Source organism: Rheinheimera tilapiae (genome assembly GCF_042432165.1).
Lineage (GTDB): Bacteria > Pseudomonadota > Gammaproteobacteria > Enterobacterales > Alteromonadaceae > Pararheinheimera > Pararheinheimera tilapiae.
Window position 1 is genome coordinate 1,561,333 of record NZ_JBHLXP010000001.1, and the last position, 56,966, is coordinate 1,618,298.

The 56,966-nt window shown below is 53.1% G+C and carries 56 protein-coding genes (1 of these 56 running past the window's edge); 31 read left to right on the plus strand and 25 right to left on the minus strand.

The window, feature by feature from the left end; genetic code table 11:
• From ACFFJP_RS06665 to ACFFJP_RS06685, 5 genes are all read left to right on the plus strand, one after another.
• Positions 1–596: hypothetical protein (locus tag ACFFJP_RS06665; protein ID WP_377241701.1), on the plus strand; the 596-nt coding region annotated here is incomplete at its 5' end.
• Between the two features lie 113 nt (positions 597–709).
• A complete protein-coding gene (locus tag ACFFJP_RS06670) occupies positions 710–1,099 on the plus strand; it encodes a hypothetical protein (protein WP_377241703.1) in 390 nt (129 codons plus the stop codon).
• A gap of 312 nt (positions 1,100–1,411) precedes the next feature.
• On the plus strand, positions 1,412–4,408 hold the full coding sequence (locus tag ACFFJP_RS06675; RefSeq protein ID WP_377241705.1) for an Ig-like domain-containing protein: 2,997 nt from the start codon (positions 1,412–1,414) through the stop codon (positions 4,406–4,408).
• Between the two features lie 282 nt (positions 4,409–4,690).
• The gene (locus ACFFJP_RS06680; RefSeq protein WP_377241707.1) at positions 4,691–5,098 is read left to right on the plus strand and encodes a VOC family protein; all 408 of its coding nucleotides are present in this window, start codon (positions 4,691–4,693) and stop codon (positions 5,096–5,098) included.
• 370 nt (positions 5,099–5,468) lie between these two features.
• Positions 5,469–5,945 (plus strand): SLATT domain-containing protein, encoded by a 477-nt coding sequence (locus ACFFJP_RS06685; RefSeq protein ID WP_377241709.1) that lies wholly within the window; start codon positions 5,469–5,471, stop codon positions 5,943–5,945.
• Positions 5,946–6,009: 64 nt separating this feature from the next.
• Here the strand turns inward: ACFFJP_RS06685 and ACFFJP_RS06690 are convergent, their stop codons facing one another.
• Both ACFFJP_RS06690 and ACFFJP_RS06695 read right to left on the minus strand, forming a co-directional pair.
• Positions 6,010–6,894, minus strand: a complete 885-nt coding sequence (locus ACFFJP_RS06690; RefSeq protein ID WP_377241711.1) for a sugar phosphate isomerase/epimerase family protein — start codon at positions 6,892–6,894, stop codon at positions 6,010–6,012.
• Between the two features lie 74 nt (positions 6,895–6,968).
• Positions 6,969–7,991 carry a LacI family DNA-binding transcriptional regulator gene (locus ACFFJP_RS06695; RefSeq protein ID WP_377241713.1) on the minus strand — a complete coding sequence of 341 codons (1,023 nt, stop codon included), beginning with the start codon at positions 7,989–7,991 and terminating at the stop codon, positions 6,969–6,971.
• Positions 7,992–8,330: 339 nt separating this feature from the next.
• Here ACFFJP_RS06695 and ACFFJP_RS06700 point away from each other — a divergent pair, with 339 nt between their 5' ends.
• The 7 genes from ACFFJP_RS06700 to ACFFJP_RS06730 all read left to right on the plus strand — a co-directional run bounded on the left by ACFFJP_RS06700 (position 8,331) and on the right by ACFFJP_RS06730 (position 16,263).
• Positions 8,331–9,500, plus strand: coding sequence for a Gfo/Idh/MocA family protein (locus ACFFJP_RS06700; protein ID WP_377241715.1), 1,170 nt, complete (start codon positions 8,331–8,333; stop codon positions 9,498–9,500).
• Positions 9,501–9,560: 60 nt separating this feature from the next.
• Entirely contained in the window at positions 9,561–10,616 is a 1,056-nt protein-coding gene (locus tag ACFFJP_RS06705) for a sugar phosphate isomerase/epimerase family protein (RefSeq protein ID WP_377241717.1), read from the plus strand.
• 122 nt (positions 10,617–10,738) lie between these two features.
• Entirely contained in the window at positions 10,739–11,983 is a 1,245-nt protein-coding gene (locus tag ACFFJP_RS06710; RefSeq protein WP_377241719.1) for a nucleoside permease, read from the plus strand.
• Positions 11,976–12,953: a hydroxypyruvate isomerase family protein gene (locus tag ACFFJP_RS06715; protein WP_377241721.1), complete on the plus strand. Its 978-nt coding sequence runs from the start codon at positions 11,976–11,978 to the stop codon at positions 12,951–12,953. The genes ACFFJP_RS06710 and ACFFJP_RS06715 overlap by 8 nt, the downstream gene beginning before the upstream one ends.
• A 118-nt stretch (positions 12,954–13,071) precedes the next feature.
• Positions 13,072–14,763 (plus strand): GMC oxidoreductase, encoded by a 1,692-nt coding sequence (locus tag ACFFJP_RS06720; protein ID WP_377241723.1) that lies wholly within the window; start codon positions 13,072–13,074, stop codon positions 14,761–14,763.
• A gap of 1 nt (position 14,764) precedes the next feature.
• Positions 14,765–15,388 (plus strand): gluconate 2-dehydrogenase subunit 3 family protein, encoded by a 624-nt coding sequence (locus tag ACFFJP_RS06725; protein WP_377241725.1) that lies wholly within the window; start codon positions 14,765–14,767, stop codon positions 15,386–15,388.
• A gap of 89 nt (positions 15,389–15,477) precedes the next feature.
• Positions 15,478–16,263, plus strand: coding sequence for a 3-keto-disaccharide hydrolase (locus ACFFJP_RS06730; RefSeq protein ID WP_377241727.1), 786 nt, complete (start codon positions 15,478–15,480; stop codon positions 16,261–16,263).
• 40 nt (positions 16,264–16,303) lie between these two features.
• On the opposite strand, the gene ACFFJP_RS06735 is transcribed toward ACFFJP_RS06730, so the two are convergent.
• The 5 genes from ACFFJP_RS06735 to yjjX all read right to left on the minus strand — a co-directional run bounded on the left by ACFFJP_RS06735 (position 16,304) and on the right by yjjX (position 20,512).
• Entirely contained in the window at positions 16,304–16,978 is a 675-nt protein-coding gene (locus ACFFJP_RS06735; RefSeq protein ID WP_377241730.1) for a response regulator transcription factor, read from the minus strand.
• Positions 16,978–18,600 (minus strand): sensor histidine kinase, encoded by a 1,623-nt coding sequence (locus tag ACFFJP_RS06740; protein ID WP_377241732.1) that lies wholly within the window; start codon positions 18,598–18,600, stop codon positions 16,978–16,980. The genes ACFFJP_RS06735 and ACFFJP_RS06740 overlap by 1 nt, the downstream gene beginning before the upstream one ends.
• A gap of 97 nt (positions 18,601–18,697) precedes the next feature.
• On the minus strand, positions 18,698–19,255 hold the full coding sequence (locus ACFFJP_RS06745; protein WP_377241734.1) for a metal-independent carbonic anhydrase family protein: 558 nt from the start codon (positions 19,253–19,255) through the stop codon (positions 18,698–18,700).
• Between the two features lie 164 nt (positions 19,256–19,419).
• Complete coding sequence (locus tag ACFFJP_RS06750; protein ID WP_377241736.1) at positions 19,420–19,833, minus strand: VOC family protein; 414 nt, start codon at positions 19,831–19,833, stop codon at positions 19,420–19,422.
• A 154-nt stretch (positions 19,834–19,987) separates the two neighbouring features.
• Positions 19,988–20,512, minus strand: coding sequence for an inosine/xanthosine triphosphatase (gene yjjX, locus ACFFJP_RS06755; RefSeq protein ID WP_377241738.1), 525 nt, complete (start codon positions 20,510–20,512; stop codon positions 19,988–19,990).
• A 149-nt stretch (positions 20,513–20,661) separates the two neighbouring features.
• On the opposite strand from yjjX, the gene ACFFJP_RS06760 reads away from it, so the two are divergent.
• Together ACFFJP_RS06760 and ACFFJP_RS06765 are read left to right on the plus strand one after the other, a co-directional pair.
• Positions 20,662–21,336, plus strand: coding sequence for a nitroreductase family protein (locus ACFFJP_RS06760; RefSeq protein WP_377241740.1), 675 nt, complete (start codon positions 20,662–20,664; stop codon positions 21,334–21,336).
• A gap of 66 nt (positions 21,337–21,402) precedes the next feature.
• Complete coding sequence (locus tag ACFFJP_RS06765; protein WP_377241742.1) at positions 21,403–21,822, plus strand: DoxX family protein; 420 nt, start codon at positions 21,403–21,405, stop codon at positions 21,820–21,822.
• Here the strand turns inward: ACFFJP_RS06765 and arsJ are convergent.
• The 6 genes from arsJ to ACFFJP_RS06795 form a co-directional block, all read right to left on the minus strand.
• The gene (gene arsJ, locus ACFFJP_RS06770; RefSeq protein ID WP_377241744.1) at positions 21,819–23,060 is read right to left on the minus strand and encodes an organoarsenical effux MFS transporter ArsJ; all 1,242 of its coding nucleotides are present in this window, start codon (positions 23,058–23,060) and stop codon (positions 21,819–21,821) included. The genes ACFFJP_RS06765 and arsJ overlap by 4 nt on opposite strands.
• A gap of 10 nt (positions 23,061–23,070) precedes the next feature.
• Positions 23,071–24,072 (minus strand): ArsJ-associated glyceraldehyde-3-phosphate dehydrogenase, encoded by a 1,002-nt coding sequence (locus ACFFJP_RS06775; RefSeq protein WP_377241746.1) that lies wholly within the window; start codon positions 24,070–24,072, stop codon positions 23,071–23,073.
• A gap of 22 nt (positions 24,073–24,094) precedes the next feature.
• Positions 24,095–24,592, minus strand: a complete 498-nt coding sequence (locus ACFFJP_RS06780) for a phosphatase domain-containing putative toxin (protein WP_377241748.1) — start codon at positions 24,590–24,592, stop codon at positions 24,095–24,097.
• Between the two features lie 24 nt (positions 24,593–24,616).
• A complete protein-coding gene (gene arsB, locus ACFFJP_RS06785; protein WP_377241750.1) occupies positions 24,617–25,633 on the minus strand; it encodes an ACR3 family arsenite efflux transporter in 1,017 nt (338 codons plus the stop codon).
• A gap of 114 nt (positions 25,634–25,747) precedes the next feature.
• Positions 25,748–26,095 carry a metalloregulator ArsR/SmtB family transcription factor gene (locus ACFFJP_RS06790; protein ID WP_377241752.1) on the minus strand — a complete coding sequence of 116 codons (348 nt, stop codon included), beginning with the start codon at positions 26,093–26,095 and terminating at the stop codon, positions 25,748–25,750.
• A gap of 179 nt (positions 26,096–26,274) precedes the next feature.
• Positions 26,275–26,985: a YebC/PmpR family DNA-binding transcriptional regulator gene (locus tag ACFFJP_RS06795; RefSeq protein WP_208930860.1), complete on the minus strand. Its 711-nt coding sequence runs from the start codon at positions 26,983–26,985 to the stop codon at positions 26,275–26,277.
• A 121-nt stretch (positions 26,986–27,106) separates the two neighbouring features.
• On the opposite strand from ACFFJP_RS06795, the gene ACFFJP_RS06800 reads away from it, so the two are divergent.
• The 14 genes from ACFFJP_RS06800 to ACFFJP_RS06865 all read left to right on the plus strand — a co-directional run bounded on the left by ACFFJP_RS06800 (position 27,107) and on the right by ACFFJP_RS06865 (position 40,524).
• Positions 27,107–27,547: a cytochrome b562 gene (locus tag ACFFJP_RS06800; protein WP_377241754.1), complete on the plus strand. Its 441-nt coding sequence runs from the start codon at positions 27,107–27,109 to the stop codon at positions 27,545–27,547.
• 160 nt (positions 27,548–27,707) lie between these two features.
• Positions 27,708–28,433, plus strand: a complete 726-nt coding sequence (locus ACFFJP_RS06805; RefSeq protein ID WP_377241756.1) for a thermostable hemolysin — start codon at positions 27,708–27,710, stop codon at positions 28,431–28,433.
• 11 nt (positions 28,434–28,444) lie between these two features.
• On the plus strand, positions 28,445–29,929 hold the full coding sequence (locus ACFFJP_RS06810; protein WP_377241758.1) for an AMP-binding protein: 1,485 nt from the start codon (positions 28,445–28,447) through the stop codon (positions 29,927–29,929).
• Between the two features lie 49 nt (positions 29,930–29,978).
• Complete coding sequence (locus ACFFJP_RS06815) at positions 29,979–30,683, plus strand: iron-containing redox enzyme family protein (RefSeq protein WP_377241760.1); 705 nt, start codon at positions 29,979–29,981, stop codon at positions 30,681–30,683.
• The gene (locus tag ACFFJP_RS06820) at positions 30,683–31,480 is read left to right on the plus strand and encodes an SDR family oxidoreductase (RefSeq protein ID WP_377241762.1); all 798 of its coding nucleotides are present in this window, start codon (positions 30,683–30,685) and stop codon (positions 31,478–31,480) included. The genes ACFFJP_RS06815 and ACFFJP_RS06820 overlap by 1 nt, the downstream gene beginning before the upstream one ends.
• An 11-nt stretch (positions 31,481–31,491) precedes the next feature.
• Positions 31,492–32,139, plus strand: a complete 648-nt coding sequence (locus ACFFJP_RS06825) for a TRAP transporter TatT component family protein (RefSeq protein WP_377241764.1) — start codon at positions 31,492–31,494, stop codon at positions 32,137–32,139.
• 101 nt (positions 32,140–32,240) lie between these two features.
• Positions 32,241–32,900: a response regulator gene (locus ACFFJP_RS06830; protein ID WP_377241766.1), complete on the plus strand. Its 660-nt coding sequence runs from the start codon at positions 32,241–32,243 to the stop codon at positions 32,898–32,900.
• Complete coding sequence (locus ACFFJP_RS06835) at positions 32,897–34,225, plus strand: sensor histidine kinase (RefSeq protein ID WP_377241768.1); 1,329 nt, start codon at positions 32,897–32,899, stop codon at positions 34,223–34,225. The genes ACFFJP_RS06830 and ACFFJP_RS06835 overlap by 4 nt, the downstream gene beginning before the upstream one ends.
• A 20-nt stretch (positions 34,226–34,245) precedes the next feature.
• A complete protein-coding gene (locus ACFFJP_RS06840; protein ID WP_377241770.1) occupies positions 34,246–34,644 on the plus strand; it encodes a cupredoxin domain-containing protein in 399 nt (132 codons plus the stop codon).
• A complete protein-coding gene (locus tag ACFFJP_RS06845; protein ID WP_377241772.1) occupies positions 34,634–35,362 on the plus strand; it encodes a hypothetical protein in 729 nt (242 codons plus the stop codon). Before ACFFJP_RS06840 ends, ACFFJP_RS06845 begins: the two co-directional genes overlap by 11 nt.
• Positions 35,359–36,081 carry a hypothetical protein gene (locus ACFFJP_RS06850; protein WP_377241774.1) on the plus strand — a complete coding sequence of 241 codons (723 nt, stop codon included), beginning with the start codon at positions 35,359–35,361 and terminating at the stop codon, positions 36,079–36,081. The genes ACFFJP_RS06845 and ACFFJP_RS06850 overlap by 4 nt, the downstream gene beginning before the upstream one ends.
• Before the next feature lie 162 nt (positions 36,082–36,243).
• A complete protein-coding gene (locus tag ACFFJP_RS06855; protein WP_377241776.1) occupies positions 36,244–38,238 on the plus strand; it encodes an LTA synthase family protein in 1,995 nt (664 codons plus the stop codon).
• Positions 38,239–38,350: 112 nt separating this feature from the next.
• Positions 38,351–39,208, plus strand: coding sequence for an MBL fold metallo-hydrolase (locus ACFFJP_RS06860; RefSeq protein ID WP_377241779.1), 858 nt, complete (start codon positions 38,351–38,353; stop codon positions 39,206–39,208).
• Positions 39,209–39,348: 140 nt separating this feature from the next.
• Entirely contained in the window at positions 39,349–40,524 is a 1,176-nt protein-coding gene (locus tag ACFFJP_RS06865; protein ID WP_377241781.1) for a DUF547 domain-containing protein, read from the plus strand.
• Between the two features lie 64 nt (positions 40,525–40,588).
• Here the strand turns inward: ACFFJP_RS06865 and ACFFJP_RS06870 are convergent, their stop codons facing one another.
• The 10 genes from ACFFJP_RS06870 to imuA form a co-directional block, all read right to left on the minus strand.
• Positions 40,589–40,891: a hypothetical protein gene (locus ACFFJP_RS06870; RefSeq protein ID WP_377241783.1), complete on the minus strand. Its 303-nt coding sequence runs from the start codon at positions 40,889–40,891 to the stop codon at positions 40,589–40,591.
• 125 nt (positions 40,892–41,016) lie between these two features.
• Positions 41,017–42,471 carry a protein adenylyltransferase SelO gene (locus tag ACFFJP_RS06875; protein ID WP_377241785.1) on the minus strand — a complete coding sequence of 485 codons (1,455 nt, stop codon included), beginning with the start codon at positions 42,469–42,471 and terminating at the stop codon, positions 41,017–41,019.
• Complete coding sequence (locus tag ACFFJP_RS06880) at positions 42,471–42,869, minus strand: ribonuclease E inhibitor RraB (RefSeq protein ID WP_377241787.1); 399 nt, start codon at positions 42,867–42,869, stop codon at positions 42,471–42,473. The genes ACFFJP_RS06875 and ACFFJP_RS06880 overlap by 1 nt, the downstream gene beginning before the upstream one ends.
• 84 nt (positions 42,870–42,953) lie before the next feature.
• Complete coding sequence (locus ACFFJP_RS06885; protein WP_377241789.1) at positions 42,954–43,568, minus strand: acyl carrier protein phosphodiesterase; 615 nt, start codon at positions 43,566–43,568, stop codon at positions 42,954–42,956.
• Positions 43,568–44,440 carry a DMT family transporter gene (locus ACFFJP_RS06890; RefSeq protein WP_377241791.1) on the minus strand — a complete coding sequence of 291 codons (873 nt, stop codon included), beginning with the start codon at positions 44,438–44,440 and terminating at the stop codon, positions 43,568–43,570. Before ACFFJP_RS06890 ends, ACFFJP_RS06885 begins: the two co-directional genes overlap by 1 nt.
• A 70-nt stretch (positions 44,441–44,510) precedes the next feature.
• Complete coding sequence (locus tag ACFFJP_RS06895) at positions 44,511–47,216, minus strand: glucosidase family protein (protein ID WP_377241793.1); 2,706 nt, start codon at positions 47,214–47,216, stop codon at positions 44,511–44,513.
• 143 nt (positions 47,217–47,359) lie between these two features.
• Positions 47,360–47,818, minus strand: coding sequence for a hypothetical protein (locus ACFFJP_RS06900; RefSeq protein WP_377241795.1), 459 nt, complete (start codon positions 47,816–47,818; stop codon positions 47,360–47,362).
• A 65-nt stretch (positions 47,819–47,883) separates the two neighbouring features.
• Complete coding sequence (locus ACFFJP_RS06905) at positions 47,884–51,054, minus strand: error-prone DNA polymerase (RefSeq protein ID WP_377241797.1); 3,171 nt, start codon at positions 51,052–51,054, stop codon at positions 47,884–47,886.
• Complete coding sequence (locus ACFFJP_RS06910; RefSeq protein ID WP_377241799.1) at positions 51,054–52,592, minus strand: Y-family DNA polymerase; 1,539 nt, start codon at positions 52,590–52,592, stop codon at positions 51,054–51,056. The genes ACFFJP_RS06905 and ACFFJP_RS06910 overlap by 1 nt, the downstream gene beginning before the upstream one ends.
• Positions 52,593–52,673: 81 nt before the next feature.
• Positions 52,674–53,366, minus strand: coding sequence for a translesion DNA synthesis-associated protein ImuA (gene imuA / locus ACFFJP_RS06915; RefSeq protein ID WP_377241801.1), 693 nt, complete (start codon positions 53,364–53,366; stop codon positions 52,674–52,676).
• A gap of 292 nt (positions 53,367–53,658) precedes the next feature.
• On the opposite strand from imuA, the gene ACFFJP_RS06920 reads away from it, so the two are divergent.
• On the plus strand, positions 53,659–54,003 hold the full coding sequence (locus ACFFJP_RS06920; protein ID WP_377241803.1) for a DUF3718 domain-containing protein: 345 nt from the start codon (positions 53,659–53,661) through the stop codon (positions 54,001–54,003).
• 69 nt (positions 54,004–54,072) lie between these two features.
• On the opposite strand, the gene ACFFJP_RS06925 is transcribed toward ACFFJP_RS06920, so the two are convergent.
• Entirely contained in the window at positions 54,073–54,777 is a 705-nt protein-coding gene (locus tag ACFFJP_RS06925) for a pirin family protein (RefSeq protein ID WP_377241805.1), read from the minus strand.
• A gap of 72 nt (positions 54,778–54,849) precedes the next feature.
• Positions 54,850–55,305, minus strand: coding sequence for a DoxX family protein (locus ACFFJP_RS06930; protein ID WP_377241807.1), 456 nt, complete (start codon positions 55,303–55,305; stop codon positions 54,850–54,852).
• 169 nt (positions 55,306–55,474) lie between these two features.
• Between ACFFJP_RS06930 and ACFFJP_RS06935 the strand changes: the two genes are divergently transcribed.
• Positions 55,475–56,398 carry a LysR family transcriptional regulator gene (locus ACFFJP_RS06935; RefSeq protein ID WP_377241809.1) on the plus strand — a complete coding sequence of 308 codons (924 nt, stop codon included), beginning with the start codon at positions 55,475–55,477 and terminating at the stop codon, positions 56,396–56,398.
• Positions 56,399–56,412: 14 nt separating this feature from the next.
• On the plus strand, positions 56,413–56,966 hold the 5' portion of the coding sequence (locus tag ACFFJP_RS06940) for an HAD family hydrolase (RefSeq protein WP_377241812.1). 58 nt of this gene lie beyond the right edge of the window; 554 of the gene's 612 nt are visible here — the first part of the coding sequence; the start codon lies at positions 56,413–56,415; its stop codon lies off the right edge, out of view.

A 56,966-nucleotide genomic window follows, 5' to 3' on the forward strand; every position in this document is an offset into this window, starting at 1 on the left:
TTGAACAAAAAAATGGTCATCATCCTTTTCTGATTTACCTGACGGCTAAAAATAACAACACAGCGGCGGATGTGAGTATCCGCACCAAACTGAACCGGCGTACAGTGGCGAAGCCCGAAGATATCCGGGCCGGTATGTGTGGCATGATCGCCAGAATAAAACCCGGCGCAGCAGGTGAGAAGATAGCCGCTGCTGCGCGCGCGGCGATAGTGCCGGAGGGCATTGAAGAGATCCAGCCGCGCTGGTTAGCGCAGGATATTTACTTATTATCAAAGCGTAAAACGGCAGAGATGATCACTGCGCACTATAAAGGCAAACGCTACTTGTTAGATGGTACCGTTGGCGAGCCGCTGGAAACCGATGGAACCGTGGAGCTTTGGTACAAAGTCACCATCGATAGTAATGGGATCCTGCAAACTAAAGCTGCCGATCAGTCTGCTTTCTGGCCCCCGATTGTGTGTCGGATGGCAGACGAACATCATGCCCGCGCTTTAAAGCTGCAGTCAGGTGAGTACGCCAAATTAACCGGCACTGTGTCACATTATCAGCCAGGCATACCAAGCAAATTAGTATTGAAGGACTGCCGATTCGAGTAGGTGTGCGCCTCGGGGCTTGTCATCACTGCATAGTCCCAGGTTGCGGCGGTTATACAGTGGCTGCGCTACTTTCAGCCGGTTAGAAGCGATGCCAGATCGCCTAGGGACTATCTATGCAAACGACACTCGCGATTGCCGCCGGTCTTGCAGTGGTCACTGGTATTGTCCATTCCTTGCTTGGTGAGCTGCTTATTTTTCGTCACCTGCGTCAAGGTACTGTAGTGCCTGCACTGCATGCGCCGCCGCTGCGTCAACGCAATATCCGGATTATCTGGGCGACCTGGCATTTGGCGACTGTATTTGGTTGGGCATTTGCGGTGTTATTAGCTCAGCTGGCCCTGGATCCGAACAGACCGCTGCTGCCATTGGTGCTGCATACCACAGTCGCTGCGTATGCAGGTGCTGCCATGCTGGTGTTGATTGCCACCCGTGGCCGCCATCCCGGTTGGATTGCACTGCTGGCGGTGGCCGCTCTGACCTGGTTAGCAGCAGCGATGCCATGAGGCTCTGACACTCCACGCGCTTGTCATTGGCGCTTTGCCGCAAAAATCTCTTTAAAAAAGCATTTGAAAAAAGCCAGTTGAATTAACCACTTCGATCATTTGCATCTTGCCATCCGTGTTCCTTGCGCATAACCATCAGTTTCAACAGGAACTCCTTTACGGTTAGGTCAGCGAATAGCGCGTTTAGCGCGGCAATGGAGAGGTCGCGGCAAAACAGTGCCGGATAAATCTGTAGTGTTTTTCTATACACCATCTATACAGAATGTGATTTAATACCAGTGGTTAACAATTATTTAATGGATAGAGGTTGATATGGATTGGTTTCGACATATTTTACTGTGCAGTGTGTTCGTCACAGGCGCGGCAGCGGCGCAAGAACTGCTTGAGCCACCGGTTAACGGCTTTCAGGATAAATTGACCAGCTACGGTTCCCTGATTGAGGTGAATGGCAACGTTTATTTCATTGGTGATAGCCAGGGGCATGGCAAAGGTATCTTTCGGCTGGATCCGACATTGAACGTCGTGACATTAGAAGCCAGGATCCCGCATAGTCGCCAACATTCATTGGTGGGCTTTACAAAAATTGGTAACCGATTGTTGTTTGGGGATACCTGGTATGATCCAAAGACAAAATTATTCAGTGATGCCCTGGCTAAAAACGAAAAGCAATTTGACGGCCGTATCGGCAGGTCATGTTATTTAAAAGCGTGGGATGATGCGCCGCTGTTATCTTGTGATGATAATATATATAAGCTTAATGCTGAAGATGGCTTATTTCACGCGCATGATTATAAGTTAACCGATGAGTCTAATTATTTAGATTATCCAGCGCTTGGAAGCGGAAAATCTCCGGCGAGCGCAGATATGGAGGGCGGCGTCTTTTGTTACTCGCGGCTTTCATGGGATATATATTGTTCAGAGTGGCCTGGCCTGAGAACTATTAAAATGGCTAGTAGTTCTTCGGCAATAATTCAAGAGTATCAGGTTCGAAAAGATGGTGTACTTTGGTGGACTAGTGAGAATGATGTTTATTACAAAACATGGGCAGGCGTTGAAACAAAACTAAATAAAGAACCGCTCACTGATGATTGGTACATATTTGCCAGTACGCCGCGCTTTGCATTAATGCTAAAAGGTAGTAACAATACGGGATTTGAATATCAACGCTTCTACTATCAAAATTCAGTAAAAGAAAAAATTACTAATCTTCAGGTTGTCAGCAGTTTTTATAATAGTATGCATTTTCTGCCGAACGATGACTTTATCGCGGTTGACAGAAACTTTGGCATTATAAAACTCGCCGCGAATGCGACATCGCAACAAATTATTCGGCCGGCAGAGCGGCAAGGGAACCGCGACGGTGAGGTTGGGTTTTTGCAGTTTAAAGATGCACTACTGCTGAAATTCCCTTTACGCGACGGCTATGACAGTGGTCAAGAGCCGAAAGAGCAACCCTTTTTTGCCAGACTTACAGATGGTAAATACCAGGAAAAAACTCTGCAACCATTTCCGGTGCCAGGCAATACGCCGATTGACCAGGTATTTGTCTGGAAAAATAAACTACATTGGTTTGAATACAATGGCCCGTTTTTACAGTTAAATCAGTTTGATAAAGCCAGTAAGATCACCAGTATTGTTTATCAATATGCTGGTGTTGATAAGCTCACTGAGCGGGAAGGCATATTCATAACTGCAGATTCAATGTTGATGATCAAAGATGGTAGTTTCCTGAAGTTTTCTGCAGCCACTGGCAGCTTTGAAAAAATAGGCTCGGAAGACAAAGCTGACGCGTCCCAAGGCTTGCAGGCAGGTAACCTGTATTACTATTACATCGTTAAAGATGAAAACACTATCAACGCCAGTACAGAGCTGCGGCAACTCGATATCACGACAGGTAAGATCGAAACCATCAAAGTATTCGAAAAGACCGTATTTCAAAGATTGTTGGCGGAAAAAAGCCGCCAGCTTTATATCAGTTTTGCCGATGTGCGGCCAGGGGAAACCTCCGCAGCGCCAGAATTAAAAGCATCGGGTGGTATTTTAAATCTAAATGATTTATCGCTGCAGGTGAATAAAGCACTGATCGCAACCGGAGAAGAAAGAGTTAATTATATTAAACGACCTTATATGCTAACTGAAGTATTTGAGCATTATGGTCAGTGGTATGGTGTCAGGCGCTATTACGAACCAGATACCTACTGGACAGGCAAACCATTTCACTGGTTGAATGGCCCGATGTGGTTAACCTTGGTCAAACTTGATTTGTCGGCACAGACACAAGTATTAAACAGCGATGTGGTTGGCTATTTTTATGACTATGAGCGGCCATTTAATAATGTGGTAAAATTTGGTGATTTTATTCTGACCAGCTGGGGTAAACAGTTTGACAAAGATGGCAAGCCTGTCGAGATCCCCGGTCTTTCCATGTTTTATAGCAGTTTTGCATCCGGTAATTCTTTGTATCTGTATGGCAAAGATATTCAACGCCTCGATTTAATCAACGGTAAAATAGCCGTTTCAACGCCAAAATCGACTGAAGGTACCAGCTTAATCCGCCGCTCCGGAGTCGCTAAAATTGACGACAGTCTTTATTTCTCGGCCTTTGATGCCGTCAATGGTGAGCGGATGTTGGTGGCAAAAGCAGACAATCTCGCCCCCGTCGCGCTGCCAGATGTGGCAAGTACACAGACCGGCGACAGTATTGTTATTGATGTGCTGAAAAATGATGCAGACCCGGACGGGGATGCTTTGCTGGTAAAAACCGCCACTGCTGGTCGCGGTTCAGTCAAAATTGAAAATGGTAAACAGCTTATTTATCAGGCAGACAAGAGTTTCGTCGGGACCGACACTATTGAATATGAAATTCAGGACTCGGCTGGCAATGCGGCAACATCCAGAGTATCAGTGACCATCAAGGCGGCGAATCGCCTGCCTCAGGTGCAGGACAGCACCGCATCGGTCGATAGTGGCACAACAAGCACTATTGAATTGAAGAGCTTCCTTGGCGATCCGGATGGTGACGAGCTTAAAATCGTGTCAGCTCAAGCGCAACAGGGCCAGGTGTCAATCCTCAACAGCACACAACTACAGTATGTTGGTAAGGCTGGTTTCAGCGGCACTGACCTCATTGAATTCAGTGTGCAAGACACAAAAGGTGGCACGGCTGCCGGTAAAGTGACTTTGACAGTGAAACAAGTTGTCACGCCGCAACCTGAGCCAGTGCAGACGAAGAAGTCTGGTGGGGCAGGCGGCGGCTTATTACTGATTGCGATGTTGTTTCTGTTCAATCGACTGAACGGCAAGAAGTAAGCGTGGAAGACGCTTGCGTTCCCAGCACTTGGTTTGCTGCCAGCATCGCTGAAAACGTAATGTTGTCAAATCTGAGATGAATGCGATGCTGTGATGCAAGCCGGTTTTATCTCAGATCCTGACAGAAAAAAGCCACCTGCAGTTCAGGTGGCTTTGTCTTAAGGTGCTGAAAACTTACCGGTAAGCTCAAATGCACGATAGCTGCTTGCTCTACGCTGGAGCAATCGCACGTTTTTCTTGAATGTGAAGCGGCTTCGAATCTGCCGTCGAGGGAATAAAAAAATGAGCCTGTCCATTCATCTCAATTTTAATGGCCAATGCCAGCAGGCGTTTGAGTTTTATGTAACCGTGTTGCAGGGCGAGATCGACAGCATGCTGCAGGTCAAAGACGCACCGATCTCAGAAAGTTTTTCTGCCGACTGGCAGCAGAAAATTGTCCATGCCAGCATCTCCATTCAAGATGTGGTGATCTGTGGCGCTGATGTCAAACCAGAACACTATCAAAAACCCAGCGGGTTTTATTTGTTGCTGGGGTTTGGTAACGAAGCTGCGGTCATCAGCGCGTTTCAGCAGCTGTCTGCTGGCGGCACCGTGATTTTACCCCCCCAACAAACCTTTTGGTCCAGCTGTTACGCCATCGTGATCGACCGCTTTGGTGTGCCGTGGAAACTAAACTGCGGCACAGAATAAACGGATCTGACGCCCTGGCTGTGTCCTCGGACTGACGGAGCTATGGTAGTTACATCTTTGGCTACATCTGACAAGGACGGTTTAATGGGTCTTAGTGCTACCTTTAACGGCTTGTTCCTGCTGTGTTTTGCGTTGTTGAAAGAGTTGAGCTGTTATACGTTGAGCCGGCATAAATGGCGGGTTTACTGGGTGCTTTACTTGCGCTTCAGACGCGTTAGTTTGGTCTGAATGGGCGGTCGGGATTTTTTGGTGATCCAGTTAACATTTCTGGTCTGCTCGATGCATTTTGAAACATTGACGACAGTACAAATTGGCATTCAGAATGGCTGATCAGGAGATTCTATAGATACGACAAATGTGAGGTTAACAGATGGAGCCGGCAGCATTAATTGACCAGTGGCGGCGCGGACTTAGAATCGCCCACGCCGCACATTATGAATCCGCAAAATTTTATCACCGGATGCATTTAGTACTGAGTCTCCCGGCAGTACTGATTTCTGCGCTGCTGAGTACTTCAGTGTTTATTTCCTTACAAGACTCGTCGAACGGACAGATTAAAATTCTGATGGCGACCCTCAGTGTGATGGCTGTGGTGCTCAGTAGCCTACAAGCCGCGTTGCGCTTTTCTGAGCGCTCTGAACGTCACAAAACTGCAGCAGTGCAACTGGGTGAAATCCGGCGTGAATTAGAGCAGCAGTTGGTCTTCGTACATCTAGATGAAGCGGTACTGGAAAGGCTCCGCAAAAAATGGGATGCCGCAGACCGTCAGGCACCTACTGTACCCTCGTGGATCTATCGCCAGACGGCCAATCAGGTGTTTGCCAGTGGCGATTCAGGTAAAAAGTGAGTGCTGGGATCGCTCCAGACAGCGCGAGTTTACGCTGTCTGAGTTTGCTGACTTATATCGACGATCAGATGTTTTTCAGTACCTGCGACAGCGCCTGATAACCCTGACGGATGGTGGTGATCCGGTTGTTAGAGTTGTCGTGTTCGATAAACTGGTGGCGGATGCCAGCTTGCTCGGCCTTAGCGAAAATCGCTTTAAAATCAATAGTGCCGGTGCCCACGTCGACCATAGCGCCGTCTTTCGCCATATCTTTGACGTGCACCAGTGGGAAGCGCCCCGGATTGGCGGCAAACAGTTTCAGTGGGTCCACACCGGCTTTCACAGCCCAGAACAGATCCAGCTCCATCTTGACTAAATCTTGGTCGGTTTCGCCCAGTAACACGTCATAAGGCACACCGCCTTTGACCGGCAGCAGCTCAAAATCATGGTTGTGATAAGCCAGCTGCAGGCCAGCGTCTTTGATTGGTTTGGCAAAGCCATTCAGTTCGACCGCCAGCTTTTTATAGTTGTCGACTGAATCGCCGCGTTGCTCTTCAGATAACCACGGCAGCACAATGTATTGATGGCCAATCACTTTGGCATCTTTAATCACTTGTGGCAGCGCGCTTCTGAGCACTTCCAGCGGCACATGCACAGAAGGCGCGGCAAGACCGTTGGCATCAAGCAGTTTACGGATATCCGCGGCGCTGTGGCCAAAATAACCGGCAAATTCGACATCGCCGTAGCCGACGCCAGCCACCAGTTTCAGCGTGTCGGCGACACTTTTCTCCATCATGTCACGCAAGGTATAAAGCTGCAGACCGGTTTTTTTGACTGAGCCACTGCTGCTTTGGCTGGCAGCCAGCGCCTGCAAAGGGTTACCGAGCACAGTCAAAGCGGCAATGCCTACGCAGCTTTGCTGCAAAAACTGGCGACGGCCTGGCGATAGCAGATTTGGGGTCGTGATCATGATGAAGCTCCCTGTTGTTGTCTTGGTTCAGATAGCGGTTTTACTATCTGCGCTAGTAATTTTTTACTGGTCTTTTACTGGCCTGGCGCCGGGCCGGTACTGCCTCTAATCACTAAATCAAAAGGCAGAATCACTTTTGGCGCCTTACTGAGTTTTCCTTCCAACACATCAATCAGCAAACGCACCGCAGTGCGGCCGAACTCTTCGGCGGGCTGCGCTATGGTTGTTAGCGGCGGATCGGTAAAAGCAGCAAATGAAATGTCGTCAAAGCCAGCGACTGAGATATCAGCTGGCACGCGCAATCCCTGTTGTTTAATGCGCTGAATAGCACCAATCGCCATCTCATCGTTTTCACAGAAAATAGCTGTGGGCGGATCCGGCAGGGCCAGCAAATCACCGGCAGCCTGATAGCCGGATTGCAGCGAGAAATTCCCCGGCGACAGTAATTCTTCAGCAAATGGTACGCCGGCTTCCTGCAGGGCATCGCGATAACCAGCGACCCGGTCGCGGGTCAGTGGGCTGCGGGCTGGACCTTTTATCATCGCGATCCGACGGTGTCCCAATGCTAATAAATGTTCAGTCATCGCACTGGCCGCTGCGCGGTTATCCAGCACGACAGTCGGGCAAGGCGCTTTGTCGAGCACTTCACAGGCATTGACCATAGGCAATAAAGCCGGCGCTTCGTCATTGGATTCTGCCGGTTCAGCGGCGCTAAAAGGGTTGTGTGCGCGCAGTTGAATGAGGCCATCCGCCTGCGAGGTCTGTACCATTTTGGCATAGGCCGCTTCCATCTCGTCATCACCGAGTGTGTTGCCAAGTAGCAGGGCATATTGGTTTTCGTGTGCAGCTTCCTGCATGCCACTGATGACGCGGGCGAAAAATACGTTGGCGACGGTCGGCACCAGCACCACTAAATTGTGGGTTTTGCCGGAGCGGAACCTTACGGCCATTAAATTGGGTTTGTAACCAGCAGCTTTAACTGCCGCCAGTACTTTGTTACGGGTTTTCAGCGACACCAAATCGGGTTGCTGTAAAGTCCGGGAGACTGTTGCCACGGACACTTCGGCCAAACGGGCCACTTCGCGGATATTGGACATAGGCGTTCTTTTTGTTGGATCCAAACCGGCATTCTACTCAGTTCCGTGACTGATGATGCAATAGCTTTCAATGTAACCGGTATCATTTATAAGTGATATTTGTCACGCTGTGAAGGGGTTCTGTGGCTTTTTCGAGCAATAAATTAGTGCAAATGCTCGTTTCTGGTGCGGCGCATATTTTGTTTTTGCGCAAAAATGACGCATATTTTTTGCATTTGGTCGGAATTTCGATTGACGCGGCAAAATGTAATCCGTTACATTTTTTAAATCAGGCTAGGGTCGAGTTGCAAAAACAACCTGCCTTGGCTTTTCCACATCGCTTTTGTCAGGGATACACGCATGAATCAGCCGGTCCGACCCCGTTCGCAGAAAATTCGTTTAGGTATGCTCGGTGGAGGCGAAGGTGCCTTTATCGGCGCCGTGCATCGCCACGCTGCCGCGCTCGATGGGCAAACCGAATTGGTCTGCGGCGCTTTTAGCCGCGACGCTGGCAACAATCAGCGCACCGGCACAGCGCTTGATATCGCGCCACAGCGCTTATACGACAGCTGGCAGCAGATGTTAGACGCAGAAGCGGCATTGCCGGAACATGAGCGGATGCAGCTGTTGGTCATCGTCACCCCGAATCAACTGCACGTGCCGGTTAGCCGCGCCGCGATAGCCGCCGGCTTTCATGTGTTCTGCGAAAAACCGGCAGGTGTCACGCTGTCTGAAACAGCATTGCTGGCGGCCGAACTCGCACAAAGCGACCGCTTATATGGTCTGGCGCACACTTACCTTGGTTATCCAATGGTATGGCAGGCTAAACAGCTGGTGGCTGATGGTGTGCTTGGCACTTTACGTAAAATTTATGTCGAATACCCACAAGGCTGGCTGACCGACAACTTAGAAGCCAGCGCCCAGAAGCAGGCGAGCTGGCGCACCGATCCGGCGCAGGCCGGCAACAGCGGCTGTATGGCGGACATCGGCACGCATGCGTTTGGCCTTGCTGAATTTATCAGTGGTCAGCGCATCAACCAGCTCTGTGCGGAACTGGCCAGTCATGTACCGGGCCGCCGGCTCGACGATGACGGTGCGGCGTTGTTTAAAACCAGCGGCGGCGCCAGTGGTGTGCTGATCGCCAGTCAAATCTGTGCCGGCGAAGAAAACGCACTGAAAATTCGTTTGTATGGCGACAAAGGCGGGCTGGAATGGCAGCAAATGGAGCCAAACAGCATCATAGTACGGCCACATGGCGCGCCATTTTATGTGCTGCGTGCTGGTGCAGGTCAGGCTGGCCTTGGCGCTGAAGCTCTGAAACGTTGCCGCTTACCGGCCGGGCATCCGGAAGGATATTTAGAAGCAATGGCCAATCTGTACCGTGATTTCGCCAACGCTATTCGCGCCGGTGAGCGCGGCACGCCAAGCGGCGTGCCAGGCATCAGCGCCGGCTTACGCGGAATGGCTTTTATTGACACCGTCAGCACCGCCAGCAGCGAAAAATGGCAGGCTGTGCCGGATGTGGGCTGACCAGGTAAGCGCTGGTGTTTAAACCTTCTTGTTGCGACAGAGTTTTAGCGAGGAAACACAATGAATAGTATTCAAGGCCCGGCGATTTTCCTGGCGCAGTTTATGGGCGATACCGCGCCTTTTAACAATCTCATCACGATGGCGAAATGGGCGGCGGATTTAGGCTACAAGGGTATTCAGGTGCCGACCAACGATCCGGCGCTGTTTGATTTGGAGAAGGCTGCGACTAGTCAGGCGTATTGTGACGACATCAAGGCACAATGTGCCGCCGTTGGCATCAGCATCACCGAGTTATCGACACATCTGCAGGGCCAGTTGGTGGCGGTGCATCCGGCTTATGACGAACTGTTTGATAACTTTGCCCCAGCACATTTACGTGGCAAGCCAAAAGAACGGACTGAGTGGGCGATCGCACAGCTGAAACTGGCGGCGAAGGCCAGTCAGAATCTGGGCCTTAAAGCGCATGCGACTTTCTCCGGCGCCTTGTTGTGGCATCTGGTTTATCCGTGGCCTCAAAGACCAGCAGGTCTGGTCGAGCAGGGCTTTGCCGAGCTGGCCGCCCGCTGGCTGCCGATTTTGGACGCCTTTGATGTCGCTGGTGTCGATGTCTGTTATGAAATTCACCCCGGTGAAGATTTGCACGATGGCGCCAGTTTTGAGCGTTTCCTGAAAGCCACCAACCACCACCCGCGCGCCAATATCCTGTTTGATCCGAGCCACTTTGTGCTGCAGCAACTGGACTATCTGGCCTTTATTGATCGCTACCATGACCGGATCAAAATGTTCCATGTCAAAGATGCGGAGTTTCGGCCGGATGGTCGTGCCGGCGTGTACGGTGGTTATCAGGACTGGGTGGACAGACCGGGGCGTTTTCGCTCTTTAGGCGATGGCCAGGTCGATTTCAAAAGCATTTTCAGCAAGTTAACTCAGTATGGCTATCGCGGCTGGGCAGTACTGGAATGGGAATGTTGTTTAAAAGATTCGGCACAAGGCGCGAAAGAGGGCGCACCTTTTATTGCTGCGCACCTCATTAACCGCGCAACTCGCGCCTTTGATGATTTCGCCGGCGGCAGTTCGGATACCGCGCGCAACCGGCGCATTCTTGGTTTGGAATAGCGGCCTTGAATAGCGCTAAGGAATAGCGCTTTGGCACAGCAGGCCAGCACTTGCAGGCCTGCCAACACGAATAACAAAAAGTAGCACAGAGCATACAACAACAAAAAATCACGGGGATGACGATGAGTACAATAAAAATACGTCTCGGCACTATGATGTTTCTGCAGTTTTTTATCTGGGGCGGCTGGTTTGTCACCCTGGGCACTTTTTTAAGCCAGAACCTGGGCGCCGACGGCCCGCAAACCGGTATGGCGTTTTCGACCCAAAGCTGGGGCGCCATTATCGCGCCGTTTTTTATCGGTTTAATCGCCGACCGCTTTTTTAATGCCGAGCGCATTTTGGCGGTGTTGCACCTGATTGGCGCGGTGCTGATGTATCTGATGGCGCAGGCTACTGATTTCGCAGCTTTTTATCCGCTGGTGCTCGGTTATATGCTGGCCTACATGCCCACGCTGGCGCTGGTCAACTCGGTGTCTTTTGGTCAGATGCAGCAGCCGGAGCGTGAGTTTGGTCAAATTCGCGTCTGGGGCACTATCGGTTGGATAGCCGCAGGCCTTGTCATCAGTTATCTGTTTGGCTGGGATGCGGCTGAGGCGATTGCGGCCGGTGCACTGCAAAACACTTTCCTGATGTGTGCGGCTGCGTCTTTAGCGCTTGGTTTGTATAGCTTTACGTTACCGGCGACGCCACCAGCGGCACGCGGCAGTCAGGTCAAGCTCGGTGAACTGCTTGGGCTTGATGCGCTGAAACTGTTGAAAGATCGCAATTTCGCGCTGTTTTTTGTTTCATCGATCCTGATTTGTATCCCACTGGCATTCTATTACCAAAATGCCAACCCGTTCCTGACCGCCGTTGGGGTGGAAAATGCCACCGGCAAAATGACGCTGGGTCAGGTGTCCGAAGTCGCCTTTATGCTGGCGCTGCCGCTGTTTTTAAACCGTTTTGGTATCCGCTGGACGCTGATTTTAGGCATGGCGGCCTGGGTGCTGCGTTATGTGCTGTTTGCCTATGGCGATGCCGGCAGTGGTATGGCGTTGTTACTGGTTGGCATTGCCTTGCACGGTATTTGTTATGACTTCTTTTTTGTCTCAGGTCAGATTTACACCAACAGCAAAGCCGGTCCGGCCTACAAGAGCGCAGCGCAGGGGCTTATTACGCTCGCGACTTACGGTATCGGTATGCTGATTGGCTTTAGTGTCGCAGGGCAAGTGACGCAGGCCTATACCACGGCTGCTGGCGCCGACTGGACACAAATCTGGTTATTCCCGGCTGGTTTTGCTGCGGTGGTGTTGGTGTTGTTTGCGCTGATTTTCAAAAACGAAACGCTGGCGGTTTCTGCAGAAAAACAAGGGGAGCGCCATGTCTGATCTGCACCATGCCCAGACCGCTGACCTCGGCCTGACCCGCCGGCATATGTTAAAGCAACTGGCCGCCGGCAGTGTGGCGCTTGGTGTCGCCGGCCCGTCATTATTGCTGACAGGCTGTGCCGCGACTGCAAGTCAGGCCACTGCAACCACAGCAGCAAGTGCTGCCACTGATGAGCCGAGCGGCGCAGTGCCTGCGCTCAATGGCCGGGTCCGTCATTCGGTCGCCAGTTGGACTTATGCCCATCTGTCGATCGAAGAGCTGTGTCAGCTGGTGAAATCCTTAGGTTTCAGTGCGATTGATTTGGTCGGGCCGAAAGACTGGCCGACGTTAAAAAAATACGGCATCGACTGCTCGATGTGTAACGGCGCAGAGATCAATTTAGTCGATGGCTGGTGCAATCCACAGTTCCACGCTGAGCTTATCAAGCGCTATCGGGCGCACATTGATTTGGTCGCCGACGCTGGTTACACCAATCTGATTTGTTTTTCCGGCAATGCGCGCGGCATGGACCGCGAGACCGCGCTGCAGCATGCCGTAGCAGGCTTGTCGCAAATTCTGCCACAGGCGGAACAGCGTGGTGTGGTGCTGCAGATGGAGCTGTTTAACAGCAAAGTTGACCATCCGGATTATCTGGCTGATAGCTCAGGCTTTGGTATTGAGCTGTGTAAGCGATTGAAATCGAATCACTTTAAGCTGCTGTATGACATCTACCATATGCAAATTATGGAAGGGGATATCATTCGCACTATCCAGGACAACCATCAATATTTTGGCCATTACCACACAGCCGGGGTGCCGGGGCGGCATGAAATTGATGAGACGCAGGAGTTGTATTACCCGGCGATCGCCAAGGCGATAGTCGCGACCGGCTTCAAAGGTTATTTGGCGCAGGAGTTTATTCCAACGCCGGCAACACCAGAGGGCAAGGTGCAGTCACTGGCGGACGCTATCCGCATTTGTGATGTCTGAACCGGGGTCAGACCTAACCTTAAACGCTGAGACTCAGTACAAAGAAAGTGCACAAAAAGAGCGCGTCAGCAGAGCGCGCACAGCACAAAACAGATAACAAAATCACAGGTAGCAAGAGATGACAACTGCGCAAAATCATTACGACGCCATCGTCGTTGGCTCCGGCATTAGTGGCGGTTGGGCCGCCAAAGAGCTGACCGAAAAAGGCTTAAAAGTGTTGCTGCTCGAACGCGGCCGTAACATTGAACATATCAAAGATTACACCAACGCGATGAAAGAGGCGTGGGACTACCCGCACCGCGACCGGCCAACCGAGCAGATGAAGCAGGACTACCCGGTACTCAAACGCGATTACCCACTGAATGAAAGCACTTTTGGCATGTGGGCCAATGAAAAAGACTCACCATATACCGAGAAAAAACGCTTTGACTGGTACCGCGGTTATCACATGGGTGGCCGTTCTTTGTTGTGGGGTCGGCAGAGCTACCGGTTAAACGAAGCGGATTTTGAAGCCAATGCCAAAGAAGGTGTCGCGGTGGATTGGCCAATTCGTTATGCCGATTTAGCGCCCTGGTACGATTATGTCGAGCGTTTCGCTGGGATCTCCGGCAATCGCGACGGTCTGGACGTGTTGCCCGACGGGCAATATCTACCGGCGTTTGAGCTCAATATCGTCGAAAAAGACGTAGCCGCGCGGATCAAAAAAGCTTTTGGTGGCAACCGTCACCTGATTTGTGGCCGCACCGCCAATATTACCCAGCCAAAGCCGGAGCAAAACCGCGTCAATTGCCAATACCGCGCTAAATGCTGGCTGGGCTGTCCGTTCGGTGCTTATTTCAGCACGCAGTCGTCGACGCTGCCGGTCGCGATGAAAACCGGCAATTTGACCGTACGGCCGTTTTCGATTGTGACGCAGGTGCTGTACGACAAAGACAAAAAACGCGCCCGTGGCGTGGAAGTGCTCGACAGTGAAACCAATCAAACGGTCGAATTTACCAGCAAAATCATTTTCTTAAATGCGTCGGCTTTTAACTCCACCTGGATTTTGATGAATTCAGCCACCGATGTATGGGCAGGCGGTTTGGGCTCCAGCAGCAATGCGCTCGGCCGCAATGTGATGGACCACCACTTAGGGGTTGGCGCTTACGGCGAAGTCGAAGGCTATCTCGACAAATACCATTTTGGCCGCCGGCCGACTGGTTTTTACGTGCCGCGCTTTCGCAACTGGGGCGGTGATAAACGCGATTATTTGCGTGGTTTTGGTTATCAGGGATCGGCGAGCCGCGAGAACTGGCGCCGTGACGTGGCAGAACTGTCGATTGGCGTTGATTTAAAAGCGGCGCTGACCGAGCCAGGCCGCTGGACCATCGGTATGGGCGGTTTTGGTGAAATGCTGCCGCATCATGACAACCGGATTTACCTCGACCCCACAGTCAAAGACAAGTGGGGCTTGCCGGTGCTGGCGATGGACGTGGAGATGAAAGACAACGAACTGCGCATGCGTAAAGACATGATGCAGGATGCGGTGGAGTTCTTTGAAGCCGCCGGCGTGAAGAACGTGCAGGGCTATAACGGCGACTATGCGCCTGGTATGGGCATTCACGAAATGGGTACGGCACGGATGGGCCGTGACCCGAAAACGTCGGTATTAAACGCCAATAATCAGGTGTGGGATGCCCCGAACGTGTTTGTCACCGATGGCGCCTGTATGACGTCGGCGTCTTGTGTCAATCCGTCGCTGACCTATATGGCACTGACTGCACGTGCCGCCAATTTTGCGGTCGAAGCACTGAAAAAAGGGGAACTCTGAGATGGAAAGACGTGACCTGTTAAAAATGATTGCGGCTGCCACCGGCCTGGCTTTTGTTGGTGGTGAAGCCTGGGCCGCAGGCCCGCTGGCGAAAGATGCTTCTGGGGTTAAAAGCGCCGCGACCAAACCATTATTTGGCGCCGGCGACATCATGCTGCTGGATGAAATTGCTGAGACCATTTTACCGCGAACCAACACGCCAGGTGCGAAAGACGCAGCCTGTGGTGCGCAGATGGCGGTGATGGTGCAGGACTGTTATGACGCGAAGCAACAGGCGCTGTTTGTTGCTGGCCTCACTGCGTTGCAGGCAACTTGTAAACAACGACATCAGCGTGATTTCCTGCAGCTGACCGCGGCCGAACGCACGGCGTTACTGACGCAGCTCGATAAAGACGCCAGCGCGCGCAATGCGGCGATCGCCAGCAATGACAGCACCAATGTGTCGAATCGCAAAGGCGATGCCTCATTAGAGCCGCATTATTTTACGCTGCTCAAACAGCTGAGTATTTTTGTGTTTTTTACCTCCAAAGTGGGCGCAACTGAAGTGCTGCGCTATGTCGCGGTACCAGGGCGTTATGACGGCGCGCTGCCATACAAAAAAGGCGATAAAGCCTGGGCGACCTAAGCTGCTGGCGTTGTTGTTGAAATGGTAGTCTGGAGTCCGGCTGTCGCGCTGGAACCAGACCGCAGATGCCCAAATAGTGGAGTGAATCGATGCAAAATTTTTCGTTTTTTCTCGGTGCTTTGGCGCTGATTACGAGCCCTTTGACTTTGGCTCAGTACAAGGCTTTTCCAACGGCGGCAGAACTGGCCAAGATGACTGACGCCGAGCGCCACGCCCAGGCTGCCCGCACTGAAGTCTGGACGCCGGTGCCGCCGGTGGTCAGTTTTAACCAAAATAACGTTCCTTCGGACGCTATCCCTTTACTTGGCAATAGTTTATCGGCCTGGCGCGCGGTGAAAGATGGTGGCGCTGCACCGTGGCAACTAAAAGATGGCGTGATGACTGTACTGCCGGGTAGTGGTGATATCCGCACGGCCGAAAACTTCTGTGATATCCAGCTGCATCTGGAATGGCAATCGCCGCCGGCTGATCCGGCCAAAACTGGCCAGATGCGCAATAACAGCGGGATCTTTTTTCAGGATAAATACGAAGTTCAAATTCTGGATTCATACCAGAACCCGACTTATCCAAATGGTCAAGCTGGCGCTGTTTATAAACAAAGCATTCCGCTGGTGAATGCCACCATGCCGACCGGGCAGTGGCAGGTGTATGACATCATCTATAAAGCACCGCGTTTTGATGGCAATAAACGCCTGAGCCCGGGTTATGTCACAGTGCTACACAATGGGGTGTTATTGCAAAATCATACCGAAATTGCCGGCACCACTGAGTGGATTGGTCCGCCACAGCAGCCGGCGCATGGCTGCGCGCCGCTGAAATTGCAGGACCATGGTGATAAAGTCAGCTTTCGCAATATCTGGGTACGCAAGCTTTAAGGCAGCGCCAGTCGCTGTTGAAGGTATAGCTGGTGCAGCGCTAGTCGCTGCTCAGGTAATAGCCAGTGCCACGCAACGTGCGGACATAACCGACGGCGTGGCCTTTATCCAGCTTATTCCGCAGCCGGCGGATATAGACGTCCACCACATTGGTCAGTGGATCTTCGTTCATGCTCCAGACATTAGCCAGGATCCGTTCACGGCTTAGTACTTTTTGCGGGTTACGCATCAACAGTTCCAATAAGTTCAGTTCGCGCGCGGTCAGATTTACCAGTTCGCCGGCACGACGCACTTGACGCAAGTCCAAATCCAGTTCGATCTCTGCAAAACGCAGGCAATTGCGCTGGGCCGCGCCACTCTGGCGATTGGCCAGATTGTTTAATCGCGCGAGCAGTTCTTCAAAGGCAAAAGGTTTTACCAGATAGTCATCGGCACCGCTGGTCAGGCCGCGTACCCGCTCAGCGGTATCTCCAAGTGCCGACAACATCAGGATCCGCACCGGCAATTGCTGTGCCCGAATGAGCTGACAGATGGTGAGACCATCTAGATTGGGCAGCATGCGGTCCAGGATCACCAAGGCGGGTTGCTGCGTTCTGATCGCATGCAGGGCTTCGGCACCGTCATTGACCACGCTGGGGAAATAGCCTTCGGCTTTAAGGCCGCGGGCTAAAAAATCCGCCACCCGCTGCTCATCTTCAATAATCAGCACCTGCATCAGGTTAAATCCTCTGGTTCTTCACCGACTAACGGAAAGCTTAAAATAACGGCAGTGCCCGCATTGCTGCCTTGCTGCAGCTGTGCCGGGCTTTGGATCTGCACGGCGCCATGCTGGGCCTGCATCAGCGTGCGGCACAGTGCCAGTCCGATCCCGAGGCCGTCTGGCCGCAGGTTGCGGGCATTTTCGGCGCGAAAATAACGTTGAAACAGCTGGTTTTGCGCCGCGGGTGGAATGCCAATGCCCTGATCGGTGATGTTGAGCAGCAACTGTTCGTGCGTTAGCTGCAAGTCGACGTGCAGCGGTCGCTGCAGGCCATAACGAATGGCATTATCCAGCACAATCTGCAGTGCCTGCATGGTCTTATCCAAATCGATAAACAAGTGCTGCTGCAGTATTGTTGCTGTGACCGGCGCTATCACTAAAGCTTGTTGCGCCGCCGCACATTGCCGCTGCGCCTGCTCACACCAGAGCGGCCACACTTCTGCGACAGCCACATCGCGAAATCTTAATTGCAGCGGATGGTCGCTACGTACCAGTAACAGCAAATCATCAATACGGCTGGACAATAATTGGCTGCTTTCGACAATGCGCAGCAGGCTTTCTTTGTATTCCACTGCGGATTTGTCCGCGCCACGCAATGCCACTTCGGCCTCACCCCGTATCGTCGTCGCCGGCGTTCGCAGTTCATGGCTGACATCACCTAAAAAGCGTTGTTGCATCCGCTCTGCCTGTTGCAGCTTGCTGACGGCGTCCTGCAGCTGCGCGGTGCGCTCCGCGACCACTTTTTCAATCTGACGGGTATGGGCTTCTTCTTGCGCGCGGGCGCGATCCAGGCTAACCGCCAGTTGGTTAAAACTGCGTGCCAGTACGACAAATTCCTGTTGTCCTTGCTCGGGCAGGCGGGTACTTAACACTCCCTGCGCCAGCGCACTGGTGCCTGCCAGCAGCTGTTGCATCGGCCGGTACATGGCCCGCGCCAACACAACCGCCATCAACAAAGCCAGGACGACGGCAAAACCACAGGTACTGAACAGCAATAGCCTTGCCTGGGTGAGTGCTGCAGCGGTTTGGGCTTCGGCCGCTGCCGAGCGTTGTTGTTGTAAGTCAATGGCCTGAGCTATCAGTGTTTTCAGATCCAAGCCTTCCAGATTGTCGAAAATCTCAATAAGCAAGGTCCAGGTATCCGCGGCATTGAGTGGTGCACTGGGAGCCGATGCTTTGCGTGCCAGACCGCGTTCCAGTACCGCAACGTTTGTCTCTAGTATGGATACAGTTTTTAATTGGGTCGTAATGGCACTGAAGTCGTCAGGAGTTTGCGCCAGTTGCTGGTCTTGCTGCAGTAACTGATTGATGGTTAGAAGGTGTGACTGCATTTTTTGCAGATAGCGCTCACGTACGCCGGGGGCATCGTCATTGGTTAACAAGGCTTGCGCCAGCCAGACCTTCAGCCGCTGTTTGTCGGCGCCCAACGAGATAAATCCGGCCAGCATCTGATTGGCGATCCGGCTACGTTCAACATGGTGTGCCGCCACCTGATTAGCCCAGACGGCGGTCGCCGCCTGAATCAATGTCAGCACGACCAATAATGCAAACGCCAGATACAGCTTATTACGAAACATCCAGACTCCGGATCCGCAGCAACAGACTGAGCAGTGTAATGAAAAACCGCAGCGACAGCCAAAACTAAAGGGCGAAGCTGCGGATCCGTTTTAGCGATTAGTTTGCGCTATAAGGTAACGATGAGTGGTGCAGCACAATCCGGACTTTACCGTCGTCGCCTTTGCGAAATCCCCAGGTTTTGTCGACTTTGGTGACTTTTCCGTCCTGGTCGGTCAGCATCACATGCCCCATGGTCAGCGCCAGGTCGCCGTTAATTTGCACACCGGCATTTTTATATTCGTACTTGGTCCAGCCTTTTAAGGCGAAGCCTTTGTCAGGAAACTGTGGGTTCCCGCCAACAAAGTAGGCCAGTGCGCCGGCATAGGTTGTGCGAAACGTTGTATCGCCACTGGCCAGTGTTGGTTTAAACAATACCGGGCCCAGATTGTAACCATAGGCCTGGTCTAACACTTGCCGGGCTGTCGCTGTGGCTTTTTCAATACCACCGCTGCGATGATCACTGCTGATTTGAATTAACGCCTTCCCCCAGGCATCTTGCGCGGCTTTCACATCGGCAGCGGTGATGTTGTGGTTCAGCTCTGCGGCTAGCAGGCTGCTGCTAAAAAGTGTGCTGGCGATCACGAGCTGGCGGGCAGAAAACAAAGACCTGTTCATAACTTAACTCCGGTAGTGGAAACTGCAGCCATGTTAGGGCAACGCTACAGTCAGGCCGCCGTCAGTCAAGTGAAAAGCGCCTGTCACCAAGATGAATTATTTCTGACAATCGGAACAGGCAAGAGCTGACGCTGATACTGGATACATATCAGCGCTTTGGCAGATTATTGGCTGTCACCGGTCAACGCCGCCGGATCCATCCAGAATACTTCCCAAAGATGACCGTCTAAATCCAGTACGCTGCGGCTGAACATAAAACCGTGATCTTGTGGTGGATTTACATCGACTTTGCCGCCCTGTGCGCCCGCTGTGGCAACAAATTGATTGACAGCATCAATGCTGTCGGCATTCAGTGCCAGCATCACTTCGCTGCTGCCCTGAGCAGGGATGGGCCTGGTTGTGAAGGTTTGCCATTTAGCATGGGTCAATAGCATGACAAAGATGCTGTCGCTCCACACCATGCAGGCTGCAGTCGCATCACTGAACTGCATATTCTGGCTAAACCCAAGCGCCTGGTAAAAGCTGATGCTGGCGGTTAAATCCAACACTGGTAAATTGACAAAAATCATCCGCGACATAAAACACTCCTGTTTGTGATTGCCCGTCAATAAAATTCAAATTCGCTGTACAAGCTCATCAACAGCTTGTGCAAACAGTTGTCGATGAGCAGCGCTGATTTTCGACAAACCGGTGTTTAATATTGCAGATGTTTAATAAAAAATGCTGATGCACTTAAAACCAGTCTGGTGATAAAAACGGGATTAATGCCAGGATCAAAGCCTGCTGATACACGCTAGTGCGACTGAGTTTATGCTGTGTCAGCAGGCCAATCGCGCCGCCTGCTTGTTTGATGTTTTGCGTGCCGAACAGGTCATCCATCACATCACCAAGCTCATCGCCTTGTTGCAGGCGTTGCACCGCCAAAGCCGGCAATTGCAGCGATGCGGAGCGGGCGCGGCCGTCGCGTTTGCCATCGGTGATGCGCATCCAGGCGAATGTCATGCCATCGTCTAATCCGGCTTCAATCGCCACATAAAAATCCGCCGGTTGCTGTTGCAGTTGCAGCTGTAAATTATGCAGGCGGTTGTCGGCGCCGAGCAGGGTTTCGGCGGAGCTCATCGGCTGTGCGGCGACTCCCGATTCGGTTTTATAGCCGCTGATCTGGCATTGCACATCTGGAAACGCCAGCGCAAAGGCCTCGCGTACGGCGTTGATTTTGGCGGGATTGGTCGATGCAACTGCGATCTGCCATGACATACTGAGGTTCCTTCACACAAAAACGCAGAGTATACCGGCCTGTTATCCAGCTTGCATCTGTCCCGCTGTGGTTGGTCGGATTTCTGTTTTGGGCTACTTTGTGTTTACATAGATTTTACCCTGAACCCGCCACTTGCCGGAGCCCGCTGATGGAAACTCAATACCCGCTGACCGATTTTGTTGAATTTAGCCCTGCTGAGCTGCAACAACGCGCAAGCGATCATCTGGCGCTGATGCAGCGTCGCCATACTATCCGCAGTTTTTCTGACAAACCGGTGCCACGGCAGGTGATTGAACAGCTAATTCAGGTGGCGGCCGGCGCGCCGAGTGGCGCCAATCATCAGCCCTGGCATTTTGTCGCAATCAGCGATCCGGCGGTAAAACAACAAATCCGCCACGAAGCAGAGTTACAGGAAGCTGGTTTTTACAGTGGCCGCGCCGGCGATGAATGGCTCAATGCATTAAAACCACTTGGCACCGACGCGCATAAGCCGTACCTTGAAACAGCGCCATGGCTTATTGTGATTTTTTCGCAAAAACGCGGTGGCATCGACAATAACGACAGCGACACCAATTACTATGTGCATGAATCTGTGGGCATTGCCACCGGCTTTTTGATCCAGGCGGCGCATCAGGTTGGTTTAGTGTCGTTAACTCATACGCCAAAACCAATGAGTTTTTTAAGCAAAATCTGTGGCCGCGATAATGATAACGACCGGCCATATATGTTGCTGGTATTGGGTTATCCGGCAGCCGACGCTACAGTGCCGGCGCACGCATTGAAGAAAAAGCCGTTTGACCAAATCTGCACTGTGGTTGAATAAAACCTCAGACAGCCACACCAGCCATAACTTAACCGCCAAAAAAGCCGCCTGCGGCAGGAGAACACGATGCGCAATGATGGACTAAGCCGACTGGATCAGCATTCCTGGTTATTATTGCGGCTGACGCTGGCTGGTTTATTGGCCGCACATGGCTGGGCTAGGTTGCTCGGTGGTGGCGTGGTGCCTTTTGGTGAATGGTTGCAAACACAGGGCCTGCCGGCCGGGTTTTATCTGGCCGCCGCAGTTACCGCTTATGAGATTATTGCCACGGTACTGTATGCGTTGGGGAAATGGGTCTGGCCGCTGACCCTTGGTTTTGTTGGCATCTACAGTACTGGTCTGTTAATGGTGCATGCGCCATTTGGCTGGTTTGTCGTTGGTGCCGGCCGCAACGGCATGGAATACAGTGTGCTATTGATTGTGACTTTGTGTTGTGTCGGTTATCGGGCATATGTTGCCGGCAAACAACGTGACGGCCAGTTTTAATGGCTGTTGCTGCGGGCCAGCGAGACACTGATTAGCAACGTCAGCACTAAAAAGCCGCTGGACACCCACAAACAGGCGGGGAGTCCGGCGGTCTGATATACAGCACCGGACAACAGGGTGCCAACTAACCGGCCCATCGCGTTGGCCATATAATAAAAACCGACATCCAGCGATACGCCATCCCGGCCGGCCAGCCGCACAATCAGGTAACTGTGCAAGGCTGAATTTACCGCAAACACCGCGCCAAACAACATCAGTCCGCCAATCAATATCCACAGCGGCTCGCCGCTATAAACCATGCCAATACTGATGAATAACGGGATGCTACATAAGACTGCGGCCCAGCGCACTGCGGCGAAAATACCCGCGCGCTGATCAGTCGGATCAGCGACAGCACGACCGGTGAATACCGGAGCCAGCGCCTGCACCATGCCATAGCCGATGACCCATACAGCGAGAAAGCTGCCAATCGCCGTTTGCGACCAGCCGGCAGTCGTTGCCAGATACAACGGCAGCGCAATCACAAACCAGACATCGCGGGCGCCGAATAAAAACAGTCGTGCCGCAGCGAGCTTGTTTATCGCCGGGCTTTTGGAAAATATTTCTTTGAATTTGGGTTTGAATTTACTTTTGCCTAAATCGCGTTGCAGCAAAAACAAGCTCAGGCCCCAGATCAACGCCAGCGCAGCGGCCATCGCGGCAATGGCGCCCTGAAACCCAAACAGGGTTAACAACAGACCACCGAGGAAAAAACCAACACCTTTGAGCGCATTTTTGGAGCCGGTCAACAATGCAACCCATCGATATAACGCACCCTGTGCATCGTCTGGCAGCAGCAACTTCAGCGAACTTTTGGCGCTCATTTTATTCAGATCTTTGGCGATACCAGACAATGCCTGCGCCGCCATCACCCAAACAACGGTCAGCAGCGGTGCCGGCAACAGCAACATCGAAAGCGCCACGACCTGCAACAATAATCCGATGTTCATTGTTTTATTCAGGCCAACGCGCGCACCCAACCAGCCGCCGACCAGATTGGTGATAACACCAAACAACTCGTAAAACAGAAATAACGAAGCGATGGCCAGTGGTGTAAACCCAAGCTGATAAAAATGCAGCACAATCAACATGCGCAGTGCACCGTCGGTCAGCGTAAAAGCCCAATAATTGGCGGTGACCACGGCGTATTGACGCAGGGCCGCGTTGGCGGTTGCACTGGTTGGGGTTGTCAAAGGCATGTCCTTCCGTTTAAGCCTGACCGACCAGTCTGGCCAGTTCAACGGTGCGGTTGGCATAACCCCATTCATTGTCGTACCAAGCATAAATCTTCAGCTGGGTGCCGTTGACGACTATCGTCGACAGCGCATCAATAATGCAGGAACGTGGGTCGGTTTTATAATCGACCGATACCAGCGGCCGCTCTTCGTAACCCAAAATGCCTTGCAGTTCACCTTCGGCCGCGGCTTTGAGCAGGCCATTAACTTCTTCGGCGCTGGTGGCACGCTCCAACTCAAATACACAATCGGTGAGGGACGCATTAGCCAGCGGCACCCGCACGGCGTGGCCATTCAGCCGGCCTTTGAGCTCCGGAAAGATCTCGGTAATGGCGGTGGCCGAACCCGTGGTGGTTGGGATCAGGCTGCTGCCACAAGCGCGGGCACGGCGTAAGTCTTTGTGTGGCGTGTCCAGAATCGACTGGGTGTTAGTTAAATCATGAATAGTCGTGATAGAACCATGTTTGATGCCTAAGTGCTGGTGGATCACTTTGACCACAGGCGCCAGACAGTTGGTGGTGCAGCTGGCTGCCGTGACGATGCGATGGATAGCCGGGTCAAACAGCTGCTGATTGACGCCCATCACCACGTTGAGTACGCCGGGTTCTTTCACCGGCGCACTGACTACCACGCGCTTGACGCCCTGGTCCAGATAAGCTTGCAACAATGCCGTCGTTTTCATCTTGCCGGAGGCTTCAATCACCAGATCACAGCCAGACCAGTCGGTGTCGGCGATGGATTTATTGGCACTGACCTGAATGGTTTTGCCATTGATCCGGATGCTTTCACCTTCGGCGCTGGCTAAATGGGACCAACGACCATGCACCGAATCAAAATTCAGCAAATGGGCGAAAGTGGCGGCGTCTGCCGCCGGGTCGTTGATCTGGACAAATTCCAGTTCCGGCCAGTCAAATGCGGCCCGCAGTGCCAGTCGGCCGATCCGGCCAAAGCCGTTAATTCCTACTTTAATCGTCATTGTTGTTGCTCCAGAAACAGTCTCAGAGTGCGTTGAAATAGGCCAGATGCGGTGCCAGTGTTAATGCATAAGGCCGCAGCGCCTGAACCCGTTGTTTGGCTTCAATTTTATCCAGCCCGAGTTCCAGCAAAATTTGCGCGGCAACAAGTCCGGTGCGGCCTGAACCGCCTTTACAGTGGATGGCAACTTTCTCGCCCTGACGCAATAACTCGTGCACATAGGCGCTGGCCTGTTGCCAGTTTTGTGCAAAAGCCAGCCCTGGCGCCTGATCGTCTTCAACCGGGCAATGAAACCAGGCGAGGTCCAAAGTGCGGCATTGCGCCGGCAAGTCGGCAACCTGCAACTGCTGCAGCTCGTGGTCCGGTGTCAGTGTTATTACCGCTTTGGCGCCGGCGGCTTTCAGTTCAGCCAGTGAAGTGGCCAGCGCGACACCTTTGGTGCCGGGGCAGGGCGTAAACAGCAAGGCTGCGGTCGCGCTGGTGCCGGGATTAATCAGCAGTTCGTCAAAAGGGTGGTGCATTATCATTCTCCATCAACAGTGTTTTTAACTGACAAACCAGTGGCGGGTTCTATTGGCTACGGCCACCAGTGACAACATCACCGGAACTTCCACCAGCACGCCGACGACGGTGGCAAGCGCGGCACCGGAGTGCAGACCAAACAACGAAATAGCCACGGCGACCGCCAGTTCAAAAAAGTTGCTGGCGCCAACCATGCCGGCCGGCGCCGCAATATTGTGCGGCAGCTGCAATTTATAACCAGCAAAGTATGTCAGCGCAAAAATGCCATAGGTTTGCAGCAACAGCGGGATGGCAATGAGCACGATGGCCAATGGCTGCGTCAGAATGGTATGGGCCTGAAAACCAAACAACAATACGACTGTCGCGAGTAAACCAAAGACCGACCAGGGCTTAATCTGCGACAACAACAGGTTCAGCTGCTGCGGTGGCCGTTTCGCAAAGACTTTACGGGTCAGCACGCCGGCGCAAAGAGGGAGGACAACATAAAGCAGCACGGACAACATCAACGTGGACCAAGGTACTTTGATGTCAGCGACGCCCAGTAACAGGGCACTGATTGGTGCAAAGGCAAAGATCATAATGATGTCATTGACGGACACCTGAACCAGCGTGTAATTGGCGTCGCCTTTGGTCAGCTGACTCCAGACAAACACCATCGCTGTGCACGGTGCAACACCTAATAAAATCATGCCGGCGATGTATTCTGTTGCAGTGTTCGGATCGACCCAGTCGACGAACAATACGCGGAAAAATAACCAGCCGAGCAGCGCCATGGTAAATGGCTTAATCAGCCAGTTCACGACCAGCGTCAGCACAATGCCTTTGGGTTTTTTGCCGACATTTTTCAGCGCGCTGAAGTCAATTTGCACCATCATTGGATAAATCATTACCCAGATAAACAATGCAATCACCAGATTGACCTGGGCAAACTCCAGTGCCGCGACCGCCCGGAACCAGGCGGGCAGTATCTCACCGGCTACGACTCCGACCACCATCGCAAGCGCGACCCAGACCGATAAATAGCGTTCAAATAATCCCATGATTGCTCCAGCTGCTAACGGAGTGAGGTAAGCGGATAAGCCTGTGCCATGGCCGCAATTTTACTGCTGTCTGCTTGTTATCGCCTGTGCTCACGACCTGGCTTGCGGCCAGATTCACGGGCAACATGACCGCGTCCGCTCCGGTCTTTCCCCCATGCTGCACAGATTGGTCAGCAGCGGTGTGAGCAACGGCTGATTCTGCTGCAGGGTCTGGCTGATGCTGTCAGCGGCCCAGCCCGGTAAAGCGGGATTGAGCCGGTAAAACACCCACTGACCCTGGCGGCGGTCCAGTAAAAGTTGTGATTTTCGTAACATCGCCAGATGGCGGGAGATTTTTGGCTGCGATAGATTTAACGCCGTGGTCAGCTCACAGACACAAAGTTCACCTTCACGGGCAATCAGCAAAATCGTCTGCAGTCGGGTTTCATCAGCAAGTAATTTAAAAAATTCAACAGGTTGCATAGACTCCCTCAGCAACTAAACTCTTTGTCTAATACATCTGGATAATCATATATGCGTTTTATCATATGTTTTACCGGCGATATGTCAATAGTTTCACAAATCGCCGGCGCTATCTGTGCGACAGCGCAATAAAAAAGCCGGCTTGCGCCGGCTTTTTTATTGCAGAGATCCAAACTGAATTATTCAGCCAGACCGACGTAGACGTGTTGGACGTCATCGTCATCTTCAATCGCTTCAAGGAAGTGTTCGACTTCAGCCAAGGCTTCTGCCGACAGTGTCGCCATGCTAACCGGGTTATTCGGTTTATAAATCAGCTTGGCGGCAGACACAGTAAACCCAAATTCTGGCAGCGCTTTGGCAACTAAATCCAAATCGGTCGGCTCGGTGTAAAACACCGCATCGCCTTCTTCACCGGCTTCAAAATCTTGTGCACCGGCTTCAATCGCAGCCATTTCGATATCGGCGTCTGCATTGGCAGGAGAAGCGTCAATCTGACCTAAGCGTTTGAAATCCCACGATACTGAGCCAGAGGAGCCCAACTGACCTTTGCGGAATAACACGCGGATACTTTGTGCTGAGCGGTTTTTGTTGTCAGTCAGACATTCGACAATTACCGGCACCTGATGCGGTGCGAAACCTTCATAGACGATATGTTCGTAGTTCACTGGGCCGTCGAGCAGACCGGCGCCTTTTTTGATGGCGCGTTCCAGTGTTTCTTTTGGCATCGATGCTTTGCGTGAGGCTTCAATCGCCATGCGCAGTTTGGAATTCATTGCCGGATCAGCGCCGTTGCGCGCTGCAACCATGACTTCTTTTGCCAGTTTGGTAAAAAGTTTGCCTTTTGCCGCGGAGGCATCAGCTTTGTGTTTGGATTTCCATTGCGCGCCCATGGCTGCTCTCTCACTTATTTTAACTTCGGAAAAAACCGCCGTAGTCTAGCCAATCCAACAGTCTGAGGCAACATTACTGACCGGCTGTGGTAGACTGCTGCGGTCTTTTTCTGGAGTAGTGATGATGAAACTGGTGTCTTTAATTTCTGTAGCCTCGGTGTTGTTGGTTGGGCTTACGTTGCAACCAACGTTGGTACGGGCAGAAGAACCGGTTGCGGCCGCTGTGGCAGCGACCACCGATGTTGAAGCGACGATGAAAAAAATTGGCTTCAATTTTAAGCAGGCCATGCAGGCGACTGAAGTGCCGGTGATGCAGGAAAAAGTGCTGGTGATGGCTGAACTGGTTGCATCGGTGCAGGCATATCAGTTTACCCCTGAGAAACAGGTGGTATTTCAGCAGGGGCTCGACAAAGTGGCCGCGCAGCTGACGCTGGTACTGGGCGCTTTAGCCAAACAAGATTTGGCAACCGCCAAACAACTGCTGGGCGAAGTCGACAGTCTGAAAAAGCAATATCATAAAGAACGGTCTCCATCGTTCTGGCAGTTAATTTTTGGTGGCTAATCTACCACTACGTCAAAATGGTTATAAAAATAATCATATATATTTCAATAGATTAATTTAATTCAGCTATAAAATTTGCAACCTTAATTTGCCTTCAGGTTGCTTTAAGTTTCCCCCGCCAGAATCAGCAACATCAGAGAAAACCTGTGGAGAGGTTGAAATGACTGCTGCTGTAACTCTATCCCCGGTTGAATACCTGCCGCCACTGGCTTTCAAAGATTGTCAGTCTGGCGTTGCGACCGACAAGCAATCTGCACAACTGCTGTGGTGTGACCGTAATCACACCGAGCGCCACAGTCTGGAACAATTTATCGCCGGTGGCTTTGCTGCCGCGTACGATGCCCAAATCAGCCAATTTATGCCGCATTTACTGGCCGTCACGCTGCATGGTCAGTGGCAGGCGGTGCTGGGTATTCGCAGCGGTCTGGCGCCACGTCTGTTTGTTGAACAATACCTCGATGCGGATATCTGCACAGTGCTGGCAGGTGCCGGCATTCAAACCCAGCGTGCGCAGGTCGCCGAGATTGGCAATCTGTACGCCAGCGGCCGTCAACAAACCTTATTACTGTTCATCGCGATGGCAGTTGCCTTGTATCAACAGGGTTACCGTCATCTGGTGTGCTGCGCCACACCGACAGTGATGTCAATGTTAAGCCGTCATGGCCTGCAGTTGAACGTGCTGGCGGAAGGCGACCCAAGCCGGTTAGGTGATGCCGCGGCCGATTGGGGCAGTTATTACCAGCGTCATCCGCAGGTCTGCCAGCTGGATTTAACGGCTGCTTACCAACTGATCATGGCAAAACCGCAGTTACAGCAAATGTTGAGTGGTTTTCTGCCCCTGCTGCAAAGCGCAGGCGCCAGCCTGTCTGAACAAGCCGGTCACTAAGGAGTCGCCTGATGAAGTTGAATTTTCCTGCCGGCGCTCGCCTGACTGATTTAGTCAGCGGGCAATCTCTGGATCAAACCGCCATTGCGGCCGCAGTGCTGGAGTGGCAGCAACTGCTGCAAGACCTGTCGGCCCGGCGTTTAGTGTTATGGGCTGATACCAGTCTGGATTGGGTGTTGTTAGATATCGCCTGTCTGCACAGCCAACAGTTATTCGTGCCAATGCCGCTGTTTGCCAGTCAGGGCCAGTTGGCCCATGTGTTGGCCAGCGTCGGCCCGGAGTTTTTATTCAGTGACCGTGAACTACCAACTGAAGCTACGCGCCAGCTTGGCCTGACTTTACGCGGTCGCTGCCGGAGCTTTTATCTGTACCAGACGTCGACTGAGCTACAGCAAAAAGCCTTACCGGTTCCGGCTGGCACGCAAAAAATCACTTTTACCTCTGGCTCAACCGGTCAGCCTAAAGGCGTCTGTCTGTCGGTGCAAACCCAGCTGAATACAGCGCAAAGCCTGGTTGAACGCATTGCACCACGGCTGCAAAACGTAACCCGCCCGCGGCATTTGTGCCTGCTGCCGCTGTCGTTATTGCTGGAAAATATCGCCGGCGTTTATGCACCGTTATTAGCCGGCGGTGAAGTGCTGCTGATGCCGGATGCCGGCCGTGGTTTTGCCGGCAGCAGTCTGGCCAATCCGCAACAATTACTGGGCCTGATTAGTCAGACCCAACCACATAGCCTGATCTTAGTACCGGAATTGCTGCAACTGCTGGTACAGGCGGCGCTAAAAGGCTGGCCAGTGCCTGCCAGCCTGCAGTTTATCGCGGTCGGTGGCGCCAAAGTGGCGGTCGACACCTTACGCCAGGCTGCAGCGCTCAAACTGCCAGTGTTTCAGGGTTATGGCTTAAGTGAATGTGGCTCGGTCGTCGCACTTTGCAGTGTCGACGCTGCACACGCCAGCGATGAAGCATTACAAAGCGCCGGCAAACCACTGGCGCATCTGGAAGTGCGTATTGAACAAGGCGAAATCCAGGTTAAAACGCCATTTCTTGGTTACATGGGACAAAGCGAGGCGCAAGCCGACGCATGGGTTGCCACTGGCGATTTAGGCCAGTGGAGTGCGGATGGCGATTTACAAATTCTGGGTCGGCGCAACAACTTATTGATTTCAAGCTTTGGCCGCAATATTTCGCCGGAATGGGTCGAAAGTGAACTGACTAAAACCGGTTTGATCCAGCAGGCTGTGCTGTGTGGCGATGCGAAACCTTATTGTGTTGCGCTGCTGTACGCCACCCCAACGGTCAGCGACCAGCAGCTGGCAGACTATCTTGACTGGCTGAATCAGCAGCTGCCGGACTATGCCCGCGTCGCACGTTTTCACCGGCTGAACTCGCCGTTGTCACAAGCGGAAGGCACCTTAACTACGAATGGCCGGCCACGCCGGGCCAGCATTGTGCAGATATATCAGCAACAGATCGCCTCCTTATACCCGGCGAACTGAACTACTGAACCTAATTTTTAGCGGACGACCGCTGTTTCCGGAGTGACTTATGAGCTTTTACCAGACTTTATTGCAAGCGACTGAACAAGACCGTCAATACCTGTTGGGCGCACCTATTATTGCCCGTTGCTTTCATGGCGATATCAGCCGCGATGACTATGTCGCTTTCCTGACGCAGGCCTATCACCATGTCAAACACACAGTGCCATTGCTGATGAGCGTTGGTGCCTTGTTACCGGAATCAAAAGAATGGCTGCGTGAAGCTGTGGCGGAATATATCGAAGAGGAACTGGGTCACCAGGAATGGATCCTGAACGATATCAAGCGCAGTGGTTACGACAAAGAAGTGGCGCGACACAGCACGCCGTCTTTTGCCACTGAAATGATGGTGTCTTACGCCTATGACATGGTGCGCCGCATTAATCCGGTTGGTTTTTTTGGCATGGTGTTGGTGCTGGAAGGCACGTCCACCGCGCTGGCGGAAAACGCGGCTGAAACCATCGCCACTAAGCTGCAGTTGCCAAAATCAGCGTTTAGTTACCTGACATCGCACGGTGCGCTGGATCAGGACCACATCAAATTCTATGAAAACCTGATGAACAAAATCGACGACCCGACTGATCAGGCGCTGATTGTGCACGCGGCGAAACGTTTCTACCGCTTATACGGCGATATTTTCCGCACCCTGACGCCAGAGCACGGCATCACCAAGCTGGTTACTAAAACGGATGCCGCGACAGAGGAGGCGGTCTGATGGAACTTCGTGGCAAAACGGTATTACTGACCGGTGCCAGCGGTGGTATTGGTCAGGCGATCGCACTGCAGCTGGCTGCTGCCGGCGCCCGTTTAGTGCTGGTCGCGCGCAATACGGCGCGTTTAGCCACGCTGCAGGCTGAGCTTGTGGCCAAACATCCGGCCGACCATCAGATTTTCAGCGCTGATTTGACCAATGCGCAAGAGCGACAAGATTTGCTGGCCTTTGTCCGCGACCTGCAAGGGATAGATCTGCTGATTAACAACGCCGGCATCAGCCAGTTTGGTCTGGTGGCGCAGCAGGATTATGCCACGCAGCTCAGCACCAACCTGCTGATGCCAATGTTATTAACCCAGACTTTGTTACCCGAATTACAGCGCAAATCCGCTGCGATGATAGTCAATGTCGGCTCCGCTTTTGGCAGCATCGGTTACCCGGGTTTTACCGGCTATAGCGCCAGTAAATTTGGCCTGCGCGGTTTTACCGAAGCGCTGAAACGTGAGCTGTCGGACAGTGCGGTGCAAGTGCTGTATTTCGCGCCACGCGCCACTGATACATCTATCAACAGTGATGCGGTGGTCGCGATGAACCGTGAACTTGGCAATCAGAGTGATAGCCCGGCTTTAGTTGCCGCGGCTTTGGTACAACAAATTCAACAGAATCAGGCACGGCGTTTTATTGGCTGGCCAGAACAATTATTCGTGCGGGTCAATGCAGTCCTGCCCGGTATCGTCGACAAAGCATTGGCCGCCAAGCTGGCCGTGATCCGTCGTTACGCGCAACTTTCCCAACCTTAAGGCTTATCACCATGAAAGTATCTATCAAACACTTATTCGCTGCTGTGACCTTATTTGCCAGTTCTACGGTGCTGGCCGATGTGTTGGCTGACATTAAACCACTGCAGGACCGCTGGGCCGAAGTGAATTACGCACTGCCGGAAGATGACCGCGAAAAAGCTTTTGCCGAATTGCTGGCTAATGCGGACAAAGTGGTTGGCGGTAACCCGGATAAAGCCGAAGCGCTGATTTGGCGCGGTATTATTAAATCAAGTTATGCCAATGCCAAAGGCGGTTTAGGTGCATTGTCAGTCGCTGAAGGCTCCAAAGCCGACTTAGAGCAAGCGCTTAAACTGGATCCAACAGCACTGCAAGGTTCGGCCTACACCAGCCTTGGCGTGTTGTATTCGAAAGTACCGGGCTGGCCAATCGGGTTTGGCGACAACAAAAAAGCCAAAGAATTGCTGTTAAAAGCGCTGGAGCAAAACCCACAAGGGATTGATCCAAATTACTTTTACGCCGATTATTTAGCAGGAAAACGCGACTGGGCAGAAGCTTTGCGTTATCTTGAAATTGCTAAAGCGGCACAGCCTCGTCCTGGCCGTGAAAGTGCCGATGCCGGCCGGCAGCAGGAAATTGCTGCGTTGCTGGCGAAAGTGCAGAAAAAATTGAAAAAATAATTGTCAGTCTTATATACCCAAAATCATTGAACATTCGGGCAGGCGAGCGAAGCCAACAACCCCGAATCTTCAAAGATGACGGGTATAAATACGGAGAACGGATGCGGGTATTATTAGTTGAAGATGATCAGGCACTGGCGCAAGGTGTACAGTTGGCGCTGACTGATCAAGGTTTTGCCGTCAATCATGTCAATACCGGTGCTGCCGCACTGTCCAGTATCCGCAGCGGCGATTGCGACGCTGTGGTGCTGGATTTAGGCTTGCCGGATATGGATGGCCTCGATGTGTTAAAACAAACCCGTCACAAATTCCCGCGTTTGCCGGTGTTGGTATTGACCGCCCGCGACGGCGTCGACGACCGCATTCGCGGCTTAGATTTAGGCGCCGACGATTATCTGGTCAAACCCTTTGCATTGCCCGAATTGTTCGCCCGGCTGCGCGTGATTGAACGCCGGCTGGGCACTGCCACCAGTCATCTAATCACCGTAGGACCAGTGGTGCTCGACAGCAGTGCCCATCAGGTGCAGGTTGATGGTGAAGCATTAACGCTGTCGCGACGTGAATATGTGCTGCTGAAGCTGCTGCTGGAATCAGCGGGCCGCATCAAAACCCGCGAACAAATTGAAGCCAGTCTGTACGCCTGGGGCGAAGAAGTCGCCAGTAATGCGCTTGAAGTGCATATCTCGAACTTACGCAAAAAGCTGCCCAAAGACTTTATCAAAACCGTGCGTGGCGTAGGTTACAGTGTGAGTGCGGCATGACTTCAATCCGGCGTTATCTGGTGACTTTACTCATCGCCTTGCTGACGCTGACCAGTTTTTTAGCCGCGCTGCAAAGTTACCGCCAAAGTAGCGCCCAAGCGCAAAAACTATTTGATGAAGATCTCAAAGCGCTGGCTGCCAGCGTGTTGGCGCCATATCAACATACCAATTCACAGACTGCGGCTAATATGGCGCAGGCCAATGCCATTCAGCTATGGCAGGGCGATCGTCTGCTTTACCACAGCGCCCAGACGCCAAACACTCTAGTCAGCCCGCAGGATGGTTACAGCGAGCAGAATTTTGCCGGTAAACGTTGGCAAACCTTTCGCCAGACGGTGGAAGATTTGACGGTGATTGTCGCGCAACCATTACAAGACCGGCTGGCTTTGTCTGATCAGGTGGTGCTGGCGTCGATTTATCCGGTGGTGCTGAGTTTGCCATTCCAGGCATTGCTGATTTGGCTGCTGGTGGGACGCGGCTTAAGGCCCTTGCTGGAACTGGCGCGGCAACTGACACAAAAAAAAGCTGATGATTTATCGCCACTAAAGCTGGAGCAGACGCCGCAGGAACTGGACCAGATGCTGTCGAGTACCAATCAGTTACTGGCGCGGCTGGATGACGCTTTTGCCCGCGAAAAACGATTTGCTGCCGATGTGGCGCATGAACTCAGAACGCCGCTGGCCGTATTACAGGTAAACCTGCACAATGCGCAGCAACGCTGGAGTGAGGCGGGTCTGGCCGATCCGGACCAGATCATGCCGGCTTTGCAAGATGGTGTCAGCCGGATGAGCGCGCTAATTGAACAAATCATGTTGTTAAACCGGACCAATCCGGCGCATTTTTCTGCCAAACTGCAGAAACTGGATTTAGCGGTGTTATGCCGCGACGTGGTGGCCGAGTTGTATCCGCAAATTGAACGGCGTCAACAGCAAATCGCGCTCGAAGGCGACGAGCAGGTTTTACTCGATGGTGACGCCTTTGCGCTCAAACTGTTATTGATCAATCTGGTGGGCAATGCCAGCAAATACACGCCAGAACAAGGCCAGATCCAGCTGACATTACAGCAAGAAGGGCAAAAAGTAAGGCTGTTGGTGGAGGATTCGGGCCCAGGGATTGCACCGGAGGAATATTCGCGGGTGTTTGAACGTTTTTATCGGGTCGGTGGGGACCGGCATCAGTCCGGCCAGCCCGGCAGTGGTTTGGGCCTTGCCATAGTGCAGGATATTGCCTTATTGCATCAGGGGAGTCTGACGCTTGGCCGTTCAGTGCTGGGTGGGTTAGCAGTGACATTGGAGTTGCCATTGTGCCATCAAAGCCATTTATAAGTCCGTTGTTCGCAAGACCTGTGAAACAGAGGCGGCGCCTTGCGCTGTGGTTGCGGTTTAGCCTGTTGCTTGGCAGCTGCTGGTCCTCCTTGCTTGGCGCTGACGAGACGCCGGTATTTCGCCTGACGCTGAAAGATCATCTGTTTAGCCCAAGCACCCTGCAGGTGCCGGCCGGGCAAAAAGTCAAAATCATTATTCACAATCAGGACCCAAACCCGGAAGAGTTTGAAAGCTTTTCGATGAACCGGGAAAAAGTGATTCTGGGTGGTAGTTCCGGGGTGGTCTTTGTTGGGCCGCTGCAACCCGGTACTTATCCGTTTAGTGGTGAATACAATCCCGATAGTGCCAAAGGCCAACTGATTGCGCTGCCAAAAGAGCAATGGCAAGCCCTGCAAGCTGGAGGCGATGATGCTGATTAATACCGTAGTGTTGCTGCTGCGCGAATTATTACCGGTGGTGCTGTTGTTGAGCTTGTTACTGGCAGCAAATCCGGCGGCGATGCGCGCTATTTTATTGCGGGTACTGTTATTGGGTGCGCCACTTCTGCTGCTGCAAAGCAGCCAATACCGCCATCTGGCTGAGCTGTGGGACGGGCAGGGCCTTGAATTCTGGTATGCCTGTTGTTATGGCCTTTGTGCGCTGTTGATCGCTGCTTTGTTGCTGCAAAAACATCATCACGCCTGGTTGGCCGCTGCAGCGGTGGTGGCGTTGTTACTGATTAACGGCAGCAATCTGGTGTTGTATTTGTTTTTGTACCCCCGCCAGCTTGATGACAGTCAAAGCCTGTGGCTTGGCGTGGCGCTTGGCAGCGGCATTAGTCTGAGTATTGCCGTATTGATTTATCATCTGGTGCAGGAATTGCGGCTGTATTGGCGTCAAGTCGCTGCGGTATTGCTGTGTTTTAGCGCCGCCCGGCAAATCAGTGCAGCGGTGTTTATTTTGCACCAGATGGATTTGCTCGGAGGTGCGGCACCGATGCTGAGTCAGCACCTGTGGATCGATGAGAGTTCTGAATTGGGTTATTTTCTGAATGCACTGCTCGGCTATAAGTCCAACCCGAGTCAGGGCCAGTTGCTGGCGTGGAGCCTGACACTGATTTTGTTGCTGGTATTACGCCGGCGGGAGTTGAAGTCATGAACAGAAAAACCGGGGTGACAGCACTGGCCTGCGGCCTGCTACTGACCGGCTTTTGTGGTGCGGCGTTGGCCGATGGCCGTGTCGTTGATAAGGTGTATCACCCTTATGTCCAGCCATATGAGCAGGAATTTGAGTACCGTTACGTCTATCAAAAGCAAAACGAGCATCAGAACGATAACGATATGGTGCAAAAGTTGGGATACGGCCGGGCTATTGCTGATCGGCTGGCGCTGGAACTCTATGTGATGGCCGAGCGCCGCTCGCCAGAAGATTACCACATCAGCGGCTATGAACTGGAAATGCGCTGGATGTTAACCGAACAAGGTCAATACAGTGCCGACTGGGGCATGTTGTTTGAGCTGGAACGAGTGAATCATCTTGGTAATTACGAATTTACCACCGGTCTGTTGATGGAAAAGGAATTTGGCCCAACCAGCCTGACGTTAAATGCGTTGGCGGTGTACGAGTGGGGCAATACCATCGAAAACGAGTTGGAAGGCGAGTTCCGGCTGCAATACCGTTACCGTTATCTGCCGCAGCTGCAACCGGCTTTTGAGTTTTATGCCGGCGAGAATTACAAAGGTGCAGGCCCCAGTTTGATGGGGGTGCAAAAATTTGAGCAGATGAAAATGCTGAAATGGGAGCTTGCGGTGATCTTTGCCATTGATGCAGCAACGGTCAATAACACGCTGCGGTTTGCACTGGAGTATGAGTTCTGATTGATTGCCTGGTTAGCGCTGGTCCGCGCAGCCAGCACTTGCTGTTGCGGGTTAATTTATGTAAGTTTTGTGACTCGAAATGTGCGGCGAAACCTTAAGGTTTATTTAAGTTTCTGCCAGCACAATGCCCGATGTATAAAAATAACAAGTTGCAGGGTTTAGATGTCACAGCAATCTTTTTTAAGCCGCCTCAGCGGTCCTTATCTGGTATTCACTCATTTTGTTATTCTGGCACTGGCTGGCTTAACGTTAAGCCGCCTGGCCTTGATGTTATGGCAATGGGAGCGGGTGCAGGCGGCCGGTAACCCGGCTTGGATGTTAGTGCAGGGCGTACGTGCCGACCTGATTCTGCTCGGTTTGTTATTGGCGATCCCAGTACTGCTGGCGCCCGTGCTGGCGATATCGCGCTGGAAAATACTGTGGCGCCGCTTTAGTTATGTCTGGTGCCTGATTGCACTGACTTTATTGATTTTTATCGAATTATCGACGCCTTCATTCTTGCTGCAGTATGACGTACGGCCGAATCGTTTATATATCGAATACCTGAAATATCCGAAGGAAGTATTCAGCACCTTATGGCATGGCTTTCGCGTGCCGCTGATTTTGGGCACAGCATTCACCGGTCTGTTGGTGTTTTTAGCAATGCGGCGTTTACGCGCAGTCGCAACCCAACAAGGCGGCACCTCGAATAAAAAACTCTGGTTGACCTGGCCGCTAGTCGTCGTGCTGGTGTTTGTCTGTATTCGCTCGACCACCCAACACAGACCGGCCAATCCGGCATTGTTCGCTATCACGCCAGATGCGATGGTCAATTCGCTGATCATTAGTTCAGGTTATTCGGTGCTGTATGCGATTTACAGCCTGCGTCATGAAGCACGTTCCACTGAAATGTACGGCAAGCTCGACGAAGCGACCATGTTAAAACAAGCGCTGGACTGGCCATGGTTAAAACACTATCAGTTCAATAACCCGGCGCAGCCGACCTGGCATCAGCAGCAAGCGACAGTCCAACGCGACAAGCCACTCAATCTGGTGATTGTGCTGCAGGAGAGCATGGGGGCGACTTTTGTCGAGTCGCTCGGTGGTGTGCCGGTGACGCCTGAGCTGGAGTCACTGAAACAACAAGGGCTGTGGTTTGAACAGCTGTATGCCACCGGCACCCGTTCGGTGCGTGGTATCGAGGCTGTCGTTGCAGGCTTTGCACCCACGCCGGCGCAAAGCACGGTGAAGCTTTCCAATAGCCAGCAGAATTTCACCACGCTGGCGTCTGTATTAAAAGCGGCTGGCTTTCATACGCAGTTTATTTATGGCGGTGAAGCGCATTTTGACAATATGCGCAGCTATTTCACCGGCAACGGTTTTAGTCAAATCGTCGATATCAATCAAATTAAAAAACCTAAGTTTGTCGCCAGCTGGGGCGCCAGTGACGAGGATTTGTTTGATAAAGCTGACGCAGAGCTGACCCGACTGCAGCAGCTGCGTCAGCAAAGCGGCCAACCATTTTTTAGTCTGGTGTTTACGTCCAGTAACCACGAACCTTTTGAATTTCCCGATGGCCGTATCGACTTACATGAAGAGCCAAAAAATACCGTCAATAACGCGGTGAAGTACGCCGACTGGGCGATGGGACAGTTCTTTAAAAAAGCCCGGCAGAGCAGCTATTGGCAGGACACGCTGTTTCTGGTGGTCGCCGACCATGACAATCGCGTTTATGGCTCAAACCTCATTCCGGTGGAGAAATTCCGCATTCCGGGCCTCATTTTAGGTGCCGACACCAAAGCTGGTACCATTGATACGCTGGCAAGTCAGATCGATCTGGCGCCGACCTTGTTGTCGATGCTGGGTGTCAGCAGTTGCCATCCGATGATTGGCCGGGATCTGACGCTCGACAGCACGTCACCGGGGCGAGCGCTGATCCAGTTTGAGCAGTATTTTGCGCTGAAACAGCCAGACGGCCTGACCATCTTAAAACCGGACGGAACCGTGGTGCGCGGTACTTATGATGAAGCAAAAAAAGCACTGCATTTGAGCGATTTACCGGCTAGCCGCCTGCAATATGAGCAAGCCTTGGCACAAGTTCAGTTGCCGTCCTATTTGTATCGGGAAACCAAGTACAAGAGTGATCATCGCTGCGACACGCCAGTGGTCGCACCTTAAGGTGATTCTATAGGCAAAGGCTTGTGTCAGGGGACTGATCAGTTTTAGCGTCAGTATCGTAAGGAGTTGCTGACAATACAGCTCGAATCCCCCAGCACAGGAACCTTTGCCAATGACTACCTCAATTCGACTATTCCCTGTTTTCGCGCTGCTTGGCAGCGCTTTGTTTGTCAGTTCTGCCTGGGCCGCCGATGCGCCAAAAGTTACCAGCCAGCAACTGGCACCACAGCTTTATCTGGTCAAAGGCAGTGGCGGCAATATTGCGGCAATGCTGGGCAAAGACGGCGCCTTAATCATTGATGCGCAATTTGCCGCAACAGCACCGCTGGTCAAAGCAGAGCTGGATCGGCTGCAAAGCGGTGTCAGCGTCAATACGCTGGTCAACACTCATTTCCATAAAGACCATACCGACGGCAATGCCGCTTTGGCTGGCGGCGCACGCATTATTGCGCATCAAGCCGTGCTGACCCGGTTGCAAAGCGATGCCAAATTTAACCAAGCTGGTTTGCCGACCGAGACTTTCAGCGGCGAAAAAACACTGAGCCTGAATGGTCAGCAAGTGATGCTCAGGACCATGCCAGTCAGCCACACCGATGGTGACTTAGTGGTGTGGTTCAAAGCACAGAATGTGCTGCACATGGGTGATTTGTTTTTCGCTGACCGTTTCCCGTTTATCGACCTGAACAGCGGTGGCTCGGTTGCCGGTTACATCGCCAATACCAAGACCATCCTCAGTCAGGTCAACGACACCACGAAGATTATTCCGGGCCATGGAGATCTGATGGATAAAGCCGGTTTGCAGCGTTTTCTGACGATGATGGAGCAGACTTTAGCTGAAGTGCAGGCAATGAAAGCGCAGGGCTTAAGTGCAGATCAGGCGGTGACCAAAGGCTTGTCTGCCCAGTGGAAAAAATGGAGCTGGAATTTTATCACTGAAGAGAAGTGGATCCGCACCTTGTATCAGGCCTAAAGGTTGGCTCAATAACCGGCCTGCAGGTGATGCCAGCAGGCTGGTTATTTTAAGTAAAAAATATGTAATTAATCGTTGCGTCTTTGTGTTGCTTTAGCTAGTGTTAATGTTGTTTTATCCACCAACAAGGATTGCCGCTGATGAAACTACGCACTTCTGTCTCTGTTATCGCCGCTCTGCTGTTAAGCCCGGTATTGACGCCCACCGCCTTTGCAACGCCTGCTGAAACGGCGCAGCCAGCACAGACCCACACTCAGTCTGAAATGCAAAATCAGACATTACCCGCCAGTTTTTTTGGCGGCGTAGAGCAGGGCAAAAAAATCGATTATAAAGTGCTGGATTTTGTGCTTCGTACTTCAGTCCTCAGCGAAGGCATACCACAACGCAGTACGGTGCTGGAACGTGAACAACGTTACGACATCTACCGCAGCTATCCGCTTGGTGACCATTTTACCGCGCTCAGTGCCAACCGTTTTCACTATGAAGAATATCAAAATAATCCGGAAATGCGTGATGTCGTGACGCAGCTGCGCCAACAGTTGTCGGCAGTACCTGAGCAAACTCCGCTCAATCAGCTGAGTAAAAACGAACAACTGGCCTATTGGTTGAACCTGTACAACGTGACAGTGCTGGATGAAGTGATCAAAGTGTATCCACGTAAAGATCTAGCAACGTTTTTACTCGGGACCTCAGAACAACCTGGCTTGCTGAGTCAGAAGATCCTAACCGTCGCCGGTGTTCGGTTAAGTCTGGATGACATTCAGTTTGCGATCCTGCCGAAACAATTTCCGCAACAGCCGGAAGTGATTTATGGCCTGTATCAGGGCATTATCGGTAGCCCGAATCTCCCGGCTATCGCCTATACCGGTAGCAATGTGCAACAGCAATTGGTGAAAAATGCCGCTGAGTTTATTAACTCTAACCGCGGTACTTTGCCAAAAGGGACCTTAGGCTTCCGGGTATCCAGCTTTTACCAACGCAGCGCTGCATATTTCCCGGACTTTCAGACCGACCTGCGTAAACACTTAGCCACCTATCTGCGCCTTGATGAGCAACCTTATCTGCAAGGCAGTAAAACGATTCTGACCAATTTGTCGAATTATTCTGTCACCGATGTGTACGGCACTTTACCCAATACCAAGGGGCATAAAACCGCTGTTCAAGTGGCAGCATTACCGTTAGGGCCGGTGGTTGCCCGTAAACTGACTTCTGAGCAGCTAGAACGCTATCACTTACTGAAACAACGCGGCCAGACGATGCAAGCCAGCCAACCATCGGTAGTAGCACCGGAAAAACAACCGGCGGCGGCGATTTAACGTTATCTTCTGCAAAACTAAAAAGCCCGCAGTGCGGGCTTTTTGCTGGCAGGGGCTGTCGAGTCTACATCAGTTGGGTTGGTGTTTTGATGCCACGGGCATTGCGTTTACCGGCCAGTTCCAGTTCCGCCAGATGGAACAGATTGGTGAATACCAGTGGTGGCGCCGGATAACCGAATTGTTCGATAAAAGCGATGCGGGCTTGCTCAAGCAGCTGGTTACACAGCTGGTCGTAGGCCGAATAACCGTCGTAACTGTATGGTTCCTGTATCGTCGCCAGCCCATGTTGTTGCTGCATCCGGATAAACCAGTTCAGTAAAAACTCATATTCTTTGACGTCGAGAATTTCGCGGCAGTCCAGTCCCATCAGTGTGCTCCGGCCAGAATTGATAGCCCTAAACGATAGAGTTTTTATAGTGTGGTCCACGTGTTGTGGATCAATTGCCGGCGGCTGAAAACTGCTTGCGAAGGTTGAACCTTCGCCCTGCAAACTCAGGTGCCGCAAAACGTCTGGTAGTTGCAAAAACTCGCAGGTGGCAATTCAGCCCAATAAACATCATCGTCAAAAGGAGTCAGGCTGGCTTTGGCCAACGCCTTTGCCGGGCCGAGATCACCATTCAGTGCACTTTCAATGATTTGTTCAATCCGGAAATTACGCGGGATAAAGGCTGGATTGACCTGTAGCAGCTGTTGGCTGAGCGCTACCGGGTCCAGAGCCACTGCAGCCAGCCGTTGCAGCCAACGCTGTTGCCATGCACTAAAGGCGGCAGGTTCTGCAAACAGCGAACTGGCTAGAGCGCCCGGTATGTTGGCAGGGCGCGACAGCTCACGGAAAAATAACGTGAAATCAATTTGTTGCTGCGAAAGTAACGTCAACAGATCATCAATCAGCGGCAGATCAGACTCCACTGGCGACGGCAGGCCCAATTTGGCGGCAAACCTGTTCAGCCGTGCAGCCTGATAAAGCGCAGGGAAGTCGTTGAGCACTGTCATCGCGGCGGCGATGGCTTGTTGCTCGTCTTCGTGCAACAGCACCAGCAATGACTCCGCCAGCCGCGCCAGATTCCACTGTGCGATAGGGGGCTGATTACGATAGGCGTAGCGGCCCTGACTATCAATTGAGCTAAAACAGGCGCTGGGGTCAAACGCATCGATAAAAGCGCAAGGGCCATAGTCGATGGTTTCGCCACTGACGGTCATATTGTCGGTATTCATCACGCCATGGACAAAACCAAGGCTCATCCAGTGGGCAATTAGATCAGCCTGTGCAGTGGCGACAGCGCGCAACAGCGCCAGATAAGGCTGTGCATCATCCCGTATTTCAGGGTAATGCCGGGTTATGACATAGTCAGCCAGCGCTTTGACGTCGGCACTGCTGCCATGCACTGAGGCATACTGAAAGGTTCCGATGCGGATATGTGACGCCGCCACCCGGGTCAGCACTGCACCGGGAACCCGCGTGTCCCGATAGATGGTTTCGCCGGTCGTGACTGCCGCCAAAGCACGACTGGTCCGCACGCCGACGGCCGCCATCCATTCGCTGATCAGATATTCTCTTAGCACTGGGCCAAGTGCAGCGCGGCCATCACCACGGCGCGAAAACGGCGTCGGTCCCGCGCCTTTTAGCTGGACATCAAAGCGCTTGCCGCTGAGGCTCAGCACCTCGGTCAGTAATAATGCCCGGCCATCCCCTAATCGCGGGGCCAGTGAACCAAACTGATGGCCGGTGTAGGCCAACGCTGTGGGTTGCATCCAGGGCGCCAACTGGTTACCACAAAAATACTGCAGCCCCAGCGGCGTCTGCCTGGCGTCTTCTGGCCACTGCAATAATGTGGCTAACGCATCGTTAAACAACAACCAGTCTGGTGCGGCCACAGGCGTAGGTGCCACTGTCTGATAAAACAGTGGGCCCAGCGTGCGGTAAGTCAGTTCAGCAGTAAATGGCATCAGTGGTGCTGATGATCGCAATCATCGTCACATTCGTGGTCGTGATCGTCAGCGAATTCGTCGTCGCCTTCCTGGTGTTGCATCACGCCCCAGCCATCGTTATGGCCACTGAATTTTTTAGCGAATTTATCCAGTTCAGCTTCTTTGGCGGTGATGACTGCGTGGTCCGGTTGCATGTGCAGTGACACGATCAGTTCCCACTGATCCAGGTCATTTAAATTCAGTTCTACTTCGCCGGGCTGGTCCAGTTTGCTCATCGCTTCCAGCGCCTTTTCGGCTTTGTCGCGATTGGGGAATACCAGATAAAAATCCAGATCCAGCGGTTTAGTTAAATCCATGCCGGAATCGTGCATGGCTTGCAGCATATCGCCGTTGCCGTCGTCAGGAAATTGGCTCATATCAGCTCCGAGTGAAGAAGGGGAAGGCCGGGATGCGGCCGCTAAAGGACTCTATTGTACCATTTTTTTCTGCGTCTGCAGGCCTCAGTGCGTGCGCTGGCGTGCAAGGAATACCGCTAATTCCGGTCCAAGCTGTCTGACATAGGCTTGGAGCTGCGGATAAAATTGCAAAAACAAGGCGTCCAGTTCGGGCAAATGCTGATTGATCTCCGCGATACTGCCAGCAAAATGGTTATCAAATCGAATACGGGTGGCGATCCGATCCAACGCCATACCAATATTCTCCAGCTGCTGATAACTGCCAAACCAGTCTTGTTGCACAATAGCTCTGACAGTTTTCGCCATCGCGGCAGGCATCAGCCCCTGTTGCTGCTTAAGCTGTTGATAAATGTCTTGGCACAGCGGCGTCAGGGCGCGAGTGTCGAGTGTTGGCCAATGTCGGATCAGGAGATGGTCAAACAACACATCAAGAATGACCGGTGCAAACCGGCGGCGTTCACGGCTGAACATGGCTTTCGCTTGCTGTACCTCTGCAGCGGCATCGGTAAAACGGTCAATTGCGCGGTGACGCCAAACACCGGCCTGCACCGCGGGCGGCAGACTTTTGAGATCCAGGCCCTGACAAAAATCACCAAGCAGATTGCCGAACCGGGATTCTGCTGTCGATTCGGCAAGCACCAGATGGGCGAGGAAATTCATCAGGCCGCTGCACGTTCGCGGGCCGGTTGCTGGTGCAAGACAGATTGCACCAGACCCGCCAGTAAGATGAGTGCCACACCGCCGACTTGTAGCAGACTGAGCTTCTCCTGAAACAACCACCAACCGGCCAAAATAACCGCAACGGGTTCAATATAAGCCAGCGTACCAAACACCCGCGTTGGTAGATGCTCCAGCGCGATAATCGCCAGATAAATCGCCAGAAAACCTGGGAAAAAACCAGCTAAAAATACCCACGGCAGCTCGTCAATGTTGGGTAGGGGCGTTGCATTGAGAAATGGCAATACACACAAAGCGCCGATCATCAGCTGATAGAACGCCCGTTGTAGCGGCGATTCGGATTGACCGCTGTGGCGGTTCGCCAGCAAAAAGCCGGTGTAGGTGAACAGCGACAACATGCCATAAACAAAACCTGGCCACTGCGCCTCTGTCAGAACCAGATCCAGCTTAAATTGCTGCAGCATGGCAAAACCCAAAAACGACAGCACAATTAACAGCCCTGAAGCCAGATCCAGTTTTTCATGAAACAGGAAATGCGCGGCAATAGCGGCCAGCGCCGGCGCCAGATAAACCAGCATAATGGCGTTGGCGAGGCTGATAAAACTAATGGCCTTGAGAAAACACAACATAAAGCTGGCGAGCAAGATGCCGTTCAACACAATGCGCCGGTCCGGCTTTTGTTTCAGTTCCGCCTGTTTACCCAGCAGCAGGACCAGCCCCAATAAACACAATGCACCGACAAAAAGGCGATAGAACGTCAGTTCTGCCGCCGCCAGGCCGGACATACGGGCAATAACGCCGCTGCTGGCCATCGACACCGCAGAGATTAAGGCAAAGATCAGATACAGATTCACGACAACTCCAAACAGGTTTTAACAGCCCGGTAGTGATGTACCGGGCCTTTGACGACGGCAGGTCGACGCGTTAGTCCGCTAGCGGTTGGATCAGCGCCTTGTGGATCACCGCCTGATTCAGCGGGCCGGTACGGCCGCCTTTGCCGCCGGTATACAAATTAAAATGCTGCAGGTAGCTCATGTTAAAACCATCTGCAATGCTGATCTGGCACGTCTCACCGGCTTTGGCATTAAAATCGGCCCGGCTCGACCAGCCGGCTTCCAGTGCGGTGGCCAGATGCGGCATTACCAGCGTGGCCTGCTGTTTGCCGGACTGTGGGCAGTCTGCATGGAGGCGTTTTACCACTGCGGTGATGCCGGTATTGATCGGGCCGTTGTCGATAAAATACTGCAAACGCAGGGCATGACGGCCATCGTGGCTTGCTGTGAAATTGAGGTTCAGCTGTTGTTCTGGTGCCCCCCAGTTTTTAAACACCGGTTGCTGCAAATAGTCGCTGATGTCGTGATCTGCACTGGTCAGCCCTCGGCCCGCCACCAGTTCGACACTAGCGCCTGGCGTGCACAAAGTGCGGCTCGGTTGTGAGCTTAAGCCTGTATCTTTGTAGCTTTGCGTCAGCGCATAACATTGGCTGTAGTCTGTTTTGGCTTTTGTGTCGGTCCAGTCTTGCTGCCTGGGTTTGAGTTTCACCGGCACGCCATTTTTATACAGCGTAAAACGGGTTTCAGTTTCACCGGCGGCATCAAACTGCAGCGTCGGGATCCCTTTGTTACTGAGGCTCAGGCTTAGCTGTGGCTCTTTGGGCGCAAGCAGTTTGCGTTTTTCGCTGCTGCTGAGGTTGCTAAGCGGGCCGCTGTTATTGGTGGTACGAAGCTCGGTCAGGCGGGATACCGGCGCATCCATCGCCTGCAGTTTCAGCACCAGCTCGTTGCGCTGCTGGCTGAAATCATGAAGGTTGATGCTAAATTGCTGGTTACCGGTCAGCACTTGTGGTTGACCGTTCAGGCTGATTTGCGCCAGTCGGTAAACCTGGCCGCGGCGGGCCTGCGTCGGTAACTCCAGCTGTAAATCCAATATGGTGCCGGCCAGGTTCAGGTTTTGCAGGTGAACGCTGTTGCCAAGATCCAGTTCACGCGCCAGGTCCGCCGGAATATACGGATTAATCGTCAGCGAACCGGCATTGAGCTGTGCGCCAAACAGCTGACCGATCACCAAATCACTATAAGCGGCAACGGACCAGAGCTGACGCTCAGAATTAACCACCGGGCCAGATAAGGCGCCATCTTCAACATGAGCTTTTTGACTGAGCCATTCCAGATTTTCCATATTCGACTGATTAAGCACTGCGCCCTGATAGAGCGACACGGCGATTTTGTGGAACAGTTGCGGCTGATTTTGCTGGCGTGCCGCGCGCAGCTGATAAGCGCTGACAAAAGGCCAGATCGCACGGTTGTGATAAATCGGCACGTCCGGCAATGCCGGGAAAATTACCGGCGGACCGGCCTGCGTCAGCGGGTAATTCTGCAAAATCTGCTCGGCTTGCAGCGGTGAGGCAACGCCATGGGTGATGGCCAACGACAGGCCCAATAAATCGTACTGTTCTACCGGCATTGGGTTATGTGCGGCACCGATATAGCGGGCATAAAGTCCACGCTCTGGCAGCCAGAACCAGCTGTTGATCGCTTGTTTCAGCGCTTGTGCCATTTGCGCCAGTTCAGTTGCGCGCGCTGGTTCCAGCGTTTTGGCTGCCTCTGCGGCGCGGCTTAACGCGACATAATGCAAGACATTAGTGGAAAGCGAAAATGACTCGGCGAGGAACAAGGTATCTTTCGCGGTCCAGCTTGGATAACTCTGCTCGCGCCAGTCGAGGAAGGACGTTTCACCGCGATATAAACCCAAGCGGGCATCAAAAATATAGGCCCGGTCCTGCAAAATAGTATTGCGGGCAATGGTGTACCAACGCTGTTGCCAGGCTTCGCCGGCGGCTTGATTCGATGCGCCTGTGGGGTCTTGTGCCGTCAGGCCACTGGCAGCCAGCACCCAAACCACCCGGTCAGAACTGACCGGCCAGCTGCCACCGGAGCCGGTGTCCTGCAATGCGACTTCAGTGTTGTCGATGCCGCGGGCAATCAGTTCAGGCCGCACTACTGAGGTCTTAAATAACAAGGACGTTTGCGCCCGCACCGGGTCCAGCGCCCCGAGGCCTAAATCCAGTGCATAAGATAAATCCCGGGTCCAGACATAATGCCATTTGGCACCGGTTTCGAAACAGGGGCAAGGCAGCGCCTGTTGGTCATTGAAGCCCCAGTCGGTAATTTCACTGACACTGTTCTGTTGGCGCTCTTGCTGGCTTAACGCAAAAGCGGCATCGAACAACGGGTTTTTACTCAGCAGCAGCGCGTCGCCAGCTGCCGGGCTGATGGTTTTTTCGGTAGGCGCTGTTGCCGGGCCGGCTTTGAGCACAAACTGGCGGCTGTTGACGCTGCCATCATCATTTTTTTGCGTCAGTGCTTCGACACTGACACTGCCAAATTTACTGTGTAACTGGCGGCTTTGCAGTTCGCCGGCGAGGCGGGGCGCTGCGGGCTGTGCGATTTGCGCGCCAGCCGCTTCGGTCTGTGGTTCGATAGCAGGCTGTGCTGTCGCAGGCTGCGCCATGACCTGCTGCGCCTGCGTCTGTGCAGAATAGAAAAATAATGGAGAGAGCAATAAAGAAGCCGGCAGCACTGCGCCGGCACTGAAACGACACAGGCCACGGGTAATAGAATTCAGCAACATGGAGAAACCCAACAAAAACCAACAAGAAGATGTCTGAGTGTACTCAAAGGGGACGGCTTAGGGTACACCTGACACAAGCTTTTTGCAGCGGACTGCGTTGGCAGGCTGTGGTGCCGCTGACTGATGCTGGGACGCGGCAACACTCAGTCGTGGTCGGCCTGCGCAGACGGCGCCTGCCAGCAGCCAGTCAACACTTGTGCGCGCTCGGTTTCCGTCAGAATGCCGCGTAAGCGGGTGCGCCGGCGATGCTTGCAGGCCTGCGGTTCCGGACTTAATAGCGCGGCTTTGAAAAGCTGCGGCTGATCGATCACCGCAAAAGCGCAGCTCCAGAATAAATAAGCGCTGTGGCGTAATAAACCTTGTTGCTGCTCTTGTTCAAGCTGTGCCACGACCGGTGGAAGTAGCGCCGGATTGGCGAGGATTTTATCAACCATGGCACTGTGCAGTTGCAAAATGGTGGCGTCGACGTTTTTTTCCTGCCGACCTTTTGGGCTGTCGTAACGGGACTGGCGCTGTGCACTGCTATTGCTGTCACGCAGCGCGCCGCTGCGGCGTTTTTGCAGGAACTGGTCAAAACGTTGGTACTTGTCTGCTTCTGTCATGGCTGGTCAGGATGATTGCTGCTGATTGATTCACTCCGATTCTACCTCGATCATGCGCCGGCGGATCAGTGGAAATCCCGGCTTGGGCTCTGAAACACCGGTAATAGTGGGTCCAGGCTTTCTATTCTGCCAACGACCAGATGGCTGACCAGACCTTCACGTTGCAGCACTCCATGCACCAGCCAGAGCCGGCTGCTGATAAACGTTTGTTGCTGCGCCAGTGCTGTGGCTTGCCAGACAATCAGGTTGATTTGACCGGTTTCATCTTCCAGTGTGACAAAAGTGACGCCACCAGCGGTACCTGGGCTTTGCCGCACTGTGACCAGGCCAATCACCCGCAGCACCTGACCGTTGCGGCAGGTGGCCAAATCACAAGCGCGTTGCAGCGACTGTTTCACCAGTGTCGGATGCTGGCGTAACAACGCCACCGGATGCTGCGTCAGGCTCAGGCCCAGACTCTGATAATCCTCGCCAAGCTGTTGCCAGGCGTCCGGTGTCGGCAACGGACAAGGCGGGGCTGCCGGTTCGGTGTGCAAATCCAGGCCCAGTTGCTGTAACAATAAAGGCTCAGCGCTTGGTGTCTGTTGTGCTGGCTGGCGTACTGGCTGGCGAACTGTCTGGCGAAACAGCGGCAGTTCATCCAGTCGATCCAGCAATTGCCAGCGACTGGCAAAACGATGGCCAGACAGCGCCTGCAGCGCATCACTGCTGGCCAGTGCGGTCAGCTGGTCTTGTCTTAAGCCGCTTTGTTTCAGGCTGCTGAGGCTATGAAAACCCTCGGCGGGGCGTTGCTGTAATACCGGCAGCAATAAATCCAGTTGCAGCCCTTTGACCTGGCGCAGCCCCAGTCGTAGCGCCGGGCCTGTCGCGGTTGCTTCGATGCGGTGGTCCCAGTCGGAGTGCTGAATGCAGACCGGCAATACCTGCAAACCATGGCGTTTGCCGTCCTGCACCAGCTGTGACGCGGAATAAAACCCCATCGGCAGGCTGTTAAGTAAGGCGGTCAAAAATTCGAGTGGGTAATAACATTTCAGCCAGGCCGAGGTATAAGCCAGCAAGGCAAAACTGGCGGAGTGCGATTCGGGAAAGCCATATTCACCAAAACCACAGATCTGCGCAAAAATCTGTTTGGCGTAAGTTTCGGCATAACCGCGTTGCTGCATACCGTTGATCAGTTTGGCTTCGAATTGCAGCAGTTCGCCGTTTTTTTTCCAGCTGGCCATGGCCCGGCGCAGCTGATCGGCTTCGCCGCCGGAAAAACCGGCCGCGACCATTGCGAGTTTAATTACTTGTTCCTGAAAAATTGGCACGCCCATAGTGCGGCTCAATACCGCTTCGACTTCAGGTGACGGATAACTGACTGGCTCCAGACCATCGCGGCGGCGCAAAAACGGGTGCACCATATCGCCCTGAATTGGTCCTGGCCGAACTATGGCGATTTCAATGACCAGATCATAAAAGCAAGCTGGCTTTAGCCGCGGCAACATACTCATCTGAGCGCGGGACTCAATCTGAAACACCCCTACAGTGTCGGCCTGTTGGATTTGCTGGTATACGGCAGGATCATCACCGGTCTGACTGATTTCGGCCAGCGTCAGCGGCACTTCCCGCTGCAGGTTGATCATCGCTAAAGCTTTACGCAACGCCGACAACATGCCGAGCGCCAGAATGTCGACTTTCATCAGGCCCAGCGTTTCTAAGTCATCTTTGTCCCATTGGATCACTGTGCGATCGGCCATGCTGGCGTTTTCCACCGGTACCATTTCATGCAGCGGGCCGGCGGAAATGACAAAACCACCGACATGCTGGGATAAATGTCTGGGTTTGCCGCGGATTTGCTCCACCAGACTGATCAGCTGCTGCGCCGGCAGGCTGTGGATATCCAGACCATGTTGTGCCAGTTGTTGCCACCAGCTCAGGTCAGGATGGCGCCGGTTCAGTTGTTTCAGCCAGTATTCGAGCTGGGTGATGGCAAACCCCAGTGCTTTACCAACGTCACGGACGGCGCTGCGTAGCCGGTAACAAATCACCGTGGCCGTCAAAGCGGCGCGTTGCCGGCCGTATTTCTGATAGATGTACTGGATCACTTCTTCGCGGCGTTCATGCTCAAAATCGACGTCAATATCCGGCGGCTCATCCCGCTCGCGGGAAATAAAACGCTCAAACAGCACTGAAATTTTCCGCGGATCAACGGCGGTGATTTGCAGGCAATAGCAAACGACTGAATTGGCTGCTGAGCCGCGGCCCTGATACAAAATCTGCTGTTCGCGGGCAAAGCGGGCGATATCGGCGATGGTCAGAAAATAATAGGGATAATCGAGTTCGGCGATCAGCTGCAACTCGTGTTCTATTTGTGCGGCGATCGCCGCAGGCACTGTGTCGCCAAAACGTATAGCGCTGCCTTCCGCCACCAGCTGACGCAGATATTGCATCGCCGTCTGACCGGGCGGCACCAACTCGGCCGGATATTCATAGCGCAGACTATCGAGATTAAACTGGCAGAGCTCGGCGACCCGACAGCTTTGCGCCAGCAAATCCGCATGGAACAAATGCGTCAGCTTACTGATGGGCCTTAAGCAGCGCTCCCGGTTGGCGGACAAATCGAGGCCGACATCTGTGACGGGAAGCCCCAGCCGGATCGCGGTCATCACATCGAGCAGCGGTTGCTGAGCAGCCTCATGCATCAGCACGGCACCGACAGCACAGGCCGGAAGTTCAAACTTGTGGCTCAGCTGCTGGCAATGTTGCTGATAGTCATAATCGCACGCATCCAGCACACGCTGCTGTGCCAGATATAAGCGGGAGCCAAACTGACGTTTCAGCCAGGCGCCCCAATGCTGGTCACTGGCGGGGATGGCACTGGGCAGCCATAGCACCAGGCAGTCCCGGCAGCTTTTTAAATCCCATTCTTCCAGCTGATATTGGCCTTTGTCTGCTCTGCGTCTGCAGTTGCTGATGATGCGGCACAGCTCGGCGTAAGCTTTCCGGTCCGGACACAGCAACAGCAGGCGCAGATCTGCGCCGTAGCGAAAATACGATCCGACAATCAACCGGATCTTGAGTTGCTGTTGTTTGATTTGGCGATGCGCCCGTACCACACCGGCGACGGAACATTCATCGGTCAGCGCCAGCGCCTGATAGCCCAGACTGTCGGCGGTACCAACCAGTTGCTCCGGGCTGGCGGCGGCGCTCAGAAAGGAAAAATGGCTCTGACAAAACAGTTCGGCGTAGTCCATCAGGCAAACACGCCATGCACAAACCACTGCTGTTGTTCTGTGCGGTAAATCCAGAGCCAGCGGCCGTCGGTACTTTGCGCGGTCAGATAATCACGGGCTTCGGACGGCCCCTGCCACCATTGGCTCTGGATCCGCTCCAAACCTGGCTGCAATTGCACTTGCTGTTGCAGCGGCTCTGGTTGTGCGAACAAAAACGCCGGACGGTGTGGAGCTGACAGGCCGGTGAAAGTGTCCGTTGGCGAGTGATCGGCCCCGACTTTATATGTCGCCGGCGTTTGCGCCACATTTCGCGCTGGCATTGGTGCTTGCGCTGGCTGTGGCCGTGCTGGCGGCTTCACGCCTGCGGGTGCAGCGCTTTGCAGCGGGATGCTCACTCCGGCCATTTCCGGCAGATAAGCGGCGACCTGCGCTGGCCGGCAGACCTGGGCGCTGCCGAGTTTGGCTTGCAGCAAGCCAACCAGTTGCAGCGGCGTATATTGGCCACGCCGGCCGGCATACAGGTCGTCGCTGTCGGTATCGCGGCCACAGTATTGACTGGCACTGAGTGCCAGTGCCAGTACCGGTGCGGGCAGTCGTAAGGCTTCAAGTTTCAGCTGCCACAAGTTCAGCCAGCGGCAGGCCAATGCTTCGGCCTGCGGCGACTGCAGTTTCAGCGTCAGGGGCGGTTGATCCCGTAGCGTCAGTTCCAACTGCAGCTGATAACAGAGCTGATCACGGCGTTGCAGATAATGTTGCAGTTGTAGCAGCAGATGCTGCAGCGGTTTATGTAGCTGGGGATATTGCTCTAGCTGGTACAGCAGTTCGAGGCGGGCACTGAACTGCTCCGGTGGCTGATAATACTGTAATAATGGCGGCAGTTTGCCCTGCAGTCGTTGTAGATAGAGGTATAAGTCGGCACCAAAGCGCCGGCTCAACTCTTTTGCTGGCAACTGCAGTAGCTGGCCGAGCTGACTGATGCCGAGGCGCTCCAGCTGGTGAATGGTTGCCGGCGTCACATGCAGAAACGACACCGGACAGCCGCTTAACAGCAACTGTTGTTGCACTTGGGTTAAGGCCGTTTGCCCGGGCTGACTCAGACATAACAGGCGCGCAGCTTCGGCACTTAGCGCAACACCGTATTGATACTGCAACGGCCGTTGTTGCAGCTGTTGGATCAGCTGTTGTAAAAATGCCGGCAGGCCGCCATACAGCTGCAGCATCGGGTCGAGCCGTAACCACAGCGCGTTCGGTGGCGCCTCTGCAATATCGGCGCACAGCTGATAACAATCCAGCGCGAGCATGTCCAGCAGCTGTTGCTCAAGTGCCGGTTGCCACGGCATGACCTGTAACGTCGCGCACATGGCACAGGCTTGTGCCAGCGTCTGGCCGGGTTTGATACCAAGCGACCGCGCCGGTGCATTGGCTTGATGCACGCGCAGATCCTGCGGGTGTAATAACACGGCTGGGTCCAGCGTTGCCGTTTGTTCAGGGCCGATACCATCGCTGTAAAGATCCAGCTGCAACTGTGGGAACAGCAGATATAACCATAATGTTTGCATCAGAGCCCTCCGTTGTCCGGTTGCGTTGTGGTGAACCTTTGCCGCTGTAGCATCAGGCCGTTGCGCTTTTGGTCGTTTGCCTCAGATCGCGACAGCGGCAGTATCATGAACGGGCGCTGGCCCATACTGTGCCGGCCGTTGGACATGCTGCTTTATCAGTCTTGGCCAGCGCGCAGAGAAATTGACAAGTTGCCGGGCACCCGGCCAGCCGCCGCGACGTTTTAATACCCGCACTTCAATACCCTGATCGGCAGGGCTCAGCGCCAGACTAAGGCCTACCGGCAAACTGAGCTGTGCCTGACCGGCGGGACGGAGCAAAAATAATTCGGCCTGGCCTTCTGCGGCAGCTAGTTGCAGGCGCTTCAGCCGGGCGATATCCAATGCGTGCTGCCACAGCAACACTGTGCTGCAACAACCACTTTTCAGGCATTGCTCCGCTGCCCACAACGCATCACGATCTTGTGCTCGCACGTCCAGCAATTGCCATAACGGCAGGCCCTGACTGCTCAAGAAAGGCGCATGCAGCTGAGCCGGTGTGTTGATATACGCCTGTAACTTGCCAAGTCTGGCCTGCTGTTGCAGATAAGGTAATAACAGCCGGAATTCACCAATACCAAAGGCCGTGCGCAGTTCAATCACCTGCTGCGTGGGCCAGCCACCACCAAGAAGCAGATCCAGCTCGGCAAAACCAGTCGGAGCCAAAGCTTGTTGCGCCGGGGGGGCGTCATTCAGGCACCAGATGTGGCCCTGTTGTTTCAAATCGGACAGTTGCATGCCAACACCAAAATACTGTTTATATATACAGTATATGTGTTCTGTTTTATGTCGCAAGAGGGCGGCGGAAAAAATCTGGCGGGCCTTATTGGCTGGAAAATAGCTGCAGCTCTGTAACCAGAGCTGTCCCATTTCTGCTACCGCTGATAAAAAATCTGATAAAAATGAGGCAGATAAATATTTGGCGCCGGTCGCAGTTTGCAGTATTTGTTACAGTCTGCAACCTGTCATTCACAACTAATTTCGGCTGATGTGCGACTCTGTAGATGATGTTGCAAACAGGAGAGCCATCATGCGTATTTTCACCTTTATCGTTTGTTGTATCGTCACTAGTGCAAGCGTTGCCGCCGAACCGCAGTATGTGGCAGCAGACTCGTCAATGGAAACAGCATTATGTATCAGTGCCGCCACCTCAGATCGGCTGGATTTTAAGCAGGACCTGCAACACAATCGCATTCGTCCGGCGGTTGTTGCGAATAAACTGCAGTGTAACGATCAGCCGGTCGCCAATTTTGCCTTGCAAGCCGGTAATACCGCGGTGTATCAGCATCTGAAACAATATGTCAAAGGCCATGTGGATATTCAGGATATCGCTGCAGTGCCCGGGCAGAGTACCGTGATGGTGCGTGGTCGCTGACACTTGCCGGCGATAAAAAACAAAGCCCGCGCAATATTTGCGGGCTTTTTGCTGACAGCGATTTCAGACTTAGGGTAAATCAAACAACAAGGCAAATACCGGTTGCGTACCACTGACAAACTGCCAGTCAGTCAGATCGGCGATTTTCACGCCATCGCCATCCTGCAGCGTGATCTCAGTGTCTGCACTTTTCAGGCTGAGTGGCCCGGAAATCAAGTGTACGTATAGTTTGCGGCCCGCAGCCGCCTGATACTGCAACTGACTCTGGGCATCCAGTCTGAGTTGATACAGCTTTGCATCCTGTTTCAAATGCAGACTGCCGGCTTCACCGGTTTTTGACGCCACCAGCGTCAGACCTGGTGTTTGGGCAAACGGCTTTTGCTGGTAACCTGGTTCACCCCCAACGCTGTCCGGTTCAATCCAGATCTGCAGGAAATGCAGGTTTTTGTCCGGATTGGCGTTAAATTCACTGTGCATAATGCCACGGCCTGCGCTCATCAGCTGAAATTCACCGGCCGGCAGTTCTGCCACTTCACCGGTCGAATCGCGGTGAGCGATGACACCATCCAGCACCAGACTGATAATTTCCATATCACGATGGCCATGGGTATCAAAACCGGCGCCTGGCGCGACCTGATCGTCGTTGATGACGCGCAGGGCGGAGAAGCCCATTTGCGCCGGATCGTAATAACGGCCGAAGGAAAAACTATGGCGGCTTTGTAACCAGCCAAAATTCGCACTGCCGCGTTGGCTGGATTTTCTTAATTCAATCATAAGGTAACTCCTGAAAACCTGTTTAACGAGAAGCCAGGCAACCCGAAGGTTGCCGTCGTATGTAGAGCCGGCTTAAGCCAGTTTTTTCGCCAGCCAGTTATCGATGGCAAAGCGACCAGCGCCGCTGAAGGTCAAAGCCACGCTGATAGCGAGCAGTGACAGGGCAAATTCATAACCGTTGTTGCTCATAAACAGGCCGTTGGCAAAGTGCACGCTGAAAATCGCGACCAGCATCGTGATGGCCAGCACAAAGGCTGCCGGGCGGGTGAGCAGACCCAGGATTAACGCCAGACCACCAAAGAACTCAGCACCACCGGCCATTAATGTCAGTGGAATGCCCGGGGTCAAACCGATGCTTTCCATCCAGCCGGCAGTGCCCTGCAGACCATAACCGCCAAACCAGCCAAACAGTTTTTGTGCGCCATGTGCAGCGAAGATGATGCCGGCTGGGACCCGCAGCGCCAGGCTGGCGATGCTGTTGTTTGAATCTTGTGTGTTTTGTACGAAAGTTTTGATTAAGTTTTTCATTTGTATTGCTCCAATATGCTGTTGAGGTTCTGCTGCATTCGCCGTTACTACCTGCGTTACTGCGTGCGTTCTGCTGCGTTGAGATAAATGTAACCGGCTTGATATTCTGAAAAAAGCGGAATAAATTGACTCTCATGTTCAAAATATTTGAATAAAAGGAGTTCAGCAGATGGCGCTACAGCCAGTGTTAACCCTTGACGCGCTTAGAGCGCTGGATGCTATTGATCGTAAAGGAAGTTTTGCTGCGGCCGCCGAATCCTTATATAAGGTACCTTCAGCGCTGAGTTACACCATCGCCAGGCTGGAAAGCGACCTTGGCGTGCAATTATTTGACCGAAGCCGGCAAAAAGCCCAGCTAACACAAGCTGGTACTCTGTTATTACAACAAGGCCGGCATTTATTGCTGGCCAGCCGGCAATTAGAGGAAGCTGTGCGCCAGCTCGATACCGGCTGGGAGCGTCAGCTGGTGATTGCGGTGGATTCAGTGGTGCCGTTACAGCCGTTGTTTAGTCTGATTGACCAGTTCCATCAGCTCGGCAGGCTGACGCAGATTATGCTGACAGAACAAGTGATGGCCGGTGGTTGGGAAGCGTTACAAAGTGGCCGGGCCGATATAGCCGTCGGTTTATCCGGCGAAGGCGTCTCCGGACAGTTTCAGCTGCAGCCAATGGCGCAGATGGATTTTGTCTTTGCTGTAGCGCCGCATCATGAATTGGCGCAGCTGAATCGGGCGGTGACACAGCAGGATTTACAGCAACAAACCGCCATTGTCGTCAGTGATTCTGCGCTGGATTTACCAGCGCGCGATTCCGGTTTATATGACAGCCGCCGCCGGGTACTCGTCAGCAGCATGCAGGCAAAAATTGCCGCGCAGCAGGCCGGACTTGGTGTTGGCTTCTTGCCCAAGCATCTGATTAGCCAGGCGATCCAAGCGGGGTCACTGATTGATAAAGCCTGCGAGGTGCCCCGGGCCGGAACCATGATGTATCTGGGCTGGCGCCGGCAGGCGCAACCCGGTCAGGCACTCCTGTGGTTCACTCAGCAACTGAGCCAATATGACTGGGCCGCCGTATTCCAAAGCGAGCTGACTTAAAGAGGAAAATATCGATGCAATTGGGTGATCATCAAGGGGTGATCTTTGATTTAGACGGTACACTGGTCGATTCAAAGCTTGATTTTAGTGTCTTATGTCAACAGCTTGGTTGGCCGGCTGGCACGCCTATTCTGGAGCATCTGGCGACGATCACAGACAGCAACGAATACCTGCGTGCTGTCACCATCATTGAACAATTTGAACTGGCAGGGGCACAGTCCGCAGACTGGATGCCCGGAGCGGCCGAGTTGTTAGCGCTGTTGCAACAATATCAAATTCCGACGGCGATCCTGACCCGCAATATGCGCAGTGCTACCCAGCATTGCCTGCAACGGCTTGGCATTGCCGTCGATCTGGTGCTGACGCGTGAAGATGCGCCGGCCAAGCCGGACCCGACCGGTTTACTGATCATTGCCGGACATTGGCAAAAAGCGCCGGCCGACTTATTGTTTATTGGTGATTTTCATTTTGATCTCAGTACTGCGCGTGCGGCGGGTATGCCGAGTTGCTTATATCTGAATCCGGACAATGGTCACTACCGCGATCAGGCCGACTTTGTGCTGCAGCA

Bases quoted from the DNA above. Each gene is read 5' to 3' on its own strand.
- ACFFJP_RS06855 (WP_377241776.1), top strand. From the start codon at position 36,244: ATGTCACAGCAATCTTTTTTAAGCCGCCTCAGCGGTCCTTATCTGGTA.
- ACFFJP_RS06835 (WP_377241768.1), top strand. From the start codon at position 32,897: ATGACTTCAATCCGGCGTTATCTGGTGACTTTACTCATCGCCTTGCTG.
- ACFFJP_RS06710 (WP_377241719.1), top strand. From the start codon at position 10,739: ATGAGTACAATAAAAATACGTCTCGGCACTATGATGTTTCTGCAGTTT.
- ACFFJP_RS06930 (WP_377241807.1), bottom strand. From the start codon at position 55,305: ATGAAAAACTTAATCAAAACTTTCGTACAAAACACACAAGATTCAAAC.
- ACFFJP_RS06740 (WP_377241732.1), bottom strand. From the start codon at position 18,600: ATGTTTCGTAATAAGCTGTATCTGGCGTTTGCATTATTGGTCGTGCTG.
- ACFFJP_RS06825 (WP_377241764.1), top strand. From the start codon at position 31,492: ATGAAAGTATCTATCAAACACTTATTCGCTGCTGTGACCTTATTTGCC.
- ACFFJP_RS06705 (WP_377241717.1), top strand. From the start codon at position 9,561: ATGAATAGTATTCAAGGCCCGGCGATTTTCCTGGCGCAGTTTATGGGC.
- ACFFJP_RS06885 (WP_377241789.1), bottom strand. From the start codon at position 43,568: ATGAATTTCCTCGCCCATCTGGTGCTTGCCGAATCGACAGCAGAATCC.
- ACFFJP_RS06815 (WP_377241760.1), top strand. From the start codon at position 29,979: ATGAGCTTTTACCAGACTTTATTGCAAGCGACTGAACAAGACCGTCAA.
- ACFFJP_RS06730 (WP_377241727.1), top strand. From the start codon at position 15,478: ATGCAAAATTTTTCGTTTTTTCTCGGTGCTTTGGCGCTGATTACGAGC.
- ACFFJP_RS06765 (WP_377241742.1), top strand. From the start codon at position 21,403: ATGCGCAATGATGGACTAAGCCGACTGGATCAGCATTCCTGGTTATTA.
- ACFFJP_RS06735 (WP_377241730.1), bottom strand. From the start codon at position 16,978: ATGCAGGTGCTGATTATTGAAGATGAGCAGCGGGTGGCGGATTTTTTA.
- ACFFJP_RS06720 (WP_377241723.1), top strand. From the start codon at position 13,072: ATGACAACTGCGCAAAATCATTACGACGCCATCGTCGTTGGCTCCGGC.
- ACFFJP_RS06920 (WP_377241803.1), top strand. From the start codon at position 53,659: ATGCGTATTTTCACCTTTATCGTTTGTTGTATCGTCACTAGTGCAAGC.
- ACFFJP_RS06895 (WP_377241793.1), bottom strand. From the start codon at position 47,216: ATGTTGCTGAATTCTATTACCCGTGGCCTGTGTCGTTTCAGTGCCGGC.
- yjjX (WP_377241738.1), bottom strand. From the start codon at position 20,512: ATGTCATGGCAGATCGCAGTTGCATCGACCAATCCCGCCAAAATCAAC.
- ACFFJP_RS06775 (WP_377241746.1), bottom strand. From the start codon at position 24,072: ATGACGATTAAAGTAGGAATTAACGGCTTTGGCCGGATCGGCCGACTG.
- arsJ (WP_377241744.1), bottom strand. From the start codon at position 23,060: ATGCCTTTGACAACCCCAACCAGTGCAACCGCCAACGCGGCCCTGCGT.
- ACFFJP_RS06750 (WP_377241736.1), bottom strand. From the start codon at position 19,833: ATGTCGCGGATGATTTTTGTCAATTTACCAGTGTTGGATTTAACCGCC.
- ACFFJP_RS06900 (WP_377241795.1), bottom strand. From the start codon at position 47,818: ATGACAGAAGCAGACAAGTACCAACGTTTTGACCAGTTCCTGCAAAAA.
- ACFFJP_RS06875 (WP_377241785.1), bottom strand. From the start codon at position 42,471: ATGCCATTTACTGCTGAACTGACTTACCGCACGCTGGGCCCACTGTTT.
- ACFFJP_RS06810 (WP_377241758.1), top strand. From the start codon at position 28,445: ATGAAGTTGAATTTTCCTGCCGGCGCTCGCCTGACTGATTTAGTCAGC.
- ACFFJP_RS06690 (WP_377241711.1), bottom strand. From the start codon at position 6,894: ATGATCACGACCCCAAATCTGCTATCGCCAGGCCGTCGCCAGTTTTTG.
- ACFFJP_RS06760 (WP_377241740.1), top strand. From the start codon at position 20,662: ATGGAAACTCAATACCCGCTGACCGATTTTGTTGAATTTAGCCCTGCT.
- arsB (WP_377241750.1), bottom strand. From the start codon at position 25,633: ATGGGATTATTTGAACGCTATTTATCGGTCTGGGTCGCGCTTGCGATG.
- ACFFJP_RS06910 (WP_377241799.1), bottom strand. From the start codon at position 52,592: ATGCAAACATTATGGTTATATCTGCTGTTCCCACAGTTGCAGCTGGAT.
- ACFFJP_RS06675 (WP_377241705.1), top strand. From the start codon at position 1,412: ATGGATTGGTTTCGACATATTTTACTGTGCAGTGTGTTCGTCACAGGC.
- ACFFJP_RS06700 (WP_377241715.1), top strand. From the start codon at position 8,331: ATGAATCAGCCGGTCCGACCCCGTTCGCAGAAAATTCGTTTAGGTATG.
- ACFFJP_RS06905 (WP_377241797.1), bottom strand. From the start codon at position 51,054: ATGGACTACGCCGAACTGTTTTGTCAGAGCCATTTTTCCTTTCTGAGC.
- ACFFJP_RS06745 (WP_377241734.1), bottom strand. From the start codon at position 19,255: ATGAACAGGTCTTTGTTTTCTGCCCGCCAGCTCGTGATCGCCAGCACA.
- ACFFJP_RS06830 (WP_377241766.1), top strand. From the start codon at position 32,241: ATGCGGGTATTATTAGTTGAAGATGATCAGGCACTGGCGCAAGGTGTA.
- ACFFJP_RS06845 (WP_377241772.1), top strand. From the start codon at position 34,634: ATGCTGATTAATACCGTAGTGTTGCTGCTGCGCGAATTATTACCGGTG.
- ACFFJP_RS06670 (WP_377241703.1), top strand. From the start codon at position 710: ATGCAAACGACACTCGCGATTGCCGCCGGTCTTGCAGTGGTCACTGGT.
- ACFFJP_RS06870 (WP_377241783.1), bottom strand. From the start codon at position 40,891: ATGGGACTGGACTGCCGCGAAATTCTCGACGTCAAAGAATATGAGTTT.
- ACFFJP_RS06725 (WP_377241725.1), top strand. From the start codon at position 14,765: ATGGAAAGACGTGACCTGTTAAAAATGATTGCGGCTGCCACCGGCCTG.
- ACFFJP_RS06860 (WP_377241779.1), top strand. From the start codon at position 38,351: ATGACTACCTCAATTCGACTATTCCCTGTTTTCGCGCTGCTTGGCAGC.
- ACFFJP_RS06795 (WP_208930860.1), bottom strand. From the start codon at position 26,985: ATGGGCGCGCAATGGAAATCCAAACACAAAGCTGATGCCTCCGCGGCA.
- ACFFJP_RS06925 (WP_377241805.1), bottom strand. From the start codon at position 54,777: ATGATTGAATTAAGAAAATCCAGCCAACGCGGCAGTGCGAATTTTGGC.
- ACFFJP_RS06695 (WP_377241713.1), bottom strand. From the start codon at position 7,991: ATGTCCAATATCCGCGAAGTGGCCCGTTTGGCCGAAGTGTCCGTGGCA.
- ACFFJP_RS06880 (WP_377241787.1), bottom strand. From the start codon at position 42,869: ATGAGCCAATTTCCTGACGACGGCAACGGCGATATGCTGCAAGCCATG.
- ACFFJP_RS06935 (WP_377241809.1), top strand. From the start codon at position 55,475: ATGGCGCTACAGCCAGTGTTAACCCTTGACGCGCTTAGAGCGCTGGAT.
- ACFFJP_RS06800 (WP_377241754.1), top strand. From the start codon at position 27,107: ATGATGAAACTGGTGTCTTTAATTTCTGTAGCCTCGGTGTTGTTGGTT.
- ACFFJP_RS06715 (WP_377241721.1), top strand. From the start codon at position 11,976: ATGTCTGATCTGCACCATGCCCAGACCGCTGACCTCGGCCTGACCCGC.
- ACFFJP_RS06685 (WP_377241709.1), top strand. From the start codon at position 5,469: ATGGAGCCGGCAGCATTAATTGACCAGTGGCGGCGCGGACTTAGAATC.
- ACFFJP_RS06850 (WP_377241774.1), top strand. From the start codon at position 35,359: ATGAACAGAAAAACCGGGGTGACAGCACTGGCCTGCGGCCTGCTACTG.
- ACFFJP_RS06780 (WP_377241748.1), bottom strand. From the start codon at position 24,592: ATGCACCACCCTTTTGACGAACTGCTGATTAATCCCGGCACCAGCGCG.
- ACFFJP_RS06865 (WP_377241781.1), top strand. From the start codon at position 39,349: ATGAAACTACGCACTTCTGTCTCTGTTATCGCCGCTCTGCTGTTAAGC.
- ACFFJP_RS06790 (WP_377241752.1), bottom strand. From the start codon at position 26,095: ATGCAACCTGTTGAATTTTTTAAATTACTTGCTGATGAAACCCGACTG.
- ACFFJP_RS06680 (WP_377241707.1), top strand. From the start codon at position 4,691: ATGAGCCTGTCCATTCATCTCAATTTTAATGGCCAATGCCAGCAGGCG.
- imuA (WP_377241801.1), bottom strand. From the start codon at position 53,366: ATGCAACTGTCCGATTTGAAACAACAGGGCCACATCTGGTGCCTGAAT.
- ACFFJP_RS06820 (WP_377241762.1), top strand. From the start codon at position 30,683: ATGGAACTTCGTGGCAAAACGGTATTACTGACCGGTGCCAGCGGTGGT.
- ACFFJP_RS06805 (WP_377241756.1), top strand. From the start codon at position 27,708: ATGACTGCTGCTGTAACTCTATCCCCGGTTGAATACCTGCCGCCACTG.